At 72.2% G+C, this 57,337-nt stretch carries 43 protein-coding genes and 1 pseudogene; 15 read left to right on the top strand and 29 right to left on the bottom strand.

Going from position 1 to position 57,337, the window contains the following annotated elements; translation table 11 throughout:
- The first annotated feature begins 344 nt into the window (after positions 1-344).
- The 5 genes from ABZ128_RS29035 (at position 345) to ABZ128_RS29015 (ending at position 6,259) form a co-directional block, all read left to right on the top strand.
- On the top strand, positions 345-1,019 hold the full coding sequence (locus ABZ128_RS29035; protein WP_356852048.1) for a ScbR family autoregulator-binding transcription factor: 675 nt from the start codon (positions 345-347) through the stop codon (positions 1,017-1,019).
- Between the two features lie 157 nt (positions 1,020-1,176).
- Positions 1,177-2,436 (top strand): ParA family protein, encoded by a 1,260-nt coding sequence (locus ABZ128_RS29030; protein ID WP_356852046.1) that lies wholly within the window; start codon positions 1,177-1,179, stop codon positions 2,434-2,436.
- Positions 2,433-3,386 (top strand): ParB/RepB/Spo0J family partition protein, encoded by a 954-nt coding sequence (locus ABZ128_RS29025; RefSeq protein ID WP_356852045.1) that lies wholly within the window; start codon positions 2,433-2,435, stop codon positions 3,384-3,386. Before ABZ128_RS29030 ends, ABZ128_RS29025 begins: the two co-directional genes overlap by 4 nt.
- Before the next feature lie 137 nt (positions 3,387-3,523).
- A complete protein-coding gene (locus tag ABZ128_RS29020) occupies positions 3,524-5,695 on the top strand; it encodes a helix-turn-helix domain-containing protein (RefSeq protein ID WP_356852043.1) in 2,172 nt (723 codons plus the stop codon).
- Positions 5,696-5,704: 9 nt separating this feature from the next.
- Positions 5,705-6,259, top strand: coding sequence for an XRE family transcriptional regulator (locus tag ABZ128_RS29015; RefSeq protein WP_356852041.1), 555 nt, complete (start codon positions 5,705-5,707; stop codon positions 6,257-6,259).
- A 29-nt stretch (positions 6,260-6,288) separates the two neighbouring features.
- Here the strand turns inward: ABZ128_RS29015 and ABZ128_RS29010 are convergent, their stop codons facing one another.
- From ABZ128_RS29010 to ABZ128_RS28995, 4 genes are all read right to left on the bottom strand, one after another.
- Positions 6,289-6,666 carry a DUF6009 family protein gene (locus tag ABZ128_RS29010; protein ID WP_356852040.1) on the bottom strand — a complete coding sequence of 126 codons (378 nt, stop codon included), beginning with the start codon at positions 6,664-6,666 and terminating at the stop codon, positions 6,289-6,291.
- A 180-nt stretch (positions 6,667-6,846) separates the two neighbouring features.
- The gene (locus ABZ128_RS29005; RefSeq protein ID WP_356852038.1) at positions 6,847-8,421 is read right to left on the bottom strand and encodes a phage/plasmid primase, P4 family; all 1,575 of its coding nucleotides are present in this window, start codon (positions 8,419-8,421) and stop codon (positions 6,847-6,849) included.
- On the bottom strand, positions 8,418-9,425 hold the full coding sequence (locus ABZ128_RS29000; RefSeq protein ID WP_356852050.1) for a bifunctional DNA primase/polymerase: 1,008 nt from the start codon (positions 9,423-9,425) through the stop codon (positions 8,418-8,420). The genes ABZ128_RS29005 and ABZ128_RS29000 overlap by 4 nt, the downstream gene beginning before the upstream one ends.
- A 928-nt stretch (positions 9,426-10,353) precedes the next feature.
- The gene (locus ABZ128_RS28995) at positions 10,354-10,824 is read right to left on the bottom strand and encodes a MarR family winged helix-turn-helix transcriptional regulator (RefSeq protein ID WP_356852036.1); all 471 of its coding nucleotides are present in this window, start codon (positions 10,822-10,824) and stop codon (positions 10,354-10,356) included.
- 110 nt (positions 10,825-10,934) lie between these two features.
- Here ABZ128_RS28995 and ABZ128_RS28990 point away from each other — a divergent pair, with 110 nt between their 5' ends.
- Both ABZ128_RS28990 and ABZ128_RS28985 read left to right on the top strand, forming a co-directional pair.
- A complete protein-coding gene (locus ABZ128_RS28990) occupies positions 10,935-11,777 on the top strand; it encodes an NAD(P)H-binding protein (protein ID WP_356852035.1) in 843 nt (280 codons plus the stop codon).
- 93 nt (positions 11,778-11,870) lie between these two features.
- Positions 11,871-13,052, top strand: coding sequence for an FAD-dependent monooxygenase (locus ABZ128_RS28985; protein WP_356852033.1), 1,182 nt, complete (start codon positions 11,871-11,873; stop codon positions 13,050-13,052).
- Here ABZ128_RS28985 and ABZ128_RS28980 read toward each other — a convergent pair.
- From ABZ128_RS28980 to ABZ128_RS28970, 3 genes are all read right to left on the bottom strand, one after another.
- Complete coding sequence (locus ABZ128_RS28980; protein ID WP_356852031.1) at positions 13,027-13,509, bottom strand: hypothetical protein; 483 nt, start codon at positions 13,507-13,509, stop codon at positions 13,027-13,029. The genes ABZ128_RS28985 and ABZ128_RS28980 overlap by 26 nt on opposite strands.
- Positions 13,510-13,643: 134 nt before the next feature.
- Positions 13,644-14,018, bottom strand: coding sequence for a hypothetical protein (locus ABZ128_RS28975; RefSeq protein ID WP_356852029.1), 375 nt, complete (start codon positions 14,016-14,018; stop codon positions 13,644-13,646).
- Positions 14,019-14,371: 353 nt separating this feature from the next.
- Positions 14,372-14,710: a helix-turn-helix domain-containing protein gene (locus ABZ128_RS28970; RefSeq protein WP_356852028.1), complete on the bottom strand. Its 339-nt coding sequence runs from the start codon at positions 14,708-14,710 to the stop codon at positions 14,372-14,374.
- 98 nt (positions 14,711-14,808) lie between these two features.
- Here ABZ128_RS28970 and ABZ128_RS28965 point away from each other — a divergent pair, with 98 nt between their 5' ends.
- Positions 14,809-15,711, top strand: coding sequence for an NAD(P)-binding domain-containing protein (locus tag ABZ128_RS28965; protein WP_356852027.1), 903 nt, complete (start codon positions 14,809-14,811; stop codon positions 15,709-15,711).
- A 235-nt stretch (positions 15,712-15,946) separates the two neighbouring features.
- Here ABZ128_RS28965 and ABZ128_RS28960 read toward each other — a convergent pair whose 3' ends face one another.
- From ABZ128_RS28960 to ABZ128_RS28910, 11 genes are all read right to left on the bottom strand, one after another.
- Positions 15,947-16,435: an FBP domain-containing protein gene (locus ABZ128_RS28960; RefSeq protein WP_356852026.1), complete on the bottom strand. Its 489-nt coding sequence runs from the start codon at positions 16,433-16,435 to the stop codon at positions 15,947-15,949.
- A complete protein-coding gene (locus tag ABZ128_RS28955; RefSeq protein ID WP_356852025.1) occupies positions 16,432-22,986 on the bottom strand; it encodes an amino acid adenylation domain-containing protein in 6,555 nt (2,184 codons plus the stop codon). Before ABZ128_RS28955 ends, ABZ128_RS28960 begins: the two co-directional genes overlap by 4 nt.
- A 1-nt stretch (position 22,987) precedes the next feature.
- Positions 22,988-24,034, bottom strand: a complete 1,047-nt coding sequence (locus ABZ128_RS28950) for a GntG family PLP-dependent aldolase (RefSeq protein ID WP_356852049.1) — start codon at positions 24,032-24,034, stop codon at positions 22,988-22,990.
- 19 nt (positions 24,035-24,053) lie between these two features.
- A complete protein-coding gene (locus ABZ128_RS28945) occupies positions 24,054-26,309 on the bottom strand; it encodes a pyridoxal-phosphate dependent enzyme (RefSeq protein WP_356852024.1) in 2,256 nt (751 codons plus the stop codon).
- 17 nt (positions 26,310-26,326) lie between these two features.
- Positions 26,327-27,298 carry a kinase gene (locus ABZ128_RS28940; protein WP_356852023.1) on the bottom strand — a complete coding sequence of 324 codons (972 nt, stop codon included), beginning with the start codon at positions 27,296-27,298 and terminating at the stop codon, positions 26,327-26,329.
- Positions 27,288-28,781, bottom strand: coding sequence for a lyase family protein (locus tag ABZ128_RS28935; protein WP_356852022.1), 1,494 nt, complete (start codon positions 28,779-28,781; stop codon positions 27,288-27,290). The genes ABZ128_RS28940 and ABZ128_RS28935 overlap by 11 nt, the downstream gene beginning before the upstream one ends.
- Positions 28,782-28,792: 11 nt before the next feature.
- Complete coding sequence (locus ABZ128_RS28930) at positions 28,793-30,079, bottom strand: MFS transporter (protein ID WP_356852021.1); 1,287 nt, start codon at positions 30,077-30,079, stop codon at positions 28,793-28,795.
- Positions 30,076-37,386 (bottom strand): amino acid adenylation domain-containing protein, encoded by a 7,311-nt coding sequence (locus ABZ128_RS28925; protein ID WP_356852019.1) that lies wholly within the window; start codon positions 37,384-37,386, stop codon positions 30,076-30,078. Before ABZ128_RS28925 ends, ABZ128_RS28930 begins: the two co-directional genes overlap by 4 nt.
- A gap of 80 nt (positions 37,387-37,466) precedes the next feature.
- A complete protein-coding gene (locus ABZ128_RS28920; RefSeq protein WP_356852018.1) occupies positions 37,467-41,021 on the bottom strand; it encodes an amino acid adenylation domain-containing protein in 3,555 nt (1,184 codons plus the stop codon).
- Between the two features lie 321 nt (positions 41,022-41,342).
- Positions 41,343-41,564 (bottom strand): MbtH family protein, encoded by a 222-nt coding sequence (locus ABZ128_RS28915; RefSeq protein WP_356852016.1) that lies wholly within the window; start codon positions 41,562-41,564, stop codon positions 41,343-41,345.
- Between the two features lie 45 nt (positions 41,565-41,609).
- Entirely contained in the window at positions 41,610-41,885 is a 276-nt protein-coding gene (locus tag ABZ128_RS28910) for a hypothetical protein (RefSeq protein WP_356852015.1), read from the bottom strand.
- Between the two features lie 209 nt (positions 41,886-42,094).
- Between ABZ128_RS28910 and ABZ128_RS28905 the strand changes: the two genes are divergently transcribed.
- The 3 genes from ABZ128_RS28905 to ABZ128_RS28895 are packed head-to-tail and all read left to right on the top strand — an operon-like array spanning position 42,095 to position 43,674.
- Positions 42,095-43,081: a helix-turn-helix transcriptional regulator gene (locus tag ABZ128_RS28905; RefSeq protein WP_356852014.1), complete on the top strand. Its 987-nt coding sequence runs from the start codon at positions 42,095-42,097 to the stop codon at positions 43,079-43,081.
- 21 nt (positions 43,082-43,102) lie between these two features.
- On the top strand, positions 43,103-43,372 hold the full coding sequence (locus ABZ128_RS28900) for a GNAT family N-acetyltransferase (RefSeq protein ID WP_356852012.1): 270 nt from the start codon (positions 43,103-43,105) through the stop codon (positions 43,370-43,372).
- A 32-nt stretch (positions 43,373-43,404) separates the two neighbouring features.
- Positions 43,405-43,674, top strand: coding sequence for a hypothetical protein (locus ABZ128_RS28895; protein ID WP_356852010.1), 270 nt, complete (start codon positions 43,405-43,407; stop codon positions 43,672-43,674).
- On the opposite strand, the pseudogene ABZ128_RS28890 reads toward ABZ128_RS28895, so the two are convergent.
- From ABZ128_RS28890 to ABZ128_RS28860, 7 genes and pseudogenes are all read right to left on the bottom strand, one after another.
- Positions 43,560-43,880 (bottom strand): annotated as a pseudogene (locus tag ABZ128_RS28890) (hypothetical protein); the annotation flags it as partial. The gene ABZ128_RS28895 and the pseudogene ABZ128_RS28890 sit on opposite strands and share 115 nt — an antisense overlap.
- Positions 43,881-43,892: 12 nt before the next feature.
- Complete coding sequence (locus ABZ128_RS28885; RefSeq protein WP_356852008.1) at positions 43,893-45,581, bottom strand: tetratricopeptide repeat protein; 1,689 nt, start codon at positions 45,579-45,581, stop codon at positions 43,893-43,895.
- Positions 45,527-45,952, bottom strand: coding sequence for a hypothetical protein (locus ABZ128_RS28880; protein WP_356852007.1), 426 nt, complete (start codon positions 45,950-45,952; stop codon positions 45,527-45,529). Before ABZ128_RS28880 ends, ABZ128_RS28885 begins: the two co-directional genes overlap by 55 nt.
- A gap of 123 nt (positions 45,953-46,075) precedes the next feature.
- Complete coding sequence (locus ABZ128_RS28875) at positions 46,076-46,366, bottom strand: Tn3 family transposase (protein WP_356852005.1); 291 nt, start codon at positions 46,364-46,366, stop codon at positions 46,076-46,078.
- Complete coding sequence (locus ABZ128_RS28870; protein ID WP_356852003.1) at positions 46,330-46,467, bottom strand: hypothetical protein; 138 nt, start codon at positions 46,465-46,467, stop codon at positions 46,330-46,332. The genes ABZ128_RS28875 and ABZ128_RS28870 overlap by 37 nt, the downstream gene beginning before the upstream one ends.
- Before the next feature lie 193 nt (positions 46,468-46,660).
- The gene (locus ABZ128_RS28865) at positions 46,661-48,178 is read right to left on the bottom strand and encodes a PH domain-containing protein (protein ID WP_356852002.1); all 1,518 of its coding nucleotides are present in this window, start codon (positions 48,176-48,178) and stop codon (positions 46,661-46,663) included.
- Positions 48,175-48,705: a PH domain-containing protein gene (locus ABZ128_RS28860; RefSeq protein ID WP_356852000.1), complete on the bottom strand. Its 531-nt coding sequence runs from the start codon at positions 48,703-48,705 to the stop codon at positions 48,175-48,177. The genes ABZ128_RS28865 and ABZ128_RS28860 overlap by 4 nt, the downstream gene beginning before the upstream one ends.
- Positions 48,706-48,804: 99 nt before the next feature.
- On the opposite strand from ABZ128_RS28860, the gene ABZ128_RS28855 reads away from it, so the two are divergent.
- Positions 48,805-49,416 (top strand): TetR/AcrR family transcriptional regulator, encoded by a 612-nt coding sequence (locus tag ABZ128_RS28855; RefSeq protein WP_356851998.1) that lies wholly within the window; start codon positions 48,805-48,807, stop codon positions 49,414-49,416.
- Between the two features lie 306 nt (positions 49,417-49,722).
- Positions 49,723-50,121, top strand: coding sequence for a hypothetical protein (locus tag ABZ128_RS28850; protein WP_356851996.1), 399 nt, complete (start codon positions 49,723-49,725; stop codon positions 50,119-50,121).
- 129 nt (positions 50,122-50,250) lie between these two features.
- Here the strand turns inward: ABZ128_RS28850 and ABZ128_RS28845 are convergent, their stop codons facing one another.
- A complete protein-coding gene (locus ABZ128_RS28845) occupies positions 50,251-50,685 on the bottom strand; it encodes a hypothetical protein (RefSeq protein ID WP_356851994.1) in 435 nt (144 codons plus the stop codon).
- A gap of 476 nt (positions 50,686-51,161) precedes the next feature.
- Here ABZ128_RS28845 and ABZ128_RS28840 point away from each other — a divergent pair, with 476 nt between their 5' ends.
- Positions 51,162-51,527, top strand: a complete 366-nt coding sequence (locus tag ABZ128_RS28840; protein WP_356851992.1) for a hypothetical protein — start codon at positions 51,162-51,164, stop codon at positions 51,525-51,527.
- A gap of 552 nt (positions 51,528-52,079) precedes the next feature.
- Here the strand turns inward: ABZ128_RS28840 and ABZ128_RS28835 are convergent.
- Positions 52,080-52,388: a hypothetical protein gene (locus tag ABZ128_RS28835; protein WP_356851990.1), complete on the bottom strand. Its 309-nt coding sequence runs from the start codon at positions 52,386-52,388 to the stop codon at positions 52,080-52,082.
- 314 nt (positions 52,389-52,702) lie between these two features.
- Complete coding sequence (locus tag ABZ128_RS28830; protein ID WP_356851988.1) at positions 52,703-53,536, bottom strand: PIG-L family deacetylase; 834 nt, start codon at positions 53,534-53,536, stop codon at positions 52,703-52,705.
- A 991-nt stretch (positions 53,537-54,527) separates the two neighbouring features.
- On the opposite strand from ABZ128_RS28830, the gene ABZ128_RS28825 reads away from it, so the two are divergent.
- The gene (locus ABZ128_RS28825; RefSeq protein WP_356851987.1) at positions 54,528-54,917 is read left to right on the top strand and encodes a hypothetical protein; all 390 of its coding nucleotides are present in this window, start codon (positions 54,528-54,530) and stop codon (positions 54,915-54,917) included.
- Positions 54,918-56,400: 1,483 nt separating this feature from the next.
- On the opposite strand, the gene ABZ128_RS28820 is transcribed toward ABZ128_RS28825, so the two are convergent.
- Positions 56,401-56,964: a hypothetical protein gene (locus ABZ128_RS28820; protein WP_356851985.1), complete on the bottom strand. Its 564-nt coding sequence runs from the start codon at positions 56,962-56,964 to the stop codon at positions 56,401-56,403.
- Positions 56,965-57,337 lie beyond the last annotated feature (373 nt).

Below are 57,337 nucleotides of genomic sequence, written 5' to 3'. Positions count from 1 at the left end.
CGAAGGCCATCGCGAAGCGACGCGAACGAAGAGAGCGCCCTTGACGGCCCGGCACGACACGGAAGGACAGTGGACTGACGGGACGCCCCCGAACCCCCACCGACCCCGCCCGCGGGCATCCCGCCCATGTGACCCCCTTGACCCCCTTGACCCCGTTAACGGCGTTAACGGCGTTAACGCCACCCCGCGCCCCGGTGGCACCGCCTACGCCGGTCGTAACGCCGTTAACGGCGTTAACGCCGTTAACGACCCTTCCTGAAAAAATACTTGTCGACTGGTTTTCTTCGGCGCCATCCCACAAGATGGAGCCCGACACCCCTCAGGCAGCAGCAGGAGACACGCACGTGGCAAGGGCCCGGCAGGAACGTGCCGAGATCACCAGGCAGGCGATCCTCGACGGCGCAGCCATCGCCTTCGACCGGTGCGGCTTCGGCGGCACGAGCCTGAGCGACGTGGTCAGGTACGCCGGAGTCACCAAGGGCGCGCTGTACTTCCACTTCCCCTCCAAGGAAGCCCTCGCCCGCACCCTGATGGAGGAGCAGTTCCAGGTCTCCGAGGGCGTTCCCGCCATCGAGCAGCCCGGCCTGCAGACGGTCATCGACCTCACGCACCAGATGGCGTACGGGCTGCGCACCAACGTCCGCATCCGCGCCGCGATCCGCCTGGTCATCGAGTTCGGCTCGTTCACCAACCCCGACCCGGCCCCGTACAACACCTGGATCGACACCTGCCACGCCTGCCTGACGCCGGCCCAGGAGCGCGGTGACGTCCTCCCGTCGCTCGACGTGTACGACCTCTCCACCTTCCTCGTCGGCTCGTTCACCGGCATCCAGGTCACCTCCCACGTCCGCACCGGTCGTGAGGACCTGCACTCCCGGGTCATCGACCTGTGGAACCTGGTGCTCCCCGGAATCGTGCCCGCGCACCGCATCCCCGGCTTCGACCCGGCCGGCTCGCCCGAGTGCCGGGCCGAGCTCGGTCTGGCACTGCCCGACTCCTCGGCGGTCCCGGTCGGCTGACGGCGTAACCAGGGCGGCCTCGCACACGCCGTGGCGAACCACGGGGGTGCTCGCTACGGCGTGTGCGAGGCCGCCCTGTCGCGTATCCAGGCCATTCGTTAGCAAAACTCAGGCGTGGTGCCCACGCGCGGCCACGAACGTTAGTAAAGTCCCTCTCATGACTTCGCCCTCGTCCCAGAGCGACCGTGAGAAGGTCGTCTCCAAACTCGCCCCGTGGCTCCGCCAAGAGTTGAAGGTCCGCACCGCCCAACTGGGCGTGGACATCCAGGACGCCGTCCACCAGGGCATCGCCGACTGGCGTGCGCTCGCCTCGGGCCCCTCCCCCGTCGACACCTCGGGCGCCGAATCCTTCTCCACCTGGCTGCCCGCCGGCCAGTGGGACTCCTTCCGCACCGACTGCAAGGACCGCGGCGTCTCCCTCATCCAGGGACTCGCCCAAGCCGTCCGCCTCTGGCTGGAGATGAACCCGGCCCCCACCGTCAAGCGGCCCTCCGTCGTACGCCGCATCGTCGTGTGCAACCAGAAGGGCGGCGTCGGCAAGACCGCCATCACCGCCGGCACCGCCGAGGCCCTCGCCGAGGACCCGGAGACCCTCCACCCGGTCCGCGTCGCCCGCCGGCCCGCCCGCCCCTCCGCGGCCGAGGAAGGCGACCAGCACCCCGCGGAGCCCACCCCCCTGGACCTGGAGGACCTGCCGGGCCTCGGCATGCGCGTCCTGCTGGTCGACTTCGACCCGCAGGGCCACCTCACCAAGCAGCTCGGCCAGCAGCCCCTGCCCATCGGCGGCGACAGCCTCACCTGCCACATGGCCGGCGAGGCCAAGGGGCCCCTCGCCGACCTGGTCGTCCCCATCCCGGACGCGCGCTTCGGGGACCGCCTCCACCTCCTCCCCGCCTGCACGGACGCCTTCCTCCTCGACGTGCGCCTGTCCACCGTCCGCGCCCGCGAGGCCGCCCTCGAACGCGCCCTGGCACCCGTCGAGTCCGACTACGACGTCATCCTCATCGACTGCCCGCCGAGCCTCGGCCTCAGCATGGACGCCGCCATCTACTACGGCCGGCGCCGCGACACCGAACAGCCCGGCGCCTCCGGCGCGCTGATCGTCGTCCAGGCGGAGGACTCCTCGGCCGACGCGTACGACCTCCTCACCTCCCAGATCAACGACCTGCGCGACGACCTCGCCCTCGACATCGACTACCTCGGCCTGGTCGTGAACCTCTACGACGGCCGCCGCGGCTACATCGCCACCTCCTCCCTCCAGGCCTGGAGGGACATAAAGGATCCCCGCGTCGTCGCCGTGGTACCCGACCTCAAGGAACAGCGCGAGGCCGTCCGCGTGAAGCAGCCGCTGTTCGTCTACGCACCCAAGGGCGACCAGGCGGTCGCGCTGCGGGCCCTCGCAAGGGAGATCTCATGAGCAAGGCCGACAAGCTCGCCGTCTCGGCATCCTTCGCCCGCGCCCAGCCCGTCGGCGTCAGCTCCCGCCGCGCGGCCATCGCCGAGGCGACCGGCGCTCCCACTTCCGGGGTGGTCCCGCCGTCCGAGGTTCCCATCGAGGCGCTCGCGCACAACCCGTTCAACCTCCGCGAGGACCTCACCGAACTCGACGAGCTGGCCCAGTCCCTGCTCTCCCGGGGCCAGCTCCAGCCGCTCGCGGTCGCCACGCGCATGGCGTTCATGGAGGCCCACCCCGGCCAGACCGACGGCCTCGGGCGCGCCCCGTACGTGGTCATCGACGGCAACCGGCGCCTCGCGGCCGCCCAGCTGGCGGGCCTGAAGACCATGCACATCCACGTGAACGACGCCCTGTCGGCGTCGGCCGCGGACATCCTCGAATCGGCGCTCATCGCCAACATCCACCGGGTGGACGTGGCCCCGATGGACCAGGCCCGGGCCCTCCAGGAGCTCGTCGACGTCCACGGCTCCCAGGCCCAGGTCGCCAAGCGGCTGGGCAAGACGGCCGCCTGGGTCTCGCAGAGGCTGGCCCTCCTGAACCTCACCCCGAGCCTCCAGGAAAAGGTCGACACGGGCGAGCTCAAGGTGGAACCGGCCCGCCGCATCGGGCGCCTGCCGCAGGAGGAGCAGGAAGCGGCTGCAACCGGGACGATCGGCGCCGTGAACCCCCCGCGCCAGCGCACCCACCCCGCCCCGACCGTTAACGGCGTTAATGCCCCCGGCCAGGAGCCCACCGTCAACGCTCCCACGCCCGCACCGACCATTAACGGCGTTAACGCCGCCAGCGCCTCCGCGGCGCCCCGGATCACGATCGCCACGGACTCCCCGGAAACGATCGCGGACGCCCTGACCGCCCACCTCACCCCGGACGACCTCAAGGCCGTCACCGAGCTGCTGCTCGCCCGCATCTGAACGCGCACCCCCGCCGGACCTTCGCCCGGCCGCGGTCGAAGGCGTTAACGGCGTTAACGCCGTTAACGCCCACGTGCGTTTCACGTGCGTTCAACCGTGCGCTTCACATAGGCTGCCCCCGGAGGTACGCACGCACCATGCCCGACGAACAAGAGAGCCTCTTCGCTGCGGTCGACGCCCTGCTCGAAGAAGCGGCCGCCCAGGACCCGCTCCCGCACCCGGACGAGCGCAAGCGCCTGCGCGAAGCCGCCGGCCTGAGCCAGGACCAGATCGCCAAGGCCCTCTCCGTACGCCGCGAAACGGTCACCTCCTGGGAAACGGGCCGCACGGCCCCCCGGCCCCCCAAGCGCGCCGCGTACGCACGCCTCCTGGAGGGCCTGGCCGCCCTCCATCCCGTTAACGGCGTTAACGCCGTTAACACCCCGGAGCCGAAGGCCGCCCCGGAGCCCGCGACCGTGCCGAGCCCCGGGCCGGAGCCCGAGCCCCAGTCCCAGCCCGAGCCCCAGCCCCGTACCCCGCATCAGCCCCAGGAAGAGCCGCCCCGCGCAACACCGCCCCGCCCCCGCACCACCACCCGCCGACCGGCGAACCCCCGTACCCCCGCCTCCACTCCGACCACCCCCCTGGAAGGCAACGGCCCCCTCCTCGTCCTGGACGGCACCGCCCGCGCCCACGCCGCCCGCGGTCTCCTCCTCGACCTGCCCCCCAAGGCCCGCACCGACCTCCCCACCCTCATCGCCTGGGCCCTCGGCCCCGACGCCGACCTGCGCTCCCCCCGCCTCCACCGCAACGGCAAGGACGGCGACCCGCTCCTCGTCCTCACCGCCGCCGCCACCGAGGCCCTCGGCCTGCCCGCCGTCCTTGAGGACCGGCGCGCCCTGCGCCTGCCCGACCACCACCCCGTCCTCAAGCAGCTCGCCCGGAGCAAGTGGCAGCTCACCCGCCGCGGTTTCGGCCCCTGGCCCCGCATCTACCGCCCCGCCACCGCCGCCACCGGCCGCCAGTGCGTCCAGCTGGCGGTCCTGCCCTGGGGCGCCCTGGACCCCCGCGCCTGGGGCGAGCACACCGCCGGGCTCCCCGCCCCGGAGCTCGCCGAGGTGCTCACCACGTACGCCACCCGCGTGCTCACCCCGCGCGGCTCCACGGCGGTGACCGGCCTGGAGCTCATGACGGCGCTGCGCCCGCCCACCCGCGCCGCCCGCAACCCCGAGACCAACACCTGGGAGTCCGCGCCCGTCCCCGGCTCCCTCACCCGCCCCGTCGACCCGGCCCCCCCGGAGGCCCCCGACGAGCACCCGGTCGTCGCCGCCCTGTACCCCCGCGCCCACCAGCGCACCCCGGACCAGGTGCTCGACGAGGAGGCGTACGACTGGTTCCGCGACCCGGAGCTGCTCACCGACGCCGAGTGCGCCCGCACCCACGCCGTCGGCATCGACGTGAACATGGCCTTCGCCGCCGCCGCGAACCGCCTCACCGTCGGCCTCGGCCCGGCCGTCCACACCACCGGCCCCCGCTTCGACCCGAAGGTCCCGGGCTGCTGGCTGGCGGACCTGTCCGCGCTCACCCTCGACCCGCGCCTGCCCAGTCCCTTCACCCCGCACGGCAGGCCCCCCGCCGGCCCCGCCTGGTACGCGACCCCGACCCTCGCCTACGCGCAGGAGCTCGGCTTCACCGTCCACCCCACCGAGGCCTGGCTCCGCCCTGACCACGGCTCCTACCTCGACGCCTGGTACACCCGCCTGCGCGACGCCTACATGGCCACCATGGCCGACCTCGGCATCACCCCGGCCCTGTCGGAGACCGAGTTCCTCACCGCGATGGCCACCGCATCCCGGCACCCGGCCACCCCCACCGTCAAGCCGGTCCTGTCGGCGATCAAGTCCACGGTCAAGGGCGGCATCGGCAAGCTCCGCGAACGCCCCCAGGGCGCCGGATACCGCCCGGGCGAGCCCTGGCCCGCGCTCGAACGCCCCACCTGGCGCCCGGACATCCGTGCGGCCGTCATCTCGACCGCCCGCGTCAACATGCACCGCAAGATGAACAAGCTCGCCACCGCCGCCGGCCAGTACCCGGTCGCCGTCCTCTCCGACTGCGCGGTCTACCTCTCCGACGGCCCGAGCCCCCTCGACTTCCTCCCCCGCACCCCCGAAGGCAAGCCCCTCCCCGGCGGCTTCCGCCTCGGCGTCAGCCCCGGCATGGTCAAGCACGAGGGCACCCAGCCGCTCCTGTGGGCCGTCCAGATGCTGGACGAGGGTCTCAATCCCGCCCGCCACATCAAGGGCCACGACGCCGCCGCCGACGGAGAGTAAGAAGCAGACATGGCCAGCATCGACGACAGCCTCAGCCGCGCCGACGAACTGAACTTCACCCGGCCCGTCCCCAAGTCAGCGGGCGCGCAGATGCGCTTCCTGGTCAAGCAGCTCAAGTCCACCCGGGAGGCGGCCCGCCTCCTCGGCATCTCCCAGCGCACCGTCGAGCGCTACGTCAGGGACCAGCTCAGGCAGCCCAAGCCGGCTCTCGCCGCCCGCCTTGCCGCCGAGGTCCGCCGCCGCTGGCAGCCCCTGGTCCGCAAACGGGCCCGGGAGCAGGCCGCACGGCAGACCGGCCTGGTGATCGAAACCCGGGCCCGCTTCGGTTTCACCGCCGCCCCCGGCACCACCGACGACGGCCGCATGCGCCGTATCACCCAGCACCTGCCGCCGCAGTACGCAAGCCGCCTGTTCGCCGCCCAGGAAGCCGGCGCCCCCGAGGCCGAGCTCCGCGCCATCGCCGCGGAAGGCCTCCAGGAGATCTACTTCAAGGACAACGGCGCCCGCGCCGCCAGCCTCCTGGTCGAGTTCACCGACATCGACTACGTCGACTTCGCCTTCTGACCCTCCTCCGAGGGACCGAAGGGATCGGCTCAGGCCACCGTCGGCGCGGACAGTCCCCGCTGCGAGCGTTCCGTCTTCCGGCCGACCTGCCGCGGCTGGATCGTACGGGGGTCCACGGCCTCACCCGGTGCCCCTTCCCGGTACAGGCCGTCGGGTTCGGCGTCCCGGTCGTGCGGGAGCAGGTAGAAGACGCGCCGTTTCTGCAGTCCGCTGTCGGGGTCGGCCTCCGCCGTGTCGCCGAGCTCGGTGAAGCCGATCATCCGCCCGTCGCGGTGGTAGCGGGGCTTGCCCCGGCGGCGGGGGGTCTTGTCGAGGGCCTGGCGGACGTAGTCGAGGTCTTCGGGGTTCTCCAGCCACACCACTTTGTCCTCGTGGGCGAGATCGCTTGCTGACAGTAGCGAGCTCATGGCGTGGGTCCCTCCTCATGCACGTCGGCCCCGCGGGGCCCCTGATTCCTCCACGCCGCGAACGGCGCCGGTGTCGTTATGCAGCAGCCGCCTGTGCGGCGCGACCGGGTGGTGGATTCGTTCATCTTCCTCGTCCATCGTAGGCGTGCCCGTCCCGGGGCGGTCGCACGCACCGGCCCGTCACCTCGTGGTTGCCCTGTTCGCCTCGCGCGGCGCCTGGTCCTCGTCGGCCAGAAGGGCCAGCCCGGGATAGAACTTCTGCCCGTTCGAGCGGAGCATCTCGTTCGGCGACGCCACCCCCACCTCGGCACGGATCCGGGTGGCGAAGGCACGCGTCGTCGCGGGCCGCAGGCCCTCCCCGTCGTTGCACCAGGCGCTGTAGGCGCGGTACAGGGCGCCCTGCTCGACCTTGAGGTCCCGCGGGTCGGCCAGGTCGGCTCCGGTGGTGCAGCACTCGGCCAGGAACCGCCCGATGTGGTCCTCGGTGGTGGCGTACGCCTGGGTGGCCGTCCGCACGACGCTGGGACCGGTCAGGGACGGCTTGGTCGCGAGGTAGGCCTTGGCGCCCTGGATCATCCAGTGCAGGATGCCCGGGCCCTCGTCGTGGACGAGCTCCTCGGCCAGATTGTCGATCTTGCGGTGGTCGGGGACGACCCGCTCGAAGGGGATGAGCCGGATCCGCCGCCAGAAGGCGTGGCCGCCCGTGCCGACCTCCGGCCGGTGGTTGCCCAGCAGCCACAGTTTGTGCGTCGGCTCGAAGCTGAAGAAGTCCTGCCGCATCCGGCGCGCCTTGAGCCGGTCGCCGCCCGTCAGCAGCTTGACGCGGGCCTCGTCGAACTTGTCGTGCGGCTTGAGCTCGCTGCAGACGAACAGCCGCCGGCCGTGCAGCTCCGTCAGCTCGGTGGAGTGCTCGTTGAACTTGCCGCGCTCCATCAGGAATCCGGGCGGCGCCACATCCGCGTAGTCGCCGAGGATCTTGATCACGACGTCGAGCAGCGCGGACTTCCCGTTCGCGCCGACCCCGTACAGGAACGGCAGGACCTGCCCGCCCACGTCGCCGGTGATGCTGTAGCCGAGCAGGAGATGAAGGAAGTTGATCATCTCCTTGCCCTTGTCGTCCTCGCCGAAGGTCTCGTCGAGGAACCGGTGGAACCGCGGCGTCGGCATGGCCTCGGGCGCCAGGTGCGTGGCGCGCGAGTGCAGGTCCCGGGTCGGGTCGGGCTTGTGCAGGTCGCCCGTCCGCAGGTCCACGACGCCTGCCGGGGTGCACAGGGCGTACTTGTCGCCGTCCAGCGTGTCGGGGTCGAGGGCGAGTTCGGGGGAGGCCTTGGCCTGGGTGAGCATGGCCTTGACGCCCGAGGTGGACATGGCCCGCTTGCGGTGCTGGGCCAGCTCCCGGTCGGTGAACACCCCGCGCGGGTCGTGGACGGGCAGTTCCTCCGCCATGTCGCCGGCCGCCCAGATCGCGGCCTTCTCGCCGCCCGTGCGCTTCCAGCGGTACTCGTCCCACACGTACCAGCCCAGTCCCTCGACGTGCCGGAACCGGTCGTGGTGCAGGTACGCGAACAGTTTGGCGTTCCCGCGGTCCGTCAGGTTGTTCAGCAGCCCGGCCTGGACGAAGTCCGCCGCGGCCGCGACGGGCGCCGCACTCTGCTGGGCGGGCAGCCGACCGGCCGCCGCGGTCTCGGCGGAGAACGCGGCGAGCTGTTCCGCCGCCGCCTGGGCGTTGAACCCCGTGCTTCCGGCGCTGCTCATGGGCGGTCCTTGGGCTGGATCGGTCGATCGCTTCCGGCACGCAGCCCCGCGTCGACGATGAGGGCGTTGCGCCGGGTCTGGTGGGGTCGTGCCAGGTCCGCGGCTTCCAGAAGCAGACGGCGGCACTCCGCCTCGCCGAGGTGCCCGGCCGCAGCCAGGCCGCCCGCGGTGAAGGCGGCCCGGTTGAGCTTCTCGCTGAACGCCGTCCCGGAGGGACTGGCCGCGCAGTCGCGCACCTCGTCGAGCAGCGAGTCGAGCACCCGCCGCCCTGCGCCCCGGCGCGGACGCGGCTGCGCCGGGATGGCCGCGGCCGTACGGGACTCCCCGGCGTGCCCGGTACGCACCAGCTCGGCCGAGAGCCACAGCGGCAGCGCCGCGGGCACCCGCGCCCCGGGCAGCGCCTCGTACACCCCGGCAGCGGTACGCGTGGTGGGCGCCACGATGTAGCCGCCGACCGCCCGGACATCGACCTGCCAGGCCAGCGCCACCCGGGAACTCGACCCGCTGGAGCACCGGAACCTCGGCCCGTCCTTGGGTGCCCGGTACCAGATGTGCATCCCGCCGGAGGGCGTGCGTACGCGCAGCGTGGAGGTGTCCTCGCACGGGTTGGGCCGGGACCTGTGAGCGGCCAGAAGCGCCAAGGTGTCGAATCCGCTCTGCAGACCGGTCAGGTCGACGCGGTCATCGATGGGGATGCCGGGCAGCAGCCGCTGCCGGTCGGGAAGGGACCCGGCGTGGGCGTCCACGTCGATCACGACGAGCCCGGCAGGCCCGGTGGCGACCCCGATCCCGAACCGGGGCTCCGCCTTCCACCAGGTGCGCACCGTACGGAGGTCCGTGGTCGCGGCGTGGAACCCGTGGCACCAACGACGCTCGGCATGACACGGGCAGGCCTCCGGCGCGTGCTCACTGCCCCGGCACTCCGGGCAGTTGGCGGCGGGCGTCTTGGTCCCCGGCGCCAGCGGATGCACGGGATACCCCCGCAAGGCCAACCAGCCGGCCACGTCCATCGCCGTCCCGCCGCTCACACCCTGCGGCGGCTTCTCGGGCTGGACCGGCACTGGCTCTTCCTCGACGCGGTGTAGGTCCCAGGGACCAGAGGGACTGAAGATTCACTATCGCGGAGATTACCGCAGAGATCACCAGAGCCCACCCCGGAATCGCTGCCGTATCGACATTTCAGTCCCTTCAGTCCCTCCGTTCCCGCTGTTCACCCTCCAGTGCCCCCACCGCGAACCGGCACCCACCCGGGCGTGTCGCCCGGCCCCTCCGCCCAGGGCCGAAACCTGCCATACCGTTCCATCCATCCTCAGTCCCTACCAAATCCTCCCTGCCTCAGGTACTGAACGCCCCAGACCCTCGTTCAGTCCCTCTCCTTTCAGTCCCTGAGAGAAAGCGCAGGTCACAGCGTTTTGATCAACGACAGAGGGACTGAAGGGACTCAGAGTGGGTACTTCCAGTCCTCACGTGTGCGTGTGTATGCGCGGGCGTATGTAAGGGGTGCCCTGTTCATATCTGGCTCATAACTGGAAAGTTGAGTCCCTTCGGTCCCTGCGAAACCGGCGGCACCCCCCTGACCTGCAGGTTTATGCAGTGACTGAAGGGACAGGGACCGAAGGGTCCGAACGCGGCTTCAGTACCTGGTCCGGGGGACCGGGTACCGAGGGAGGGGGCCGATGAAGCACCGAGGCCCCCACGGCCCGTCAGACCCTCCATCCCACCGGGGAAGGCCCCCAACCACTCCGGCCACCCAGCGCGCCCCAGAAGGGCTCCCTGAACCACTCCGGCGCCATACCCCACGAGGGACGGACATCGCTGAAGCCGTCCCGACGGTGCCGGAGCCGGCCACCGCCCGACATACCTGAACAAATGCCACACGTCAGGGCGCAGGCCACCCAGGGCGGACCCACCGAGGGGGAGACGGCAAAACCGCTAGCGCTGGCGGAGGGCTTCCTGAGAGGCGACGTACTTCAGCATGAGGCGGGCGAAGTCCAGGCGTTCCTGCTCGGGCCAGTCCGCGGTGATGTACTCGAAGGCCGAGCGCTGGTGCCGCCGGAAGCGGGCCATCAGTTCCCGGCCCTCGTCGCTGAGGTGGAGCACCGTGCGCCGGCCGTCCTCCTGCGAGGCGGCCCGGACGAGATAGCCGGCCTTGATGGAGTCGGACACCATCCGGCTGGCCACGGAGGGGTCCACGCCCAGGTGTTCGGCCACGGCGCCGACCGTGACCTCACCCGCATCGCGCTGCTCGGCCTCCATCACGACGTTGAGGACCAGCGTGCGCCCCAGGTCCTTCGGGGACATGGGGTCGGCGACCTCCAGGAGCGAGGAGCGGCGCAGCTTCCCGAACGCCGGGCCGACGGCGTTCAGCAGCTCGTCGCCCGTGACCGGCTCATGTGTCGTCATGGCCATGAGCGTACCTACATGACCCCACGAATACATGTGTTGACCTGAAAACGCATGCATGCGAGCATGCATATGCCTTCAACACTCAACACGCACGGGGACTGACGTTCATGACCACTCTCATCACCGGCGCCCGCGGCCAGATCGCCCAGGCCCTCATCAGCCGCCTGCACGCTCTCGGCCACCCCCTGCGCGCCGGCACCGCCCGCCCCGCCGAGCTGACCGTCCCGGACGGCGTCGAGACCGCCCAGCTCGTCCTCAGCCGCCCCGAGACCTTCGAGGCCGCGCTCCGCGACGTCCGCCAGGTCTTCCTCTACCCCGAGCCCTCCGGCATCGACGAGCTGATCAAGGCGGCCGAGGCCGCCGGCGTCGAGCACGTCGTCCTGCTCTCCTCGTCCTCCGTCCTCGGCCCGGACGCCGAGAACGACCCGCTCGCGAGCCACAGCCTTCGAGTCGAGCGCGCCCTCGCCTCCTCCGGCCTCACCTGCACCTTCCTGCGCCCGGACGCCTTCGCGAGCAACTCCCTCGGCTGGGCGTACGTCATCGGCCAGGCGCTCCCGGTCCAACTCCCCTATCCCGACGCTTGCGTCGCCCCCATCCACTCCGAGGACATCGCCGACATCGCCGTCGAAGCCCTGACCGGCACCACCCTCACCGGCCGCGCGGTCACCCTGACCGGCCCCGAGCCGCTCACCTTCCGCGAACAGCTCGCCCTGCTCGCCGACACCCTCGGCCGCGGCATCCCGGTCGAGCACATCACCCGAGCCGAGGCCGAACAGCAGATGGCGAACCACATGCCCCCGCCGATGGTGTCCTCACTGCTCAATTTCTGGGAGGCCGCCGACGGCATCCCCGCAGCCCTCCACGACACCACCCACACCCTCCTCGGCCGGCCCGCCCGCACCTACCGCCAATGGGCCGAGGAGAACGCCGCCGCCTTCGGCCGAAACTGACCGACGGCGCCGCTCCAGGCGCACGGTCACGGTCGGCCACGGTTCTTTGAGAAGATCTCGAAAGGGTGCCCGACCGGAGCGAAGAGGTGTTCCATGCCGAAACGACACGCCGTGGTGGCCGGCGCGGGTATCGGCGGCCTCACGGCCGCCCTCGCCCTGCACCGGCGCGGTTGGCACGTCACCGTCTGCGAACGCGCCCCCGAACTGCCCACCACCGGCGCCGGCATCGGCCTCGCCCCCAACGCCCTGCGCGCACTCGACGCCATCGGTACCGATGCCGCCCGCGCCGCCGGCAGCGCGATACCCGCGACGATGGGCGTGCGCCGCTCCGACGGCCGGTGGCTCACCCGGACCGGTACCGCGGACATGGCAGCCCGCTACGGCGCGCCCCCGATCGCCGTCCCGCGCCCGGCCTTCACCGCCGCCCTGGCCGCCGCCCTCCCGCCGGAGAGCATCCGCTACGGCACCGCCGTGACCGCCGTCGACGACGCCACCGGCCGCCCGACCGTCCGTACGGCAACCGGCCCCGACCTCCCCGCCGATCTGGTCGTCGCCGCCGACGGCATCCACAGCCCGCTGCGCCGCGCGCACTTCCCCGCCCACCCCGGCCTGCACTACCTCGGCGAGACCGCCTGGCGAACCCTCGTGGACGCCCCGGACCTCCGGATCCCGGCCATGAGCGAGACCTGGGGCCGAGGTGAGCGGTTCGGCGTCACCCCGCTGTCCGACGGCCGGTTCTACCTCTACGCCACCGCAATCGTCCCGCCCGGCACCCGGTCAGCCGACCCCCGGGCCGAACTCTGCCACCGCTTCGGCTCGTGGCACGACCCGATCCCGGCCCTGCTGGACCGCGTACGCCGCCTCGAACCCGCCGACGTCCTCCAGAACGACCTCTACGACCTGGCCGCCCCGCTCCCCCGCCTCCACCACGGCCGGATCGCCTGGGTCGGCGACGCAGCCCACGCGATGGCCCCCAACCTCGGCCAAGGCGGCTGCCAGGCCATCGAGGACGCGGTGATCCTCGCCCGCCTGCTCCCACCCGGACACACCACGGCCGACCCGGCCTCCGTCCCCGCAGCCCTCGCCGCCTACACCGCCACCCGCCGCGACCGCACCGACGCCATACGCGTCCGCGCCCGCCGGGCAGGCCGCCTGGGCGCCCTGCGCAACCCCCTGGCGACAGCCGCCCGCGACCTCACCCTCCGCGCCACACCCGCCCCCCTGGCCCTGCGCGCCATGGACGACCTCTTCACCGGCTTCCGCCTCCCGACGTAACCGCGTTCCCCACCGAACCGGCGAGGCGCAGCACGCCGATGCACGGCGACCGCAGCACTAGCCGGCAGCGCCCGTCCGGTGCCGGGCCCGGTCGCGGAACCAGGCGCCCGTTGCCACCAGCACCGCCACGGCCACCCCGTACACGGGCAGCCACGCGCTGCAGCAGGGGAGCGAGTGCGATCGCCACGCACAGGCCGACGACCCGCGCGTACGCGACCAGGCTGCGCAGGTATGCCGAGCGGATGCCCGGCCTCCACCCGGCCCGGCGCTGGAAGGCGAGCATCACCGCGAGGAGGGTCACGCCGATGAACGTGGCGAACCACTGCCACGAGCCCTGGGCGAGCACGAACGTCGGCACCGCGGCAAGTCCGATGCCGATGACACCAGGAGCGGGAACGTCACCGCTCTCCGTGGCGGATGCCGGCCGTGCGGTCTCTCGGGTGCTGGGTTCGCTCACGGGCTCCTCCTGCCGGGGGAAGCACCAACATCCACCTGCAGGACACCGCAGCACCGGCCGCCATGCCGCCCGGTCCGGCCTTCCCGCCCGGATGGACCGCCGACAGCGGCGCCCCATCCGGGCGAGGACCGGGACTAGGCCGTGAACGGGCCGTACAGGAAGCTGACGAAGGTGTAGCTGCCGCTGACGTACAGCTTGTACTGGTCGGAGACGAGGTACGCGGGCCCGCCTCCGTGGTCGAGGGTGCACGTGTCCCTGTACCAGCCGTTGGCCGGCGACTGGATGGCGCAGTTCCAGGAGTACCACCCTGCGGCCAGGTAGATGTGCCGGCCCGCGAACGTCTGGCCCCTGCCCTCAAGCGTCGAGGACCAGTCGTAGTAACCCGCGGCCAGGTAGATGCTCCGGCTCATGGGCGCGGACGCGCCGGCCGTCGGCGAAGCGGTCAGGTACAGCGTTCGCGACAGTTGCGCCGTACCGATGTCCGTGGCGCTCGACGGCGCGACGCTCATGGTGGATGCGGCGACCGCAGCGAGAAGGACCGCCGACGAGCGCGAGAGGAAGCGTCGCCGGAGCGAGGGCTTTCGAACGAGCCTGAACATGAGTTCCCCGAATTCTCTTGCGGGTATGGATCGTCGGTCGCGCACGAGGCCGGGCGTCACGCCCGAGTCCTGCCATCGGCAAGGCGACGCCGGACTGGTGTACGAGCCGCTCCCCGGACCGTACCCACAGACCCCCGGCGAGAGCGGTTATGCCCTGCACAGCCTGCACCGGTCCGAGGTTTCGAACCGCACGATCCGGCTCGCTCCCGCCCCGCGTCACCGCGAGCCGCGGCGAGAGCCGGGAGGCCCGGGAGGGGCCGGCCCTACACCGAGTCGGGAAGGAGGTGCTTCGCACCCCACTCCCCCAGGGACTCCAGGGCCCCGTTCAGCTCCTGGCCGAGCGGGGTCAGGGAGTACTCCACGCGAGGCGGGACCTCGTCGTAGACCTCGCGGTGGACTATGCCGTCCGACTCCAGCTCGCGCAGCTGCGCCGCGAGGACCTTCTCCGAGACGCCGGGGACCAGGCGGCGCAGTTCGCCGAAACGGCGGCCCGGGCGCTGCTCCAGCTCCCACAGGATCGACACCTTCCACTTGCCGTCGATCACCGACATCGCCGCGGCGATCCCGCAGTGGTCCGCGCCCGGCCTCCGTGTCAGCGCCATCCCGCCCACCCCTCCCACCTGCTCGCTCACCTCGAAGTAACCACCCACACCGAAGTACGTACTTGAGCACCCGTCAGCCTGCGACCAGGCTAAACGCCATGACCGACAACGACACCAAGCACCGCCCGCTCACCCTGCTCGGCCTCGGCGACATGGGCACCGCCCTCGCCCGTACCTGGCTCGCCGCCGGGCACCCCCTGACCGTCTGGAACCGCACCCCCGCCAAGGCTGAGGCCCTCGCCGCCGAAGGCGCGGCCGTCGCCGCGAGCCCCGCCGAAGCCGTCTCCGCGAACACCCTGATCGTGCTCTGCCTGCTGGACGACGCCAGCATCAGCGCGGTGCTGGACGGCGTCGACCTGACCGGCAAGGACCTGGTCAACCTCACCACCGGCACGCCCGCCGAGGGCCGGGCCCGGGCCGCCTGGGCCGAGGAGCGCGGCGCCCGCTTCGTGGACGCCGGGATCATGGCCACCCCGTCGATGATCGGCGTCCCGGAGGCCGGCGGCTACGTCTTCTACAGCGGCTCCCGCGCCCTCCTCGACACCCACCGGGCGACTCTGGAGATCCCGGCCGGCGCCCGCTTCGTCGGCGAGGACCCCGGTCACGCGGCCCTGCACGACGTGGCGCTGCTGAGCGCGATGTACGGGCTGTTCGCCGGGATCTCGCACGCCTACGCGCTGATCGAGGGCGAGGACATCGCGCCGAAGGACCTGGCCCCGCTGCTGTCGGAGTGGTTGGGCGCAATGGGGTTCTTCGTCGGGAACGCCGCCGAGCGGCTGACCTCCCGCGACTTCACCACGGGAGTGGTGTCCAACCTCGCCATGCAGGTCAAGGCGAGCGGCACGCTGCTGCGCACCGCCGCCGGCCAGGGGGTCAGCGCCGAGCTGATCGAGCCCTACCTGGACCTGATGAAGGAGCGCCTGGACGCCGACCCGGCCGCCCACGCGGGCGAGGACACGGTCGGAGCGATCACCCTGCTGCACCGCCGGCCCGGACGCTGAGGCACCCGCATGACGCCGGCCCGGTAGAGCGTGGTTTCTCGTTCCGTGACGGCTGTCATCGGGGTTCCCGGGGACCGGGCAGAGCTGGGCGGAGGTCACCCACGTCTCGTACCCGGCCGGCTCGACGCCGCCGCCGAGGGGGGGCGGTGCTGCTTGTCGGCCTGTTCGGGCGCGACGCCGACCGCCGGTCAGGGCCTGGAAGATCCTGGACGACCCCCCGGTGGGGGGACCGCCGTCAGTGCAGGATCCGGGTCAGGAACCCCTCCAGCCCCTGGACGATCCGGGCGATCCGCGCCTCCAGGTCGAGCGTCTCGTCCATCTGGCCCATCGGGGCCGCGATCTTCTTGCGGGCGTAGGCGGAACACGCCAGGTTCCGGCAGGCGTACAGGCCCACCGAGTTCCCCAGCCTGCCCTCCTTGCCGCCCTTGAGGGCGGAGAAGAGGGCCGTCCCGCCGGCCGGGTGCGAGGTGAAGCACAGCCCGCAGATGGACTTCCGGCGGAAGTCCGCGGTCCGGCGGGTGGCACGCAGCTCCACGCCGACCGGCCCGTCCGGCCGCTGCGCCACGAGGTAGGCGCGGCTGAGGTCGCGGCCGTCCGTCCACGCGTAGAAGTCGCGGTCCTCCCAGTCCACCTCGTCCAGGACCGGGACGGCCAGGGCCCGCGACCGGCTCTTCGACATGTTGACGAACGCCCGGCGTATCTCGTTCTGCGTGACGGGCTTCATCGGTTCCCCCCAGCCGTACGGGCCGTGCGGGCGCGGCGGACGATCCGGGGACCGTCGGCGGCGGAGTCCGCCACCGGGGCGGCGGCGACCGCTTCGACCGCGCGTGCCAGCCCGGCGACGGTCGGCTCCCGGAAGAACTGCTGGATCGTCAGGGCCACGCCGAACCGCGAACGGATGGCGTTCACGGCCCGGACCACCAGCAGCGAGTGGCCCCCCAGGGCGAAGAAGCTCTCTTCCCGGCCGACCTGCCCGACGCCGAGCAGCTCCTCCCAGATCGCGGCCACGGCCCGCTCCGTCGCCGACTCCGGAGCGGTGCCGGCACGTTTCGCCGCCCGGATGTCCGGGCTCGGCAGCGCCTTCCGGTCCAGCTTGCCGTTCGGTGTCATCGGCAGCACGTCCAGCATGCAGAACGCCGCGGGCACCATGTGCCCGGGCAGGACGGCCGCCGCGTGCCCGCGGAGCAGCTCCTCCGCCCCGGCCGCCCGCGAACCCGCCGCGGGGACGGCGTACGCGACCAGCGCGAGCCCCGCGGACGGCAGGTCGACCGCCAGGACGCGGACCTGCTCGACCGCCGGGTGGGCCGAGAGCACGGCCTCGATCTCGCCGAGCTCGATGCGGAACCCGCGGATCTTCACCTGGTCGTCGGTGCGGCCGATGAAGTCCAGCGTGCCGTCCCGCTGCCACCGCACCAGGTCCCCGGTGCGGTACATGCGCGCCCCCGGCTCCCCGTACGGGCAGGCCACGAAGCGTTCCGCGGTCAGCGCCGCGCGCCGCAGGTAGCCGCGGGCCAGGCCGGCGCCCGCCAGGTAGAGCTCGCCGGCGACCCCGGCGGGGACCGGGTTCAGGTCGCAGTCCAGGACATACGCGCGGACGTTGTCCATCGGGCAGCCGATCGGCGGGTTCCGGTCGTAGCTGCCCGTGCAGTCCATGACGGTGACGGCCACGGTGCTCTCGGTCGGGCCGTAGCTGTTGATGAACCGGCGGTCCTCGGTGGCCCAGGCGGCGACCAGGCCGGCCGGGCAGGCCTCGCCGCCCACCGACACGATCCGCAGGCAGGACAGCCGGTCCGGGTCCAGCAGCGGCACCAGGGCGGGGGGCAGGTCGGCGACCGTGACCCCCGCTTCCCGGATGAAGTCCGTCAGCAGCTCCGGGTCCCGGCGCTGGTCGGCGTCGGCGACCGCCAGGGTGGCTCCGGCCAGCAGCGGGCAGAAGATCTCCAGCACGGAGACGTCGAAGGTCGGCGTCGCGAAGTGCAGGACGGTGTCGGTGGCTGTCAGCTCGTAGTACTCGTTGGTCGTCTGCAGGAAGTTGACCACCGAACGGTGCTCCACCACCACCCCCTTGGGGCGGCCGGTGGAACCCGAGGTGTAGATGACGTACGCCGGGTGGCCGGGGGTCAGCGGCCGCACCCGGTCCGCGTCCACCGGGTTCGCGGGCCGTGCCGCGTCACCGGCCGGCTCCGCCCCCTCCAGCATCGCGGCGACGTCCGCGGCAGTGAGGACGACCGCCGGAGCGGCGTCCTCCAGCACGGTGGCGGTCCGCGCCTGCGGATGCGTGGGGTCCACCGGCAGATAGGCCGCGCCGGCCTTCAGCACCCCCAGCATCGCCGCGACCATCTCGGCCGACCGCGGCAGCACCAGTGCCACCAGGTCCTCCGGTCCGGCACCCCGGGCGATCAGCCGCCGGGCGATCCGGTTGGCCCGCGCGTTCAGCTCCGCGTAGCTCAGCACCAGCGATCCGGTGCGCAGCGCCACGGCCTGCGGGGAGGCTGCCGCCCGCTCCTCGAACCGCCGGACCACGGTGTCCGGTTCCACCGGGCGCCCGGCGCCGTTCCAGCCGGTGAGCAGGAGCTCCCGCTCCTGCGGCCCGAGCAGGCCGACGGCGGCCGTCCGCTGGTCCAGGTCCTCGCCGAAGGCGTCCAGCATGCGCACCAGCCGGGCCGCGAAGGACTGCGCGGTCTCCCGGTCGAAGAGGTCCTCGCTGTACTCGACGTAGCAGTCCATGCCGGCGGGCGCGCCGTCCTCGGCACGGCTCTCGGTCAGGTCGAAGTGCAGGTCGAACTGGGCGGCGTCGATCTCGACCGGCAGCGCCGAGGCGGCCACCCCCGGCAGGTCCGGCAGGTCCTCCGTGGTGTTGTGGAGGGCCAGCATCACCTGGAACAGCGGGTGCCGGGCCATGGAGCGGGCCGGGTTGAGCACCTCCACCAGCCGCTCGAAGGGTACGTCCTGGTTTTCGTACGCCGCGAGGTCGGCGGTGCGGACGCGGTGCAGCAGCTCGCGCGCCGTGGGATCGCCCGAGGTGTCCGTGCGCAGCGCCAGCGTGTTGACGAAGAAGCCGACGAGTTCGTCCAGGGCCTGGTCGGTGCGGCCTGCGATCGGGGTGCCGATCACGATGTCGGTGCTGCCGCCCAGCCGGGTGAGCAGCGCCGCCAGCGCGGCCTGTACGACCATGAACAGGCTGGAGTCGGTCTGCTCGGCGACCTCCAGCAGCCGCCGGTGCAGCGGCGCCGGCACCCGGAACGGTGCCATTCCGCCCCGGTGGGAGGAGACGGGCGGGCGCGGCCGGTCGACCGGCAGCACGGTCTCCTCCGCCACCCCGTCCAGGACCCGCCGCCAGTGGGCCAGCTGCCGGGAGACGGTGCTGTCCGGGGCGTCCTCGTCGCCGAGCAGCTCCCGGTGCCACAGGGCGTAGTCCGCGTACTGCACCGGGAGTTCCGGCCCGGTGTACGCGGAGCCGCCCAGCCGGGCGGCGTACGCCGCCGACAGGTCCCGCCACAGCGGTCCCATCGACCAGCCGTCGCCGGCGATGTGGTGGACGACCAGCAGGAACACGTACGCGTCGCGGCCGGTGGCGAACAGGTGGGCCCGGACCGGCAGGTCGGCGGTGACGTCGAAGCCCTCGGCTGCCGCGCGGGCCACGGCCGCAGCCACGTCCGCCTCGGCGACCTCCTCCGTGTGCAGGACCGGCCGGGCGTCCGCCGCGTCCAGCACCCGCTGGCGGGGTCCCTGCGGGGAGTCGGGGTAGACCGTGCGCAGGATCTCGTGCCGGGCGGTGAGGTCGCCGAGGGCGGCCTCCAGCGCCTGGACGTCCAGGGCACCGGACAGGCGTATCGCGGAGGGCATGTTGTACGCGGCCCGCTGGCCCTCGATCCGGTTGAGGAACCACAGCCGGCGCTGCCCGGGGGACAGCGGGACGGCCTCGGGGCGCGCGGCCCGGACCAGCGGCTTGCGCACCGCCTCCCCGCCCGCGCCCGCCAGCGCCTCGGCGACGGCCGCCACGGTCGGCGCCTCGAAGACGGTGCGGATGGGAAGTTCGGCGCCGAGTTCGGAGCGGATCCGGCTGATCAGCCGGGTGGCCAGCAGGGAGTGGCCGCCGAACGCGAAGAAGTTGTCGTCGATGCTGTTCCAGGGCCGGTCCAACACCTCCCCGAACAGGCCGCACAGCGCGTGCTCCAGAGCGGTGCGCGGGGCCCGGCCGGTCAGTTCGGCGTCGAGCGCCGGAGCGGGCAGGGCCCTGCGGTCCAGCTTGCCGTTCGGGGACAGCGGGAAGGCGTCCACGGCAACGAACGCCGTCGGCACCATGGCTTTGAGCAGGAACTCCTCCGCGTGCCGACGCAGTTCCTCCGGGTCCCAGCCGTGCTCGGCGGCCGGCACGGCGTAGGCGACCAGGTACTTCCCGCCGGGCCGGTCGTCCCGGGCCACGACCGCGACCTGGGCGACCGAGGGGTGCCGGGAGAGCACCGACTCGATCTCGCCCGGCTCGATCCGGATGCCCCGGATCTTCACCTGGTGGTCGGCGCGCCCCAGGAACTCCAGCTCGCCGCCGGGCAGGCGGCGGGCGAGGTCGCCGGAGCGGTAGACGCGGGTGCCGGGCGGGCCGTACGGGTCGGCGACGAACCGCTCGGCGGTGAGGCCGGGGCGGTCGGCGTAGCCGCGCGCGACGCCCTCGCCGCCGATGTAGATCTCGCCGGCGACGCCTGCGGGGACCGGGCGCAGCCGCTCGTCCAGGAGGTAGACGCGGGTGTTGGCGATGGGGCCGCCGATGGGGGCGGCGTCCGGCCAGCCGGCGCTGTCGCCGATCAGCGAGTACACCGTCGCCCCGTGGGCCTCGGCCGGGCCGTACAGGTTGTGCAGGCGGTGCGCGGGGTCCGCGTGGCGTGCCCGGGTCCGGCCGGTCAGGGTGAGCGCCTCACCGGCCTGCTGGACGTCGGTCAGGCAAGGCAGGGCCAGGCCCAGCTCGTCCGCCGCCTCGTACACCGCGTCGATGACCGGCGCGGGCGCGTACAGCTCGTTCACCTGGTGGTGGTCGAGCCAGCGGGCGAGCTGTTCGGCGCTGCGCCGGGTGTCCTCCGTGGGCACGACCAGGGTCTTGCCCGCGATGAGGCTGGCGAGGATCTCCTGCACCGACACGTCGAAGCCGACCGACGTGAACTGGGCCGTCCGCGCGCCCTTCATGCCCTGCATGGTGTCCCGCTGCCACAGCACCAGGTTCCGCGGCCCCGCGGCGGGCATCAGCACGCCCTTGGGGCGGCCGGTCGAGCCCGAGGTGTAGATGACGTACGCCGTGTGCAGGTCGTGCAGGGGAGCACTGCGGTCGGCGTCGGTGGGGTTCTCCGCGGACCGAGCCGCGACCTCGGAGGCCGTCGCGGCGTCGTCGAGCAGGAGGGTGGTGAGGCCGTCCGGCACCAGCTCCGCGGTCCGCGAGTGCGCCAGGACCAGGGCGGGAGCGGCGTCTTCCAGCAGGTAGGTGATGCGGTCCCGCGGGTAGTCGGGGTCGACGGGGACGTAGGCGGCGCCGCTCTTGAACACCGCGAGCAGCCCGACGACCATGTCCGGCGACCGGGGGACCAGCAGGGCGACCGAGCGCTCCGGTCCGGCGCCGCGTGCGATCAGGGAGCGGGCCAGCCGGTTGGCGCGGGCGTTGAGCTCCGCGTACGTCAGCGTCTCGTCCTCGAAGAGGACGGCCGGGGCGTCGGGCGTCCGCCCGACCTGCGCCTCGACCAGCTCCGGGAGCGTGTACGGGGACACCGGCGCCCCGGTGGCGTTCCAGCCGGCCAGTTCCTGCTCGCGTTCCGCCGGCGAGAGCACGTCGACGTCGTCCACCCGGGTGTCCGGCTGGGTCAGCACGGCCCGCAGTACGGCCAGGTAGTGGCCGGTCATCCGCTCGATGCGGTCCGCGTCGTAGAGGTCCCTGCTGTAGACGAAACGGCACACGGTGCCCTCCGCCTTCGCCTCGAAGTGCACTTCGAGGTCGAACCGGGTGACGTCCTCCTCCACCTCCAGGAGGCGGGTGGCCAGACCAGGGGCGGCGGGCTCCTCGGCGAGGTCGAGGTAGTTGCACAGCACCTGGAAGAGCGGGTTCAGCCCGAGGTCCCGGTCGGGGGCGAGCTCCTCCACCACGCGGGCGAACGGGGCCTCCTGGTTCGCGTGCGCGGCGAGTACCGTCTCCTGCGTGGCGCGCAGCACGTCGCCGAGGGTCGCGTCGCCGGACACCCGGCAGCGCAGGGCCACGGTGTTCACGAAGAACCCCATGACGCCCTCGAACTCGGGGCGGGTCCGGTTGGCGACCGGGGCACCGACGATGACGTCCTCCTCCCGCGTGTAGCGGTGGAGCAGTGCGTTGAACGCGGTGAGGAGTACGGCGAACGGGGACAGCCCGTCGCGGCGGCACAGGTCCCGCAGACGCTCCTCGAGATCCGCGGGCAGGGCGGCCAGGACGGTGCCGCCGGCGAAGGTGGGCCGCGCCGGGCGGGGGCGATCGGCGGGCAGGCGGGGGGTCGGCAGTTCGCCCGCGAGCCGTTCGAGCCAGTGGTCGAGCTGGCGGCGCAGGTCGCCGTCGGCCAGGGAGCCCCGCTCCCAGGCCGCGTAGTCGGCATAGTGGAGCGGCAGGGCGGGCAGGGCGGCGGGGGTGCCGGAGGCGTGGCCCTCGTAGAGCTGCCAGAGTTCCCGGGCGAAGACGCCCTCGGACCAGCCGTCGGTGACCGTGTGGTGGAAGTTGATGAAGAGGTAGTGCCGGGTGGCGGCCGTGCGGTAGACGGCGGCCCGGACCAGCGGGCCCTGCGTGAGCGAGAACGGAATGCGGGCCGCCGCGCCGATCTCGCGCAGGACCTCCTCCTCCGCCGCCTGTTCCGTCGGGGCGCTCACCTCGGTGCACGGGACGTCGAGCGGGAGCCGGTCGGCGATGCGCAGGACCAGCTCGCCGTCCTCTTCGGCGAAGGAGGAGCGCAGTACCTCGTGCCGGTCGACGAGGTCCTGGAGCGCGGCGCGCAGCGCGGGGACCCGGAGGTCGCCGTCGATGCGGACGGCGAACGGGACGCTGTACGCGGCGCTGCTGCCGTGCAGCCGGTCGAGGAACCAGAGCCGCTGCTGGGCGCTGGAGGCCGGGAGCAGCCCCTCGCGGGGGACCGGGCGGACGGTGTCGGGGGCGAACAGCTCCTTCTTGTTGTCCAGCAGCATGCCGAGCAGCTCGGCCTGCAGGTCCCGGGCGGTGGTGTCGGTGGTGGCGTCCGTGGGGGTGTCCGTGATGTCCCGGACGAGGTCGTGGGGAGTCATGTCAGCGGGTCCGGTCCTGGGTGAGTACGTCGCGGACGATGGAGACGGCCTTGTCGATGTCCGCCGCGGAGACGCCGTTGTGGGTCACGGCCCGCAGCCTGCCGTGCCCCAGCTCGGCCAGGGAGAGCCCGCGGTAGCCCGCGGCCTCGACGAACGTCTGCCAGGTGAAGCGGGGGTCGGTGACCCGGAACATCACGATGTTGGTCTGCACAGCGGCGGGGTCGGTCTCGATCCCGTCGATCCCGGCCAGGCCTTCGGCCAGCCGGCGGGCGTGGGCGTGGTCTTCCTCCAGCCGGTCCAGACCGTCCAGGGCGACGAGGCCGGCGGCCGCGATGATGCCGGCCTGCCGCATGCCGCCGCCGAGCATCTTGCGGGCGCGGCGGACCTCGGTGATGAAGTCCTCGCTGCCGGCCACCATCGAGCCGATGGGTGCGCCGAGGCCCTTGGAGAGGCAGAACTGCACGGAGTCGGCGTACTGGGCGATCTGCGCGGCCGGGATCCCGAGGGCGGTGGCGGCGTTGAACAGCCGGGCGCCGTCCAGGTGCAGGGCGACGTCGTGCTCGTGGGCGAACTCCCAGACCTCCTTCATGTAGCTCTGCGGGAGCACCACGCCGCCGCAGCGGTTCTGCGTGTTCTCCAGGCAGATCAGGGAGGGGAGGGCGAACTGCTCGTCCTCGGGGTCGTCGGGGAATCCGGCGCGCAGGTCGGACAGCAGGAGCCGGCCGTCGGGCTGGTTGGGGATGCGCTCGTACATCACGCCCCCGCAGACGGTCGCGCCGGCGGCCTCGTAGATGTAAATGTCGCTCTCGGCGCCGACGAGCATCTTCGAGCCGCGGGGCGCGTGCACCAGGATGGAGGCCAGGTTGGCCATGGTGCCGCTCGGCATCAGACAGGCGGACTGCTTGCCCAGCAGGTCGGCGGAGCGCTCCTCCAGCAGGCGGACGGTCGGGTCCTCGCCGTAGACGTCGTCGCCCAGCGGGGCGTCGTTCATCGCGCGCATCATCGCCGGGGTGGGCAAGGTGAAGGTGTCGCTGCGCAGTTCGATCATGGTCACTGTTGTTCTTCCCCTACTTCGCGGACGCGTCGGCGTCCAGCCGGACGGTGATGTGCTGCCGTGCCGCATCGAGGGCGGCCGCGACCTGCGCGGCGTCGTCGCCGCGGACGATGACGTGACCGAGCCGGTCGTACGCGTTCTGCGGCGGGCGTACGGGCCGGCCCGCGGCCGCAGTCACGGTCACCCGCTCGACCCCCTCGGCCGCCAGCGCCTCGTCGGTGCCGTCGACGGACACGAGCGCGCCGGGCCGGTCGGCGAGCAGGAACCGGATCCCGGCGTGGCCGGACCGGCGGGCGGCGAGGTCCACCGGGAGTCCCGCGGCGGCCCGGATCTGCTGCTCCAGCAGGTCCGATCCGGTGGCGAGCCTGATCAGTTCGGGGATCATGCCGCCGGCCAGCCGCGGGTTGATCTCGATGACGGCCGGGCCCTGCGCGGTGAGCTTGACCTCGGTGTGCGTCGGCCCGAAGCGCATGCCGGTCGCCTTCAGAGCCCGGGTGACCGCGTCCGCCAGCGCTGCCCGCTCCGCCTCCGGGAGCGGCGCCGGGAAGTCGTGCCCCGACTCCACGAAGTACGGGATCCCGGTGAGGTGCTTGGCGGTGACGCCGACGCACGCGGCCTCGTCGCCGTCGCTGAACATCTCGACGCTGTACTCGGGCGCGTCGAGGTACTCCTCGACGAGCACGGTGCGGGCCGTAGGCAGCCCGCGGACGTTGGTCTCGACGGCCAGGATGCGGGCGGCGTGCACGGCGGCCTCGGCAGCCGTGGAGCACAGCAGCACGTCGTTGGAGCCCGAGTCGTCGGCGGGCTTGACGACACAGGGCAGGCCCACCGAGGCGACGGCCTCCTCGGTGCGGGCGGCGTCCGTCACCACCGCGAAGCGGGGCTGGGGGACCCCTGCCGCCTCCAGCGTGCGCCGCAGCTCGGCCTTGTTGCGGCAGCGGTTCGCCGCCGCCTCGTCGTTGCCCGGCAGGCCCAGCCAGTCGGCCAGCCCGGCCACCGCGGGCACGTAGAAGTCGCTGGTGGTGGTGATGCCGGCGATCTCCTCGCGCCGGAACCGCTCCTGGATGGTGCGGCGCAGGGAGGAGACGTCGTTGGTGTCGCACACCACGATCCGGCAGCCGGTCTCCGCGGCGCCGGCGTACCGGTCCGGGTTGCTCGTCAGCAGGACCGCGGTCAGGCCGAGCACGGCCGCGGTGCGCAGCGCCTGGACGCCGGTGCCGCTGGTGTTCGCCTCGACGAACAGCAGGTGGCGGGGGTTGGCGGGCCGACCGCCGAGGTCGGCGGAGGACCAGGAGCGGACGGGGGTGCCGTAGTCCACCCGGACCGGGGCGTCGGAGCAGGCGAGCTCCTCCAGCCGGTGCGCCGCCCAGTGCTCGTCGCTGTAGACGGTCTCGGTGTAGCGGTCGCCGCGGTCGGGGAAGATGCCGACGATCCGGCTGCCCGGCTCGGCCGTCCGAGCCAGGTGGCGCAGCACCCGGTAGACGGAGCCGGAGGTGTTCCCCGCGAAGACCTGCTGCTCCCGGGCCAGTTCGCGGGTGGCGGTGAACGCCTCCCGGTCGTTCAGCCAGTGGATCTCGTCGATCGCGGTGCGGTCCAGGTTGTTCGGGTGGAGGCTGTTGCCGAGGCCGCTCTGCAGCCGGCCGGGCACGTCCGGCTGGTCGAACAGCGTGCTGCCCACCGAGTCCACTCCGACGACCCGCAGCCCGGGCAGGCTGCGCCGCAGGGCGCGGGCGGTGCCGCACAGCGAACCGCCGCTGCCGACCGCGCCGACCAGGACGTCGAGCGGGCCGAGGTCGTGCAGCAGCTCCGCGGCGAGCACCCGGTAGGCGCCGGGGTTGTCGGGGTTGCTGTACTGCTGCGGCCAGAAGGCGCCCGGCAGCTCGCGCATCAGCTCGGCCAGCCGGTCGAGCCGCGCCCCCTGCCAGCCGCCGTCCGTCATCGCGGCGACCACGTGGACCTCGCAGCCCAGGGCGCGCAGCTTCGCCAGCGTGGTCGGATCCGTCCGCGGGTCGGTGACGATGTGCACCGGGTGCCCGAGCGAGCGCCCGACCAGGGCGACGCCGAGCGCCATCGTGCCCGAGGAGCTCTCCACGATCGGCGCGCCGGGCCGCAGCACGCCCAGTCGGCGGGCCTCGGAGACGATGTTCCGGGCCACCCGGTCCTTCATGCCGAAGGCATTGGCGAGTTCCAGCTTCGCGTACACCAGGGTGCCCTCCGAGGCGGGCACGTCCAGCCGGACCAGCGGTGTGTTGCCGACAGCGTCGTTCATCGATTCGAAGATCATTTTTATGCCCCCCAGGCAGATTCGGTGCTCGCCCCGCGAGCCGGCGCGGTGGTCTCCCGCACCGTCACTTCCATGGAGCTGGCGCTCCAGACGTCTCCGCGGCCCAGCGACCGGTGCACCGTCGTCGTCCCCGGCAGCGCGGCGCACGCCGCCAGCGCCGACCCGACCTTGACGGCCAGCTCCGGGTCGTCGGCGGCGTAGAGGATGCCGATCACCGTGCCGCTGTGGGCACAGGCCACCCCCAGCCCGCCGGTCTCCGCGCAGATCCGCTGGAGTTCGGGCAGGCTCCGGCGCGACCGGGCGGCCGCGTTCAGCTCCGCGCTGCGGGTCGCGACCCGGCCCACCGCCGCCAGGTCGCCGGCCCGGACGGCCGCGCACAGCTCGCCCAGCAGGACGGCGTACTCCGCCTTCTCCGCCTCGCCGACCCGGCGGGACTGCCGGTTGTGCGCGATGGTGTCGACCTGGCCGCCCTCGTCGTGCCCGACGATCACCAGCGGCGGCAGCATGCCCAGCTCCTCGCGGAGTTCGGCCTCGCGGTGGTGGTAGGCGACGATCTGGTCGTACATCACCCCGTCCGTCGGCTCGATCTCCCGCATGAAGGACTCGATCTCCGCCGCCCCGAACGTCGTGCCCACCGCCGCGCCCACCGCGCGCACCGTGGCCACCAGGTCCGCCGACGAGCTCGCCATGCCCTTGCCCTCGGGCAGTTCGCTGCTCAGCTCCAGCGAGCCGCCCCCGGTCCGCCCGGCCGCGGCCAGCGCCAGCTCGGCGATCCGCACCGCCTTGCGCTTGTGCGGCGGCCAGACGGTGAAGCCCTCCCGGCCGGGGGAGTGGCGGAAGACCGCCCGGCTCCACCCCGCGACCGGGAACGTCACCATGAAGTGCCGGTCTCCCTCCGGCAGGACACCCTGGAGCAGCTCGCCGAACGTGCCGAACGCCCTGCCGGTGCCGCAGATGTCGATCTCAGCCGCCATGGGGCTCGCGTGCGCTTCCATTCCCGTCCTCCCCCGTCGTGCGGGCGGTCGCCGCCCGCTCCGCCCACTCCCGTACGAGCCGCTCGTGCTCCTCCTGCTGTGCCCCGAGCGCCGTCCGCACCGCGTCCGGGTGCGCCGACCCGCTGGACCGCATCCGGCGCAGCGCCTGGCCGACGTCGAAGGCGTCGCCCAGCGTGGCCGCCGGGTCGGCCAGTTCGTGGCCCTCCTCCAGCGCGGCCCGGCGCAGCAGCTCCGGGTCGCCCTCGGCGGGCTTCCGGCCCGCCGCGACCGCCGCCACGATGTACCGGCCTGCGATCACCTGCGCCCGCCGCCACGGAACCTCCTCGCGCAGCGTCAGCGAGTTGGCGAGGGCGAAGCCGCCCAGGAACTCCCGCTCGCACACCTCGGCCATCCGGTCGGTCCGGAAGGACAGGTGCCGCAGCACCTCGGTGAACAGCCGCGTGGTGCTGCGGAGCGCCTCGAACGCCTGGTAGACGTGCGCCCCCGCCTCCTTGGAAACCTCCACGGTGTTGGAGTACGGCGTGTTGCGCTGGCCCAGCGTCACGTCGATGTGGAAGGACGACAGGTGCGAGCTGCGGCCCCGGATGCGTTCCAGGATCGGGAAGTTCTTCTTCTGCGGCATCGCCGAGGAGATGCCGGACAGCTCGTCGGGAAGGTCGATGAACCCGTACTCGCTGCTGCCCCAGGCGAGCAGGTCCGTCGCGAACCGGCTCAGCGCCACGCCGAGGACCCCGAACTCGGCGGTGATCTCCAGGGCCCAGCCGCGCGAGGCCACCGACATGAGCGCGTTCGGCTGGGCCCGCCGGAAGCCGAGCAGCGCGGCCATCCGGTCCCGGTCCCAGGGGAGCTCCTGGCCGGACATGGCGCCCGCGCCCAGCGGGCAGGCGTCGATGCCGTCGTACGTGGCAAGCAGGCGGCGCAGCGTGTGCTGCACGTGCTCGGAGACCGCCGCCAGGTAGAAGCCCGGCGTGATGATCTGGGCGGCCTGGTGGTGGGTGTAGCCGGGCATCGGCAGGTCCGCCGTGGCCGCGGCCAGCTCCCGCGCGGCGGCCTGGAAGTCCAACAGTGAGCGCGCCGCTCCGATCAGCCGGTTGCGGGCGAACATCAGCTGGGCGCACGCCTGGAGGTCGTTGCGACTGCGGTCCAGGTGCCAGGCGGGCACCGGCGCGGACAGGCCGCTCTCCACGTGGCGTTCCAGCGCAAAGGCGATGTCCGACATGTTGGCCTGCTGCTGCCCCGTGATGACCTCGCGGGTGGCGCCGGAGAGCAGACCGTCCAGCTCCGCGGCCTGCTCGGGGGAGATCAGCCGCATCCGCGCGTACTCGGCGACGAGCGTCCGCTCGATCTGCACGTAGTACGGGAGCAGGTGCTCGGCCTCGTAGGCGAACTGCGGGTCGAGCAGCTCGTCCCGGAGGAGGGCGCTGGGGCCGCTGGATATGCGGCCCGTGAGTGTGTTCTTCATGTTGTACCGCCTCACACCGCTACGGGTTCGGCGGCGGGGATCTCCCGCACCGACCGGACACCGGACAGAAGGATCACGACACCGGAGAGCAGGACGCCGATCGCGCCGAGCACCAGGGTCTGCTGGGTACCGAGGGCACCGCCGAGGAAGCCGCCGGCCAGAGCACCGACCGGGGTCACGCCCATCACGGCCATCCGGATGGTCGCGTTCATCCGGCCCTGGAGATGGTCCGGCGTGACCGCGGACCGCAGACTGCGCTGGTTGACGTTGTAGATGATGATCATGGCCGAGTCGACGAAGTGCATGACCACGATGAGCAGCGACGCCTCCATCTTCGGCAGCTGCGTGGCCAGCGGGATCAGCAGGGCCGCGAGACCGGCGATGCCCAGGGAGACCACCATCGCCCGCCCGATCCCCAGCAGCCGGCTCGCCCGCTCGGCGACCAGGGCGCCGACCAGGGCGCCGGCCCCGGCCGAGGCGAAGATCAGGCCGATGTAGAAGGGCTCCACGCCCAGCGTGCGAGTGACGAAGATCAGGAACACCGGCTCGATCACCAGCGTGAAGAGGTTGAAGACGAGAGTGGCGCTCACGAGCGTCCGCACCACCGGGTTCCGTAGCACCGGCTGCGCGCCCTCGGCGATCTCCCGCCACAGGTTCGGCTCCACCGCCACCCCGCCGGCCCCCTCCTGGGCGGCCGGTGCGGGCTTGGCCTCACGGTGCCGGATCAGCGCGGTGAAGACGGCGGAGACCAGGTACGTGACCGAGTTGACGATCACCGCGAAGGGCGCGGAGATCATCTGGAGCAGGCCGCCTCCCATCGCGTTGCCCGCGATGTCGGACGCCGAGCTGCTCAGCTCCAGCTTGCTGTTGCCCTCGACCAGGTCCTTGCGGTCGATCAGCAGCGGCAGGTACGAGGCGCTGCCGATGTCCGAGACCACCGTGCAGGCGCCGACGGCCAGCGACACCGCGAGCAGTATCGGGAAGGAGAGGAAGCCGCCCGCCCAGCCCACGGGCAGGAGCAGCAGCAGCGCCGCCCGCACCAGGTCGGTGAGGATGAGGATGGGCCGCTTGGCGCTGCGGTCCAGCCACACCCCGGCGAACAGACTGATGAACAGGTACGGCAGGCCCTCCGCCGCCACCAGGACGCCCATCTCGAACGGCGTGGCCTCCAGGGAGACGGCGGCGATCAGCGGAAGTGCCACGGCGGTGACCTTGGAGCCGAACAGGGACGCGGTCAGCCCGAGCCACAGGTTGCGGAAGTCGGCGTGCCGCCACAGGGTCGTTCTCCTGTCGGTCACGGTCGGGGCCCTTCCTGGAAGTTGTCTTGCATGTCTCTCGCTATCTCCTGGGCGTGCGCGCCGCGCACGATCCCGTAGTGGTCGGTGTCGAGGTCGCGTACCGTCAGGCCGGATCCGGCCGTCCGCCCCCACGCCTCGGTGAAGCCCGCCCGGATGCCGTCGGCGCTGCGGTAGAGGCGCACCGCTCCGGGGAAAACGGGCGGCCGGTACGCCGCCGCGGCCAGCAGGTTCGCCCGGAACACTGCGTAGTGGCGGGCGAGCTCGTCCGGTTGCGGGGCGCCTCCGGCGCCCCCCCGGTGCAGTTCTTCGCGGATCAGCCGCAGACCCTCCCGGGTCCCGCCGCTCGCCGCCGCCGAGGCCAGCGCGGCGGCCGTCACGGGGGATACCCCCTCGCCCCCGGAGGAGGCCAGCAGGTCCTCCAGGAAGTGCAGGAGCACCTCCGCCTCCGTGCCGCGGACGCGGCTGCCGTCGGGGTGGCCGCTGTCCACCAGCGCGAGCAGCTCCACCCGCTCGCCCGCGGCTGTCAGCCGGGCCGCCATCTCGTGCGCCACGAGCCCGCCGAACGACCAGCCGGCCAGGCGGTACGGTCCCGCGGGCCGGACCTCCCGGACGGCGCGCAGGTACGCCTCGGCCATCTCCTCGACCGTCTCCGCGGGCGCGACCCCGGCTTCGAGCCCGGCCGCGGCGAGCCCGTACACGGGCTGGTCCGCGCCTAGGGCAGCCGCGAGCTCGCGGTAGCACAGCACGCTGCCGCCCGCAGGATGCACCAGGAAGACCGGGTTGCGGGTGCCGGCGGCCCGAAGGGGCACCGCCGTTCCGGGCCGGGCGGCTTCGGTGCCGCCGCGGACCAGCTCGGCCTGCCGGGCGACCGTCGGGTGCGCCAGCACCGCCGAGACGCCCAGCCCCAGCCCGAACGCCGCGTTGATGCGGGACACGAGCCGCAGCGCCAGCAGCGAGTGCCCGCCCGCGGCGAAGAAGTCGTCCTCCACGCCCAGCCCGTCCGCGCCGAGCAGCTCGGTCCAGATCCGCAGCAGCTGCACCTCGTGGGCGTCACGCGGGCCCACGGCCGCGGCGGAGCGGGCGAGCGCCCCCTCCGCCGGCGCCGGCAGCGCCTTGCGGTCCAGCTTGCCGCTGCCGGTCAGCGGCATCACGGCCAGCTCCGTCCAGGACGACGGCACCATGTACGCGGGCAGCGCGTCGGCCGCGTACGCGGAGAGCACGGCCGGATCAGCTGCCCCCGCGGCGCCCGGACGCATGACCACGTAGGCGGCCAGCCGGTCCCCGCGCAGCAGCACGGCGCACTCGGCCACGTCCGGGTGGCCCGACAGGACCGCCTCTATCTCGCCGAGCTCGATCCGGAACCCGCGCAGCTTGATCTGCGCGTCGGTGCGGCCCCGGTACTCCAGCGCTCCGTCCGGCAGGTGCCGCACGAGGTCCCCGGTCCGGTAGAGCCGGCGCGTCAACCCGGCGTGGTCGGTGTGCCGGACGAAGGCCCGGTCGGTCAGGTCCGGCCTCCGGTGGTAGCCCTCGGCCAGCTGGACGCCGCCCAGGTACAGCTCGCCCGTCACCCCGCGCGGCACGGGCAGGCCGTGCCGGTCCAGCACGTACAGCCCGGTGTTGGCGACCGGCCGCCCGATGGGGACCACGCCGCTGCCGTCGTCCGTGCACCGCCAGTACGTGACGTCCACCGCCGCCTCGGTGGGCCCGTAGAGGTTGTGCAGCTCCGCGCGGAAGCGGGCCAGGAAGCGCTGCTGGAGGTCGTACGGGAGGGCCTCGCCGCTGCACACCACCCGCGTCAGGCTCGTGCACGCCGCGGCGGTGGGCTCCTCGACGAACGCCTGCAGCATCGACGGCACGAAATGGACCGTGGTGATCCGCTCGGCCTCGATCAGCTCCGCCAGGTACGCCGGGTCGCGGTGGCCGCCCGGAGCCGCGAGCACCAGGACGGCCCCGGTCAGCAGCGGCCAGAAGAACTCCCACACGGAGACGTCGAAGGTGGCCGGAGTCTTCTGCAGCACCGGCTCGCCGGGCCGCAGCCCGTACTCCTCCTGCATCCACAGCAGCCGGTTCACGATGGCCCGGTGGGAGACGACGACGCCCTTCGGCGCCCCCGTCGAACCCGAGGTGAAGATCATGTACGCGGCGTCTCCGGGACCGGCCACCGCGCCGGCCTCCGTGCCCGCACCGACGGCCTCGGTCTCCGCCGCGCCCGGGTGCACCGGCACCGTGCCCGGACCGCAGACCTTCGCCTCCCACTCCGGCAGGGTGATCACCAGGGGGATCCCGGCCTCCGCGAGGATCCCGCGCAGCCGCTGCTCCGGGTGGTCCGGGTCGAGCGGGACGTATGCGGCACCCGCCTTCAGCACCGCGAGCAGGCAGACCGGCAGCTCCAGCGAGCGCTCCAGCAGCACCGCCACGAAGCCGCCGGGCCGGGCCCCGCGCGCCCGCAGCAGGCCGGCCAGCCGCTCCGCCCGCTCGTCAAGTTCGCGGTACGTCAGCGAGCGGCCGCCGAACCGGACGGCCGGGGCGTCGGGCGTGCGCCGGGCCTGCTCCTCGACCAGCACGTGCAGCACGTGCGTGCGGTCGTAGCGCCGGGCCGTGCCGTTCCACTCCCGGAACAGCCGGTGCTCCTCCGCAGACAGCAGGTCGGCGGTCTCGTAGCGGCCCTCCGGGTCGGTGGCCATGGCGGTGAGCGCGGCCGCGTAGTAGCCGTGGAACAGCTCGATCTGCCCGGCGTCGAACCGGGCCGTGTCGTAGCGCAGCCCCAGTCCGAGTCCGCCGTGCACCGCATCCCGGTAGAACTCCGCCCCGAAGGGGAAGTTGGTGTGCGCGACACCCCGGGAGTCCAGGACCTCCACCTCCGACTGCCCGTCCAGCTGCCGCTCGACGTGGAAGTGGGTGTAGTTGAAGAAGGACTCGAACGGTTCGGAGACACCCGTGCAGCGGATGATCTCCGCCAGCGGGTAGCGGCGGTGCCGCAGGATTTCCAGGTCCAGCGCCGCCGTCTCGCGCACCAGGTCGGACCAGCTGCCGCCCCCCAGACGGCCGCGCACCGGCAGCGTGTTCAGGAAGACGCCCAGCGCCAGGTCGCCGTCCGCCTCCTCGCCCCGCCCGTTGTACACGGCCCCGGTCACCGGGTCGTCCGTGCCGGTCAGCAGGCCCATTACCCGCAGGTGCGCCGCGAGGAGCACGGTACGCAGCGGAACGCCCAGGTCGCGGGCGAGCGCCGAAAGCCCCTCCAGCACCGCATCGGGCAGCGCCCGCTCGGTGAACTCCATGACCGCGGTACCGGCGTCCTCCGGCTGCCCGGCGGCCGCGCGGCCCCGGGGCAGCCGGGTGAGGGTGGCACCCTCCAGCTGCCCTGTCCAGAACCGGCGGCTGTCCTCGTCCTCGACCGCCGCCCGCTCCAGCGCCACGTACGAGGAGAACCGCGACCGCAGCGGAGCCGCGGACGGCGCTTCCCCGCCGCAGAGCGCGCGGCCGTAGCGCAGCAGCAGCTCGGCGTACAGGGAGCGCTCGCTCCAGCCGTCCAGGATCGCGTGGTGCTCGGTGATGTAGAGCTGGACGGTGTCGTCGGGCCGCCGCTGCACGTGGAAGCGGATCAGCGGGGCCGTACGCCAGTCGAAGCGCTCGGCGTTCTCCTGCTCCCAGCGGCGCTCCGCGGCGGCGTCCGCCCCGGCGGGCGTGAGCCCGCTCAGGTCCTCGAAGGTGACCGGCGTCGGGACGTCCGCGTGGACCAGCTGCAGCGGCTCCCGGAAGCCGCTCACGTCGAAGGACGTGCGCAGGATCTCATGCCGGGCCAGCAGCCCGGCCACGGCGTCCCGCCAGGCGTCCTCGCTGTGCCGGGCCCTGATCCGGTACGTCGACACGTTGTGGTACTCGCTGCCCGCCCCCGACAGGTCGCTGTGGAACAGCATGCCCTGCTGGAGCCGGGTCATCGGGTAGGCGTCCTCCAGGCCGCCCGGCAGCTGCGCACGGTCGGCCGGGTCGAGCAGCGAGAACGGCGGGTGCGCGGTCGCCCCGGCGAGGCCCCCCGCAGCGTCCGTGCCGTCGGCGGCGGCGGCCACCGCGGCCAGCGCGCGGATCGTCTGGTGGGCCATCAGGTCCTGGAAGCCGATCCTCAGACCGGCCTCGCCGGCCAGGGCCAGCAGCCGGATGCTGCGGATCGAGTCCCCGCCCAGCGCGAAGTAGTTGTCGTCGATCCCCACCCGCTCCACGTCCAGCACGCGGGACCACACCTGCGCCAGCGCCTGCTCCGCGGGCGTGGTCGGTGCCGCGTACGGGCGGCCCGAGCCGGTCCGGGCGACCTGCGGGTCGGGCAGCCGCTTGCGATCCACCTTGCCGTTCGCGGTCAGCGGGAACTCCGGCAGCACGGTGAACGTCGCCGGGATCATGTGGGCGGGCAGCCGGCGTGCGGCGTGCGCCCGCAGCACCTCGCCGTCCAGGGCCTCGGCGTCCGCTCCGGTCCGCGGCGTGACGTAGGCGGCGAGCCGGGCGTGCCCCTCGTCGTCGGTGTGCACCAGCACCACCGCCTCGTGGACCAGTCCGTGGTCGACCAGAGCCGCCTCGATCTCGCCCAGCTCGATCCGGAAGCCGCGCAGCTGGATCTGTGCATCGGTGCGGCCGCAGTACTCCAGGTCCCCGTCGGGCAGTCGGCGGGCCAGGTCGCCGGTGCGGTAGAGCCGCTCGGCCGGGTCGTCCGAGAACGGGTGCCGGACGAACCGCTCGGCGGTCAGCTCGGGCCGGTTCAGGTAGCCGTCCGCCAGGCCGGCACCGCCCACGTACAGCTCGCCCAGCACCCCGGCGGGGACGGGCCGACCCTGCGGGTCCAGCACGTACAGGTGCAGGTCGGGGATCGGCTCGCCGATGACGCTGCCGCTGCCGGCCTCCAGGTCCTTGAGCGTGATCGGGCGGTGGGTGACGTGCACGGTCGTCTCGGTGATGCCGTACATGTTCACCAGCTGCGGGGCGGCGTCCCCGTGCCGGTCGAACCAGCCGCGCAGCGAGGCCGGTTCGAGCGCCTCGCCGCCGAAGACCACGTAGCGCAGGGCGAGCTCCGACGGTTCGCCGCCGGCGGCCTCTTCGGCCCGCATCAGCTGGTGGAACGCCGACGGCGTCTGGTTGAGCACGGTGACCCGCTGCTCGCGCAGCAGCCGCAGGAAGGCCGCGGGCTCCCGGCTCGTCTCGTACGGGACGACGACCAGTCGGCCCCCGTACGCGAGGGCACCCCACAGCTCCCAGACAGAGAAGTCGAACGCGTAGGAGTGGAACAGGGTCCACACGTCCCCGGGGCCGAAGCCGAACCAGTGGTCCGTGGAGGTGAACAGCCGGCTGATGTTGCGGTGCGGGATCAGCACGCCCTTGGGGCGGCCGGTCGAACCGGAGGTGTAGATGACGTACGCGAGGTCGTCCGGGCCCGCGCCGGCGGCGACCGGCGTGTCCGGGTACGCCTCCAGCACCTCCCGGTCGGCGGTCACGTCGACCACCGCCCCGTCGAAGTCGACACCCTCCCCTGCCGGACCGGCCCACCAGCGCTGAACCTCCCCGCCGGTCACGATCGTCCGCAGCCCGGAGTCCTCGACCATGAGGCGCAGCCGGTCCACCGGATACGCCGGGTCCAGCGGCACGTACGCCCCGCCTGCCTTCAGCACCGCGAGCAGCGCCACCACCAGGTCCGCGCACCGCTCCATGCTCAACCCGACCATCACACCGGGGCCCACGCCGAGCCCGCGCAGGTGGTGCGCGAGCCGGTTGGCCCGGCGGTCCAGGTCGCCGTAGCCGATGCGGAGCGCGCCGTCGACCACCGCCACGGCGTCCGGGGTGCGGGAGGCCCACTCGGCGAACAGCTCGTGCACCGGCCGCAGGCGGGAGACCGGCACCGGGGACGCCTCGGGGGCGGGCGCCAGGAGGGCGCACTCCTCGTCTGACAGCATGCGAAGGGCCGACACCGGGACGTCCGGCTCGGCGACGACGGCCTCGACCAGCTGCACGTAGTGGCGGGCCAAGGCGTCGACGACGGACGCCTCGAACAGGTCGCTGCGGTACTCGAAGATCCCCGTCGCGCCGTCCGCGGTGTCCGCCACGTCCAGGGACAGGTCGAACTTGGCCGTGCCGGAGTCCGTCGGCAGCGGCTCGCCCTCGATCCCGGCGAAACGCAGCGCCTGGTCGCCCACCTCGTTCATGCCGAACATCACCTGGAAGACGGGTGACGACTCGGCGTCCCGGTCCGGATTCTTCATCCGGACCAGCTCCTCGAACGGCATGTCCTGGTGCTCCTGTGCCTGGAGGACACCGTCCCGCACCCGGAGCAGCAGCTCCCGGAAGGTCGGGTCCCCCGACAGGTCGGTGCGCAGCACCGTCGTGTTGACGAACAGGCCCACCGAGGACGCGAACTCGGCGCGGTGCCGGTTCGCGATCGGCGTGCCCACCAGGATGTCGTCGAGCCCGGTGTAGCGGTTCAGCAGCAGGTCGAAGACCGCCAGCAGACCGTGGAAGAGCGTGGCGTCCGCGCCGCCGCACAGCTCCCGCAGCCGCTCCGCCGCCGGCAGCGGGAAGGCGAGCGAGGCCCCCCGCCGCTCGTGCACCGCCGTCCCGCGCGGCCGGGTCACCGGCAGCCGCATGACCGGCAGGTCACCGGCCAGCCGCTGCTCCCAGTACGCCCGCTGCCGCGCGGCGGCCGGGCTGTCGAGCCACTCCTCCTGCCAGCAGGAGTAGTCCGCGTACTGGAACTCCACCTCCGGTAGCGCAACCCCGGCCCCGGACACCAGGGCCTCGTACACCTCGGACAGCTCGCGGAAGAGGATCTCGCATGACCAGCCGTCGGAGACGATGTGGTGCATGCCCACCAGCAGCACCGACTCCTCCTCCGCCACACGCAGCAGACCGACCCGGAAGAGCGGACCCTGCGCGAGGTCGAACGGCCTCGACTCCTCCGCCCGGACCCACGCCCGGACGACACCGTCGGTGTCCTGCGGCGCCCGGCCGAACCGGGCGGCCACCGCCGCCACGTCCGTCTCCGCCCACTCGAAGGCGGCCTCCCGGGCGACGAGCTGGAGCAGCTCGCCGTCCTGGACCACGAACCGGGTCCGCAGCGCCTCGTGCCGCTCGACCAGCACGCGCGCCGCCTCGCGCAGCGCCCCGCCGTCCACGGCGCCGCGCAGCCGGTGGAAGAGCGGCACGTGGTAGGTGGGCGCGTCGCCCGCGAGCTGCTGCAGGAAGTACATGCGGTGCTGCGCCCGAGAGGCGCGGAACTCGAAGATCTCCTCTGCGAATCCCTCTTGGGCTGCGCCGGGCAGTCCGGTGTTCACGAAGTCCCCATCCCTTGGTACGGGGCGGACCGGGGGCCGCTCGCCCCCGTCCGCTCGCGTCGTTGTCGTCGCCGTGTGGCTCAGCGCAGCAGCGCGAGCAGCGCCCGCATCTCGTCCACGCTCATCCCGCTGATCCGCGACCTGAGGTGCTGGTCCACCTCTTCGGCGAAGCCCCGCAGGCCGGGCGCGGCGAACACCGTCCGCAGCGGCAGCTCCAGCCCGAAGCGGGACCGGAGCCGGCCGGTCACCTTGGCAGCGATCAGCGAGTGGCCGCCCAGCTCGAAGAAGTTGTCGTCCGGGCCCACCGCATCGAGTTCCAGCACCTCGCACCAGATCTCGGCGACGGCCCGCTGCACGGGACCGTCCAGCGGTGCCCGCCCGCCTGCGGCGCCTCCGGCCGCCTGCACCGGGTCGGGCAGCCGGTGCCGGTCGATCTTGCCGTTGGCGTTGAGCGGCAGCCGGTCCATCACCAGCAGGAACGGCGGCCGCATGTGCTCGGGCAGCCAGGCCGCCAGGTGCCGGCGCAGCGCATCCTGCTCGGGCGCCGCGGCCGGGTCGAGCGGCGTGACGTAGCCCGCCAGCCGGTACCCGGCCGCCGTCCGCGAGGCCACGACCACGGCGTCCCGGACCAGCTCGTGGTCGCGCAGCACCGACTCGATCTCGCCCAGCTCCACCCGCATGCCGCGGATCTTGATCTGGTGGTCGTTCCGGCCGACGAACTTGATCGAGCCGTCCGCCCGCAAGTACCCCTGGTCACCCGTGCGGTAGAGCCGCTCCCCCGAGCCGAACGGGCTCGCGACGAACGCCTGCGCGGTCTTCACCGGGTCGCTCATGTAGCCGCGGGCCAGGCCGCGGCCGCCGATGTAGAGGTCTCCGGTCACGCCCACGGGCAGCGGGTTGAACGCGGCGTCCAGCACGTGCACCGTGTTGTTGTCGAACGGCGCGCCGACGCTCACTGCCCCGGTGTCCTCGGCGTCCGCCGCCCCGCAGGTGCGGATGGTGGAGTCGATGGACACCTCCGTCGCCCCCCACGTGTTGTGCAGCGCGCCGGGCATCGTCTCGGCGAACCGGCGCACCGCCGCAGGGGTGAGGGCCTCACCACTGGACACGGTGTTGCGCAGCGCACCCAGCTCGATCCGGTCCTGCGGGGTGACAGCCTCCATCAGCAGGTTCAGCATGCTCGGCACGGTCTGCAGCAGCACCGTCCGGTAGCGCTTCGCCGCCTCCAGCACCGCCTGCGGGTCCCGGTGCAGACCCGGCTCGATCAGGGCGATCCGGCCCCCGTACATCAGCGGCCAGAACAGCTCCAGCGCCGAGTCGTCGAAGGTCAGCGTCGTCTTGTGCAGCACCGTCTCGCCGGGCCGCAGGGCGTGCTGCTTCTGCATCCACACCATCCGGTTGACCCAGCCCTCGTGGGTGCTGGCGACGCCCTTCGGGGCACCTGTCGAGCCGGAGGTGTAGTAGACGGATACCAGGTTCCGCGGGTGCACGGCCACCTCGGGCCGGCCCCCGGGAAGCCCCGCGATCTCCGCCCAGTCGGCATCGACCCGGACGAGGTGCGCCACCTCGGGTGCCGCGTCGGCCTGGTGGCCGAGCGTGAGGCAGACCTCGGCGCGCGCGTCGGCCGAGATCTGCGTCAGCCGGTTGCGGGGGGCCTCCGGGTCGAGCGGCAGGTATCCGGCGCCCGCCTTGAGGATCGCCAGGAGGCCCACCACCAGCTCGGGGGAGCGGTCCATGCACAGGCCCACGACGTCGTCCGGGCGGACGCCCAGCCCGACGAGGTGGCGGGCCAGCCGGTTGGCCCGCCCGTCGAGTTCGGCGTACGTCAGCCGCTCCTCCCCGAGGACCACGGCGTCGGCGTCGGGAGTGGCGTCGACCTGGTCCTCGACCAGCGCGTGCAGGCAGCGGTCGGCCGGGAACTCCGCGGCCGTGGCGTTCCAGGCGTCCAGCTGCGCCAGCTCGGCCGGCGTGCACAGCCGGAACGAGGCGAGGCCGCCGTCCGGGGCGTCCAGGACCTGGCCGAGCAGGCCGAGGAAGTGCTCCGCGAGCCGCTCGGCGGTGGCCCGGTCGTACAGGTCGGTGCTGAACTCCAGGTTGCAGTCGAAGGATCCGCCGGGCCGCCGCGTCACGAACAGCGTGGTGTCGAACCGCGAGGTGGCGCCGTCCACCGGGACCGCCTCGGTCCGCAGCCCGTCCAGGGGCAGGTCCTGCGCCTCGTCGTCCTGGTAGGCGAAGACGGTCTGCACGAGGGGGGAGTGGCTGCTGACGCCCTGGAGTCCCAGCCGTTGCACGATCTGCTCGAACGGCACGTCCTGGTGGTCCAGCACCTCCAGGCAAGTCCGGCCGACGGCGCCGACGTACTCCCGGAAGGTGTCCCCGGCCCGGTGGCGGGCCCGGAACGGAACCGTGTTGACGAAGAAGCCGACGAGCCCGTCGAGGCCCGGGTGGTGGCGCCCGGCGACCGGGGTGCCGATCACCAGGTCCTGCTGGCCGGTGTACTTGTGCAGGGTCAGCAGGAACGCGGAGAGCATCGTCACGTAGACGCTCACCCCGTGCTCCCGGCTCGCGTCCAGCACACGGCCGCCCAGCTCGGGGGGGACCGCGAACCGCACGTGGCCGCCGTCGTAGGACTGCACTGTCGGCCGCGGCCGGTCGGTCGGGAACGCCGTCAGCTCCGGGGCGCCGGCGAGTTCCCGCTCCCAGAACGCCAGCTGGCGCTCGCCGGTCCCGCCGTCGAGCCAGTCGCGCTGCCAGGTGGCGAAATCCGCGTACTGCACGGCCAGGGGCTCGCCCGCCGCCGGCCGGCCCGCGCGGGCCGCCGCGTACCCGGCGCCCAGGTCCGCCAGGATCACCCCGGTGGACCAGCCGTCGGTGACGATGTGGTGGAAGGTGAGCAGCAGGTACGCGTCCTGGTCCCCGGTGCGGAGCAGCGCGGCGCGGAAGAGCGGGCCGGCGGCGAGGTCGAAGGGGGTGGCCACGTCGGCGAGGATCCGCTCGCGGGCCGCGTCCTGCGCGCCGTCCCCGGCGGCCCGCAGGTCGGCGACGGCCAGTTCCACGGCCGCCGGCTCCGCAACCCGCTGCACCGGCCGGTCGTCCTCCAGCACCATCGAGCTGCGCAGCACGTCGTGACGGGACGCCAGGTGGTGCAGCGCCGCCCTCAGCGCCTCCACGTCGAGCTCCCCCTGGATCCGGTACAGCATCGGCTCGTTGTAGGCGGGGGACTGCGGGTCGAGCTGGTGCAGCAGCCACAGGCGCTCCTGGGCGTGCGACAGCGGCCGCGCGGCACCCCGTACCGCCTCGGAGGCCTCGGCGTTCGCGGCGACGGCGCCGGCGGACTCCGCCTCGCCGAGCAACCGGACGCTGCCGTGCAGGACGGCCGCGAGCCGGGCGGGGCTGCGCTGCTCGAACAGCCAGGACAGCGGAACTTCGCCGGCCACTCCCGCACGGATCCGCATCATGGCCCGGGCCGCGAGGATGGAGTCCCCGCCGTGGTCGAAGAAGTCGGCCTCGGGCGCGAACTCGGCCAGACCCAGGGTGTCCGCGAACACCTGCGACAGCCAGGCCGCGGTGTTCTCCGGGGCTTCCTGTGATTCCTGTGGATCCTGCGAAAGCTGGAGGGCAGCGTGAGAAGACAAGGGTGTTCCCCCGACGAAATAGGCACACAGCGCAAAGGCGCGAAAAAGGACGGTCGAGGGGCAGGCGGAAAGGGCCTCCCCCCGCTTCCGGGTTCCCCGCAGGGCTCCCGGGCAAGGGTGGTCGCCGCTCGGCGGCCTGTGGAGCGGCTGAGCGGTTGGCGGTGCGGGCGCTGCCCGCTGCACGGCTGACCGTGCGGAGGGGCCGGACCGGCGCGGGGCTTGGGCGACCCGCCCGGCCGGACCCCGACGGGCCGGGCCGGACGGGTCACCGAAGCAGGATCACGCGAGGCCGGATCACGCGTCGGGTTCGGCGGGGCCGGGTCAGCGGCCCGCCGAACCCTCCATCGCCTCGACGAGGCTGGTGGGCCGCATGTCGGTCCAGTTCTGCTCGATGTAGGCCAGGCACTCCTCGCGCCGGCCCTCCCCGAAGACTGCGGTCCAGCCTTCGGGCGCGGTGATGAACGAGGGCCACAGCGAGTGCTGGTTCTCGGAGTTGACCAGCACGAGGTAGGTGCCGTCGGGGTCCTCGAAGGGGTTGCTCATGGTTGCTCCTGATCTCTTCCTGGGGCCCGGCGCCCGGGCGCCGCCTCAGGCGTCGCGCCGGGGCGCTCCCCAGCCGGTGTCGATGCGTGCTGCCGGGTTCTCGGCGTGCGGGGCACCCCAGCCGGTGTCGATGCGTGCTGCCGGGTTCTTGGCGCGCGGAACACCCCACCCGGTGTCGGAGACGCCGTCGGTCGCCTGCACGGCGGTCGCCTGCACGGCGGTCGGCTGCGCGAGGCCGGCGGCCGTCGCACCGGCCGCGCCCACGAGGGCGGCGGCGGCGAGCGCGCAGGTGTTCCGGACAACAGCGGTGAAGTGCCTCATTGCGTTCCTTAACAGCAGTTCGTGGGGGAATCCTCACTCGGAATCCCCCTGCGCCCCCCTGGCACGCCCTTCACTCTTCCAAACGATCGCGGCCGAATCTTTACCAGTGGTGGATCATCAAGGTGCATGTCCGCATGATGAGCACTGGATGAACCTACGTGAACCAGCACCAACCGGACACAATTGACGCCGGTCACCCCTCCGACGTCATGCGTGCCGCCTACCGCCACGCACTGCGCCGCCCCTCCGTCACCTCGGACGACGTCGCGGCCGGCCTGGGCATTCCCCCCGCCGAAGCCGAGCGAGCCTGCACGGAACTGACCGCCATGGGCCTGCTGCGCGAGGACCCCGGCAAGCCTTCCGCTTTCGTCGCCGTGGAACCCGAATCCGCCGCCGAGCGCGTGATCGCGCCGATGGAACGCGCCATCCGCGCCCAGCGCGCAGCCGTCGAGACCCTGCGCGGGCAGCTGCTGGAGTACAGCCGCATCTACGAGGAACGGCCCGCCCCGAGCGGCGGCCGCGAAGGCGTGGAGTTCATCGCCGCGCTGAGCAGCGCGAGGGCGGCCATCGCCGAGCTCGCCGCCCGGTGCGAGACGGAGGTGGTCACCTCCCAGCCGGGCGGCGGGCGCAGGGCGGAGGTCCTCCAGGAGGCCATCGCCCGGGACGAGGCGATGCTGGAGCGGGGGGTCGCCATGCGCACCCTCTACCAGCACACGGCTCGATTCAGCCAGGGCACGCGCGAATACGTGGAGCGGGTCTCCCAACGCGGGGCCGAGGTGCGGACACTGGACGACCGCTTCGTCCGGTTGCTGGTGTTCGACCGCAAAGTGGCCGTCATCGGGGTCGAGGGCGACCCGGGCGCCGCGATCATCGTGCGCGAGCCGAACCTGGTCCACTTCATGCTGAGCACCTTCGAACTGTGGTGGGTCAGCGCGACGCCGTTCCCCCTGGAGTGGAACAACCGGGATGTCGCGGACATCTCCGAGCAGCTGAAGCAGCGGATCACCCTGCTGCTGAGCGAGGGCCTGACCGACCAGTCCATCGCCACCCGCATGGGTATGTCCGTTCGCACCTGCCGCCGCCACATCGCCGAGATCATGGACCGCCTCGGCGTGAAGAGCCGCTTCCAGGCGGGCTACCTCCTCGGCACCCAACGCGCCGCCACCCGCCCGGACACCCCGCCCACCGGGGAATAGCACCGGGCGAAAGGACGACGAGTGCCCCAGCCGATCACCGACCGCCGAAACCGCACCGCCACCCTGGAGGACGTCACCCCGGCCGACGACCAGCGCCATGCCGAGGGTGAGGTCGTCGGCCACGTCATGGGGGCGTACGACGACGAGGGCGGCACCCACTGGATCGGCGGCCTTGTCGTCAACGAGTCCGAGCAGGGCAAGGGCGCCTGGCCGCCTCCCCGGACTGCCGCGAGATCCGCCTCTCGTACCACCCGGTCGATTTCGAAAACGAGGAGATCGTGGCCGCCCTGAGGCCGATCCACTGGCCCGCCTAGTATTCGGCCATGACTCACTCGGGGGACAAAACGCATACCATCACCACACGCGGCCAACTGACCGCACTGGCCATCCTGCTGGCCGCCATAGCCGGACTCGCGAAGTGGCACGACGGCCCGGTCTACTGGTGCGGCGCCCTCCTCGGCCTCGTCGGCATCGGCGGCTACTTCACCCGCTTCGACAGTCCCCGCGGCGCAGCCCAATGGCTCCTCGCCGCCGTCGGCTTCTGCATGGTCGCCATGTTCACCATCCAACTCCTGATCGGCGTCTTCTCCTGACCCCAAACGGCCATGGGCGCGGACAGGGGCACGCGTCCCAGACCGTGAAATGCAGTCCGCGCCCGCGTGTCGTCCACAGCTCCCTGCGTGACCAGCCTGAGAAGGCTCCGGTCTCGCCGGCGCCCGCCGACCCGGCCGCGGGCCCGCGTGGAGGCGAGCCCGTCGTTCGTGTTCGCCACGATCAGCTCGCGCTGGAACTCGGCGAGCACAGGGCCTCCTCAACCGCCACTGGCTGCGGCGTTCCTGCGCCGCAGCCTGTGCCACCATCGGCTCTGTGGCCGTTGGGTGGACATGGCTGACGCTGTCTCCAGCGCGTTGCGGGTGCTCAGGGTATGCGTGTGCTCGTCGCCCAGGATGCGGACGCGGTCGTCGAAGGTCCGTCGCAGCAGCTGTATCGCCTCGGCCTGCTCACCTGCACTGGTCAAAGCGAGCGCGAGGTTGTGGCGACTGGCAAGGGTGTCCGGGTGCTCGGGGCCCAGGATGCGGGTGCGGTCCTCCAGGGTCTGCCGGTGCAGGCGCACTGCTTGTGCGTGCTCGCCCATCCCGTCCAGGGCGAGGCCGAGGCTGTCCCGGCTGGCCAGCGTATGCGGATGCTCGGGGCCTAGGACACGGGTACGGTCGTTGAGGGTCTGCCGCAGCAGACCTACCGCCTCGGCATGCTCACCCGTCCCGTCCAAAGCGCATGCGAGGTCATTGCGGCTGGTCAGGGTATCGGGGTGCTCGGGGCCCAGCATGCGGGTCTCGACGTCGAGGACCCGCTCATGCAGCAGGCGCGCCGCACCGAAAGCGCCGGCCTTCTGCAGCACCTGCGCCAGGGCGTTGAGGGTGGTGCGGTGGTGTGTGGCGGTGCGCGGGTCCGCGTAGTCGAGCAGCAGAGGCAGGTGGGGGGCGAGAAGCACGGCTGCAGGCCAACCAGCGCGCCCGCGCTGGTTGGCCTCGTGCACGGCCGTGGTCAGCCGCTCGGCAAGGGCCCCGTGCCACACGGCGAGCTCGGAGGTCTCGGCCGTGAGGGCGACAGCATTGATCTCTCGGATCAGGGGATGCAGCACCACCTGCGCCCCCTCACTGCTGCCCGACGCCGGGCCGGTGCTGCCGGGAGAGTGGGGCAGGCCGAGGAGACCGTAGCGGTGCAGGCCGGCGAACGCGGCCTCCAGGGCCGCCGCGGTGACCTCGTGTCCGGAGACGACGGACAGCAGGTCCGAGGTGATCAGGGACAGTGGGACAGGGGCCTGAGCCAGCAGGGCCAGCAGTCGCAACAGGGGTCGGGCCAAAGCGTTGCCCTCCCCGGCGAGCTGGTCCAAGGACACCTCCCAGGTGTGCCGCACCACGGCGCGGGCGATCTGCGGATGGGAGGCATCCGGGTGCGCCGCTCCCAACAAGAACCGCAGTTCCTGTTCCAGGGCCTGGCGGTAGGCGGCAAAGGTGCGGTAGCGGCTGGTGGGTCCGGCCAGATAGGTGCCGGCCGCGTGCAACGCCAGTGGCAGCCCGCCCAGTCGCGCCGCCAGCTCCCGGGCCTGCTCGGCGGTGCCGGCTGCGGGAGCAGCGTCCAGCAGGACCTGCCCCGCAGGCCGCACCGGCAGCGGCTCCAGTGGCAGCAGCTGTGCGCACGGACCCCAGGTCTGCTCGCTGCCATCCCGGCTGGTCACCACCAGCAGACCCCGGCCGTGAGGACGGATCCAGCCGCGATAGTCGGCCACCGGCTCCCCTGCCGGGCCGATCTCGTGCGGCTCGTCGGCGTTGTCCACGACCAGCAGCCACCGCCGCACCCGGCCCAACTGTCGCCAGACCACATCCGGCAGGCTCGCCTGCCCCGCTCGCGCGGCCTCCAGCTCTGCCTCTGGAAGGCCGCAGGTCAGCGCCACCTGCACCATCTGCTGCGCCAGCTCGGCACCGTCGCGCCAGCGCACCCAAACACTCGCCAGCCCGCCGCCTCGGCCTGGGTGGCCAGTTGCGCGGCCACCGTTGTCTTGCCCATCCCGCCGACCGCGCACAGCACCGCGAACCGGCCTTGTGGCCGCCGAAGCATGCCTGCCAGCACGGCGAGTTCTCCCTCACGCCCCCGCACCCGCTGAACATGCGGGGGGCGCAACGAAGCCTGCTGGCCTCGGACCAGTCGGCTCACCGGTGCCAGCCGCGCCGGGGGCCTTGCCGCGGCATCCAGATGCCCGCCCCACAGCAACAGCCCGATGCTGCCCACCACCAGCACGGCGAACACCGGCCAGATCACCCACGCCTGCGCCGCCCAGCCAGGCACCGCCGCACTCGCGTAATTGGTCACCGGCCCCAGCACAGCCGCCACCAATGCGGCCCCTCCCGCTACCGCCGACCCGGCCCACGCACCCCGTCCACGCCCCATGGTCTGCCACCCCCGTCCACCGTCACCAGCATGCTCCCGCCTTGATCACGTCCATGGAAGCCAGCCGGGTGACGGCCGCGCGGAGGTTGTCGACGGTGATGAAGTGCCGGCGCACGTGCGCAGCGCGGCCTCGGTCTCGCCGTGCTCGCCCGTCGCCACGATCGCCCGGATGCCCATATTCGTGCCCAGCGCGAACAGGGCGAGCAGCAGGCGCCGCTGGAGGGTGGCGCGGTCGATGGGCTCGTACGCGGCCACCGAGGAGAACTCGTCGGTGAAACCGGTGAGGAAGTCGGCGGTCTTCAGCACGTCCAGCAGGTCGAGCACGCCCCACCGCATACGACCTCGTCCTTGAGTGCCTGGAGGCCGGTGGGCTCGTCCACCGGTTCCAGCTTCGGCACGGTGATCCACGGCTCGCCCTTGCGGGTGGTGACCTTCACCCGCCCGCCGTGCCGTCCGCGAGCGCCGCCGACAGCCGGTCCAGGCCGTCCGTCGCGCTTCAGGCCCGCGGTGAACTCAGCGGGGTTCTCGGGCTGGCGGATCGCGGCTTGGCGGGTTGAGCGTGTGGCATCGATGGCGGCGTGTGACTTTTCGAGATAGATGACACTGGATCGCGGTGGTTGCCACCGAGAGCTAGCGCCGCGCAGCGCCGAGCGGCTGCTCCAGGAACTCTCCGAGCGTGCCGGGCGCGGCCGCCTCCGCGAAGTCGACCGCCTCACCCGCCGCCATGTCGCGGATGCGGTAGTTCTCCTCGCCTGCCGCCACAGCCGCCGTCAGCGTGACCAGCCCGGCGCGGCGCGAGAAGGGCGTGTCGGTGAAGGTCCAGGCGGCGATGGCCTCGCGGCGCAGGGCGACGGTGTCGCGGTGGAAGGTGCCGGAGCGGATGAGCAGGTGACGGCCACGGATGCCGTGGCCGAGCGCGCGGTGCGCATCGCGCGCGAGGGCATACGTGACCGGGGTGGCCGCCAGCAGCACACCGCCAGCGCACCACAGCAGCACGGGGGTGAGGAGCGCGCCGAGGACGGTGAGCGCCAGGACGGAGGGGAGGACGCACCACAGGATGGCGCGCACGAACCTGCGGCGCAGGGCGGCCCGCGGGTGCGCCACGAGCGCATCGGCCGCCAGCGGCTCGCCGAGCATCGCGTCGCACACCCGCAGCGCCTCGGCGCGGGGCGCGGGCGGCAGGACGGCGCTGCGCTTGCGGTTCTCCTCGCGGTTGCCGAGGCCGCCGGCGACCGCGCGGACGGTCGCACCGCCGCCTGCCCGCAGGAGCATGGGCTCGCGCAGGACGACGCCGCGCAGCCGAGCCCGTTCGATGGATACCGAGCGGGTGGTGAGCAGGCCGCGCCGGACACCGAGGGTGGCGGAGTCAGTCCATTCCAGGCGGAACTGCCACCAGTTCTCGGCGTAGAGGGCGACCGCGCCGATGCCGCCGAGGGCAGTGACGGCGAGAAGTGCGAGGGGGATGGTGAGCCAGAGGGCGCTGTGGCCGAGGTCCTCGAAGCTGTGGCGGATGAACCCGATGCGCCAGGGTTCGACGCCGATTCCGTCCAGGATGCGATAGGCGCCGCCGGCCACGGCGAACACGCCGCCGAAGATCCAGAAGGTGAGGGGGGCGTAGCGCAGCCAGCGGGGGTCGGCGGTGGACAGGACGGGGTCGTCGGTGGCGGAGGTGTCGGCGCGGGCGAGGAGTTGGGCGCGCAGGCGTTCCGCGGCGGGGCGGGCGAGGCACTCCAGGGAGAGTTCGCGGTGGCCGCCGCCCGTGCCGGCGGTGCCGGCGCGCAGGACAGTGACGCCGAGGAGGCGGTGCAGGGGGTTGGCGGTGAGGTCGACGTTGCGAATGCGGTGCAGGGGGATAGAGCGGACGCTGCGGGTGACGAGGCCGGTATGGAGTTCAAGGGCATCGGCGGTGACGCGGTAGCGCGTGCGCCGCCAGGTGAGGAGACCGGCGGCGGTGATCACGGCGAAGGTGGCGGCGATGACGAGGAGCGTGATCCAGGCGCGAGCGTCGAGCCGGCCGCCGGTGGCGAGCGCGGCGAGGGCCAGCGAGCCGAGCGGTGCGCCGAGCCAGCCGCAGTGGACGGCGAGGGTGCGCGGGTCCAGTCGGTGCCACTGCACCTGCGGGGCCGTGGTGTTCAGGTGCTCGCTCATGCCGCGTCCCCGGGGACCAGTTGGGCGGCGTCGCCGATGCGGTGGGCGAGTTGTTCGGCATCGGCGGCGGACAGGCCCGCGATCTTTATGTCGCCGGCCGTGGAGGCGGTGGTGACAGTGACCGTGGCGAGGCCGAGGGCCTGCTGCAGCGGGCCGTGCACAGTGTCGACGGTCTGCACGCGGGAGAGGGGGGCGATGCGGCGCTTCTGCCAGAACCAGCCGCTGGCTGCGTAGACCGCGAGGTCGCCGACCTCCCAGGCGTGCACCCGGTAGCGCCAGCGCGGCATGATCAGGACATACGCGAGGGCGGGCAGCACCAAGGCGACGAGCAGGAGCGGCCCCAGCCAGGGCAATGCGCCGGGGAAGAAGAGGAGAGACAGGACGAGCAGTGTCACCGCGGCGAGCAGGAGCGGCCCACTGACGGTCAGCAGCGCCTGTACGGCCCACCAGCGGCGGGCGCGGGGGTCGACGCGGTGGCGTGGCGGCCGCAGGGCGAGCCCCTGGACGTGTTGTTGCCGTTGACCCATCGCTGCTGCCCCCACGCTTTTCCAAGTCGCTCGTATTGGACGTCCGCTAAGCTATAGCAATACATTCGACTTGCAAAACCTCGGGAAGGTGACCAGCCCGTGCCCAAGCGCGTGGATCACGAGGAACGGCGGCAGCAGATCGCCGAGGCGCTCTGGCGCATCGCCGCAGCGCGCGGGCTGGAACATGCGAGCCTGCGCGACGTGGCCGCCGAAGCAGGCATCTCGCTCGGCCGTCTCCAGCACTACTTCGCGAGCAAGGGCGAGATGCTCGTCTTCGCCCTCGACCACATCAGCGGCCTCGGGGAGCAGCGCATCCTGGCCCGTATCAACACGCTGCCCGCCACGCCCTCGCCGCGCACGATCCTGCGCGAGTGCCTCGCCGAGATGCTGCCGCTCGACGCCGAGAGCCGCGCCGCCAATCTGGTACAGATCGCCTACTTCGTGCGGGCCGTGCACGACGAGCGGCTGCGCCGACACGCCAAGGAGGGCATTCCCGCACTCCAGGCGCTCTTCGCCGACCAGGTGCGGGCAGGGATCGAGCGTGGCGAGGTGGCGCCGGAACGAGACCCACAGGCCGAGGCGACACTACTCATCGCGCTGACCGACGGCCTGACCAGCTTCGCGCTGCTCGACGTGTACGCGCCGGAGCGAGCACTGGAGCTGATTGACCATCACCTCGATGCGCTCTTCTCCGGAAACAGACAACCCTGACCAAGCGCTCCGCTGGAGGTGCGGTCACTCGGCTGCGGACTCCTTGGTGCCCCCTCAATGCCGCAGCCCCGCGCCCCTACGCCCCGACAGGCCCCAGCTCCGGCAGCTATCGCCCACCCCCTGGCCGGCCGGGATAGCCGGGGTCGACGACATCGACCCGGTCGCCGCTGAGTACCCGGTCCGCTCAACTCGCCCCTTCGAAGAAGGCAAGCAAGAAGGCCAGCACCGAGAACAGTGCCGATCTGGATGGGGTCGATGGATGCCGCGGAGCCGCGCTCAAGGTTCGGCGGCACAGGATAGCGGGCTGTGACTGAGCACTTCAGTTCGGCTCCCGCCCGCTCGCCCCGCTTCACTCCGGAGCGCCGCCAGGCGTTCCTGGCGCACCTGGCCGCGGGCCTGACTGTCTCCGCGGCGGCTGCCGAGATCGGCATCACCACCGCGGTGGTCTACCAGCGACGCACACGCGACCTGGCTTTCGCTTCGGCCATGGATGCTGCCCTTCGCGCAACCAGCGGGCAGCGAACCAAGCAGATGCCGGTCACCCAAAACCAGTGGGAGGTCTTCTTCACGCACCTTGCCACCGGGGTCGCAATGCGACAGGCAGCTCTGGCCGCTGGAATCCGCCCCGAGGCCGTCTACGACCGCAGGCGCACCGACAAAGCCTTCGCGTGCCGGACCGACCGACTACGCGGCACTTCGAGATAGCCAGGGCACCGGTCCGGGTCAGTGTCATCGCGCGCACGACAATCACCGAGGGGGTTTGACGCCGCTGGCTTCAGGTTGCAGGGGCAGAGCCTGGACTGGTCCACAAGCTCGGGGATGCATGTCCCCGGGTCAGCGCCGCGGGACCTTGTCAGCTGCGATCTCCCCTCCACGCGCCCAGGCCAGCGCCGCGTGCATGAGCTGTGTGGTCGTGGCGTCGACCGATCCCAACATCACAGACCAAGGGCTCGCCGCCAGAGTAGCCGCGACCCCGAGGACAGCCCACTCCGAGTTCGAGGCGTACACCGGAGGTTCGTCCATCGCCGGCAGCTCCGTGACTCGGGCCCAGTCCACGGACGTCCGCACACCCTCCTCAGGCCCGTTCCCCAGGTACTCAGTACCCAGGGGGCGGCCGTCCACGTCCTCCAACCGCAGCACGTCGGCGTCGAGGAACTTGGCCGGCCACACGTTGTGCTCGGTCAGGAGGAAAATCGCAGCCTCTTCACACTGGTCGCGGGCTGACCCACAGCCCCAGTGACGGGCCGAGTCCCAGAGCAGGAGGGCCATCCTGACCGGCCGGTGCCTTCGGCCTGGAGGGCAGCGAAGTCCGCGTGCGCCGCTTCGACGGCTTCGGGGTACGCCTGGCGTTTCTCGTGCTCGGCGAGCGCCCAGTAGATGCTGGCCAGGCCGGAGTTCTCGGCGGCACAGCCGTTGGCGCTAACGGAGATTCCGGCGGCGTGCTGGCCGCCGCGGTCCCCGGCCGGTCTGCCGAGGTCTGCGAGCTGGCGGAATGGTCGGCCCTCCACGCCGAGGACGCCGGCCTGCTCGCCGAGGACCCGCTCGGCCCCCTGCGTCCGACCTGCGCTCCGCCCTGCGCCCCGGGGAACGCACTGCCGCCCGGGCGAACGGCCGTAAAGCGCCGCAGAGTTATGCCCAAAAGGTGACTTACTGCTACCTGACCTGGTCGGATAGCAATGTTCCCGGCGCCCGGTACGGCCCGCCGACGGTCGGCGGGGAGCCCGGCGCGCCGAAGGGAACCCCTCATGATCCGCACCCGTTTCGCCGCCGCTCTGGCCACCGTGGCCGTCACGGCCCTCGGGTTCGCCGCGAGCCCCGCCTCGGCCGCGCCCGGCGACCTCCTCACCATGTGCTCCAGCACGCTGACCCCGGACGGCTGGGTGGACGTCCAGTGGTGGAACAGCGGTGGCTGCGGCTCGGGCTTCAACCCCAACACCAAGCAGATCAAGGACCTCAGGGGCTACCCAGTCGGCACCCAGGTCAACGCCTGCGCGTCCACCTGGCCGCCGGCCGGCTGGACCATCCAGAGCAGCTACTACTCCAGCGGCTGCCGCTACTCCTCCGTCCCCAGCTTCAACCCCAACACCTGGACGCTGAGGCGCACGTCCTGACCCCCGCCGGGTGGATATTCGGTCGCCCCGCCGGGGGCCGCTACCTACGGCCTTGGGGCTGGTAGGCCCGCATGTTCAGGAGTCGCGTATTCGCCGTAGCTGTCGGCCGATCGTCACCCTGTGTCGGTGCTCTGCGGCATGATGATCGGCGCGGACACCGAGATACTGATAGACGTCTGGCAGCGGCTTCTCGCCGACCCTCACAAGTCGTGGGTGCTGTTCGAGCATGGCACTTGTGTCGTGCTGACCGCTCCGGAAGGGGAGCTTGCTGAACAGGCAACCGACCTCCTGAAGAAGTTCGGCCCGGCGCATGCCGGATCTTCGGCAGGAGACTTTGGGTTTGATCGACCTCAAGGACGTGGAGGGATGGGTCGTCACTGGGCATCACAACGACGTCCTTACCTGTGTCGGCCCCGATGAGCCTCAGGATCAGTCGCAGATCGCTGTCGGGCTGTTCGGACGTTGCAAGCGTCACAGGGACGGCACCGAGCTTCACGTCGTCCACGTTGAGGACAAGCGAGGTTCGGTGGCCCCAGCGTAAGTAGCCGCGCTTCACCGCTGGTGGACGCCTGGGGCGTATCGGCTCCAGGTCCCGCCGGCTTCGGTGACCAGGCGGGTGGCGGTCTTGTCGTGATAGCCGAGTGCCTTCGCGATGACGGGGGCTGGGGCCTGGAGGACGAGCTGGCGGATCGCCGAGGTCCTGCCGCGCTGCGGAGGGACGCCGATCTCACGCAGGTGCACTTGGAGGCTGACCGGCCACTCACTGAGCCGCCGCATCGTCCGGGTCCGCCGCTCCACCGCGTCCGCGATGACCTCGTCCACCCGCCGGGCGGGCGGAGCCTCATGGTGCGCGGTGATCACATGGCGGCAGGATCCACAGGGCGCCGCGCGACCGTACGGCCCCTGCAGCAATGCCGGCCCCGCCGCCACGCGGGCGTGTTACAGGCGTGCCCTCGTCACCTGAGCCGACGAGTCGGACACACGGTCAACGGTCAGCCGGGCTCCGGGGCGAAGCCGACGGCTGCGCTGCCGTGTGCCCGACGAGGTCGAAGCGATAGCGGCCCACCGCTCCCGCAGGGAGCCTGATCGCGCCTCCAGCGGAAGGGCGCTCCCGGCCCCTCTCGATCGAGCCGTGCGGCCGATTGACCTCTAGCAGACCCCGGCCGGACGGGCGGTCAGCGGAGTCCGGCGAAGAGATCGTTCTCGGGTACGGCCGCACCGGTGGCGTCCTTGACACGTACGAAGGTCTCCGTGCCCATCAACTCACCGAACGTCTCCTTGCCCATCTTGAGGAAGAAGATGTTCTCGCCCTGACTGGCGTGCGCGGCCAGCGCATCGAATTTCTGGCCGCTGTATGCGGTGGTGTCCACCCACGTGGTGATCTCGTCGTCGGGGAGGCCGATCTCGGCCATCGCGGCGGTCTCGGCGGGATCCGGCTCCGGCATGTCCTCATGGAACTCGCGCATGATCTCCCCGAACCGCTGCATCGCCGAGCGGGGCACCGTCGTCCAGTACACCTTCGGAGTCAGCGCGGTCATCTCCAGCGCCGCCATGGTGATGCGGTGGGCCTGGATGTGGTCGGGGTGGCCGTAGAAGCCGTTCTCGTCGTAGGTGACGACCACATCGGGTCGGTAATGCCGCATGAGTTCCGCAAGTCGGGCGGCGCCTTCCTCCACTGGAGTCTGCCAGAAGGACCCGGGGGCGTCGTTGCTCGGCCAGCCCATCATCCCGGAGTCGGCATAGTCCAGCATCTCCAGATCGCTGATTTTCAGGACGTCACAGCTCGCCTCGAGTTCTTGACGGCGCATCAAGGCCACGGCCGCCGGATCGTGCCCGGGATCACCCGGCTTGACACCCCCCGGTCCGTCACCGCAACCGCCGTCGGTACACGTCACAAGAACCGTGCGGATGCCTTCCGCCGCGTACCGCGCGAGGACCCCTCCGGTTCCGGTGGCCTCGTCGTCGGGGTGGGCGTGCACAGCCATGAGCGTCAAAGGCCGGTCAGTCATGAAACAGTCCTCCTGCAGAAATACTTCTTCGTCCAAAGTAGGCGGCTGGCGTGCCGCGATCCCGGGGCCCGGCCCGGACCCTGCCGGGCCGGCGACCTTGTGGTCTCCTGCTCCCAGCCCGCGGCACCGGTCCCTCGGTCGATGCAACCGTGTCCGCCGGCCCGAGTGTTCCCAGCAGGACTGTGCCGCGGGATCGCGCGGGAGGAAGAGACGCGGCGCGGGTCGGCCGGCTCGACGAAGACGCCTGTCGCCGCTCCGGCGGCGTGCTGGCGGGCCCGGCAGACGGTGGAGGCGACGTTCGTGTCCCAGGTGGGTGAGCTGGTGCAAGGCGGGCGACGCCGTAGCCGGTATGCGCCAAGCGGGGGAGCTCACGTCGTGACCCGGTACGTCCCAGAACCGGTCAACGGGGTCCAGGGACCGGCCGGGCGTGGCGCGACCGATCTGCCAGGAGGCGGCGCCGGTACGCGTGGAGCCTGTGGTGGACCAGGCCGGGGGAGTGGCGGACGATGCAGAGCCCCCCGGGAACCGGCCCGACTTCGGAAGCGCCGATTCCGAAACCGCTGCGAGTCGACTACCGCACCGGTGGTCGAGGCGCGACGACGAGTACGGCGTGCAGCCAGGCGCGGTACGGACCGCCGCGGCCGAGCACATTCCGCTGCCGCTGCCCCAGTTCGACGACCCGGACCCGTCGGTACGGCAGGCTGGGACCGGGAGACCGAGCCCCTGGTGCGGGCGGAGGTGCTCGCAGGCATCAGCCGGCTGGACCGGTCGCTGGGCGCGGCCTTCGCAGACACCGCCATGAACCCGGCCGAGCCGGCCCAGGAGCGGCTGGCCGCGGTCCTCGCCTGCCTGGACGCTGTCACTCCTCCCCGCGGACTCGCCATCGGCCCGGCTCCAGCGCCGACTGCGGCGGCGCCTCGGACCGGGGCCTCGGGAAATCTGAGTACGAACGCGGGTACGACCGACGGGCTGGGCACGGTTGGCTTGGGGCATGAGTATTTCTGTCCCGCCCTCTGGTGAATACGGCCGGTACCCCGAAGTGGATTCCGCGCCCTCCGGCCACGAGGACGAAGACCTGCCCGGCCCCCGGGCCCGGACGGGCACGTTCTCACTGTTCGCGGGAGCCCTGGCCGTGGCGATGGGTGGATTCCCGTGGCTGCCGGCCGCCGTCTTCCCCGTGTGGCTACGGTACTTCCCCCTCTACCTGACCGTGCCGATGGGAATCTGCGCGCTGGTCTCCGGGATAGGTGCCCTGCGCGACATCCGCGGCCAGCTGGATCCGGCTCGCGGGCGGGCGCGGGCCGGAATCGCCCTAGGCGCGGTCGCCGCAACCGTGCCGGTCGGTGTCGTCGTGTGGGGCTTCTGGGTGCTCAGCATCTGACCCCGCATCGGTCCCGACCACCCCGGGCCGGCCCCGTTCCCGTACAGCCGCGGCGGCTCGGAGAGTGGATGCCTGGTCTCCCAGTGGCTGTCCGTGATAATCGCCCGGCAGGGCCGCCAGGCCTCCACGATGTCCAGCTCATCGGGCGGCGGCGACAGCTCTTGCACCCGGACCATCCCGGACGACCACGGCCGCCACCCGTACAGAGCGGACGCGAACAGCTTGACCGGGCTTGGGCCGGGCTTCTCGTAGGTGACTGTCACGGTGCAGCCCGTGCCCGTCGTCGGGTCGCCGCCCGCGCCTCAGATGCTCTCGCTCCCCACTGAGAAGGGCCACCATGAGGGCCACGACATCGGCACGGCCGGTCTCAGCCGAGGCCGGCAGCTCGGCCAGCCCGGAGGACAGGCGCTGGTCACGCTCCGCGTCTGGGAGGGAGCATGCGGCCCTATCGGCGGGACGTACCCGTTCTCCAGAGTCTATCCCGAGATTAAAATGACGCACCGAGGTTGACGAGTTTGCCCTTACGGGGCGTGAAACTGTTAGGGCTGATCTTATTGTGAAGTCAGCAGGAGCCCTGACGGCCCCTCAATCTGCCTTTTCGATGGAAGGCCAGCTCCCCGTGATCCCACCCCTTCCCGACGGCCCGCCACCCCTCTCCTTCCGCTGGCTGTTTGAGCCTGGCCCCTGTCCGGCCGGATGGCTCTTCTACGGCCTGCTTGGTCTTGGCCCGTGCGGAGCGCGGGCGGTGGCTGGAGCGGAGCGGCCCCCGCGGGTCGGCCGGAGGTCGGCCCGTGGGGGCCGGCCCCTCGTCGATGCGGCCCCTGAGAGTCTCTCAGCCGGGCGTGTGCGGCCACGGGGTGCCGACGGTGCTCCGGGACGGGTGCGGTGGGTGCGCCGCGCCGGCGTGCCTGTTGGTGGGAGGCTGGGGCTGTGATGGGGCGGTGGGCGGGGATGCGGGTGTACAGGGCGTACTAGGACGAGCCGGCGGGGCCGGTGGCCGGCCACGCCTATGTCGAGCTCGTCGGCGGCCCGTCGGACGGCCAGCTTCTGGACATGACCAGGATGACCGCGGAGGACTTGGTCGACGGGATGCTGCTGATCCGACACGGGCTTGTTCGGCCCGAGGGGCCGCTTCACTAACACCCCCCGACCCTGCGGGCGGCGGTGGGCGGTTCGTGTGGAACGTCGACACGCCTTGACGGCGCGTTCGGGCCGGTTGCGCCGAGGTGCTGGCGGGTGGCTAGGGTCGGGTGCAGCCCGCGCCGATATGGCGTGCGCGGGTGAGGCTCGGCGCTCCGGTCCCCGGGGGCAGTGCCACCGGCCGCCCCAAGCAGACATTCGGTGGGCGGCGAGAGGTCACTCTGCGGCCGCCTCGGCGAGACGGGCCCAGCGGCCGTGGGCTGCAGGGGGGTTGCGGGGCGCGGGCCGGCGCCTAGGGGGAACGTCGCTCGGTAATGCGTCTATCGTTCCGGGCCTGATTGCCTTATCCAATTTTCATCTTGCAGGCTTCCGGGTTGTCCGCACAGATCTTCTGATACTGCTCAACCAACTTTGAATTTATGTTTTGGTGCACGATTATATGCGCTTCGGCATTATCCCGCGAGTCGTACTCGCCGTTTACCTGCATCAGGTAAATCTGCTTCGTTTGCCCAGGCGTGACCCTTATGGAATCCCAATTCTTGCCTTCGAGGTCGTGGTTCTCGCAAGTCGTTTCTTCGTACAGCTTTACCTCTGCGAGCACGTCCACTGCCTGGGAAGGCTGAAGTACCATTTGGACGCGCAGCTCCCCTCGGGTTTCGTCTGCTGCACACAGTCGGCGTGTCAGGCTATCGCTGGGCCGGGAATGTGTAAGGGTGAATGTGCGCGGTGGAATATTAAACCGCACACGGGTTACGTTGTAGCTGGGAAATGTGCCCCCGTCTTTTACGGCAAAAAATCCGCTAACAACGACCGTGTGAACTGAAGATGCGGTAGCGGGATTCGTCATACCCGCAAACGGGATGGGGGCCAACAAAGTGGCAGCCGCTATGATGTGTCCGAGTTTCATGATGGCCTGGCAGATATTGAGTCGGGTTGAGGGGCGCCGCGCCGCAAGGAGAATATTCGGTGTGCGGTTCCTTACACCAGAGTCCCACTGTGGCCGAACTGACGCATTTCAAGAGAAGGCACCCGCTACCCGCGGAGCCTGGAGGCGAAGCCGGAAGGGCCCCGGGTGGGGGAGCGGAGCGGACCCACCCAACGGGCCGCAGGCCCGGACCCCGTGAAACGGGGTCACTCAGGCCCGCGGAGCGGGCCGTTCGGGTGGAGCGCAGCGGAACCCGAACCCGTCCGGAGCGAAGCGCAGGACCCCGGCCCGATGGGCCGGCCCTGGGGGGGGGGGGGGGCGCGGGGGGGGGGGGGGGGGGGGGGGGCGGGAGGGG

This window comes from Streptomyces sp. NPDC006326 (genome assembly GCF_040612915.1).
GTDB lineage: Bacteria > Actinomycetota > Actinomycetes > Streptomycetales > Streptomycetaceae > Streptomyces.
The sequence above is the reverse complement of the archived record's forward strand: the minus strand, read 5'-3'. Positions and strand labels throughout refer to the sequence as shown.

Bases quoted from the DNA above. Each gene is read 5' to 3' on its own strand.
- ABZ128_RS29030 (WP_356852046.1), top strand. From the start codon at position 1,177: ATGACTTCGCCCTCGTCCCAGAGCGACCGTGAGAAGGTCGTCTCCAAA.
- ABZ128_RS29025 (WP_356852045.1), top strand. From the start codon at position 2,433: ATGAGCAAGGCCGACAAGCTCGCCGTCTCGGCATCCTTCGCCCGCGCC.
- ABZ128_RS29020 (WP_356852043.1), top strand. From the start codon at position 3,524: ATGCCCGACGAACAAGAGAGCCTCTTCGCTGCGGTCGACGCCCTGCTC.
- ABZ128_RS29015 (WP_356852041.1), top strand. From the start codon at position 5,705: ATGGCCAGCATCGACGACAGCCTCAGCCGCGCCGACGAACTGAACTTC.
- ABZ128_RS29010 (WP_356852040.1), bottom strand. From the start codon at position 6,666: ATGAGCTCGCTACTGTCAGCAAGCGATCTCGCCCACGAGGACAAAGTG.
- ABZ128_RS29005 (WP_356852038.1), bottom strand. From the start codon at position 8,421: ATGAGCAGCGCCGGAAGCACGGGGTTCAACGCCCAGGCGGCGGCGGAA.
- ABZ128_RS28995 (WP_356852036.1), bottom strand. From the start codon at position 10,824: ATGACGACACATGAGCCGGTCACGGGCGACGAGCTGCTGAACGCCGTC.
- ABZ128_RS28990 (WP_356852035.1), top strand. From the start codon at position 10,935: ATGACCACTCTCATCACCGGCGCCCGCGGCCAGATCGCCCAGGCCCTC.
- ABZ128_RS28985 (WP_356852033.1), top strand. From the start codon at position 11,871: ATGCCGAAACGACACGCCGTGGTGGCCGGCGCGGGTATCGGCGGCCTC.
- ABZ128_RS28975 (WP_356852029.1), bottom strand. From the start codon at position 14,018: ATGAGCGTCGCGCCGTCGAGCGCCACGGACATCGGTACGGCGCAACTG.
- ABZ128_RS28970 (WP_356852028.1), bottom strand. From the start codon at position 14,710: ATGGCGCTGACACGGAGGCCGGGCGCGGACCACTGCGGGATCGCCGCG.
- ABZ128_RS28965 (WP_356852027.1), top strand. From the start codon at position 14,809: ATGACCGACAACGACACCAAGCACCGCCCGCTCACCCTGCTCGGCCTC.
- ABZ128_RS28960 (WP_356852026.1), bottom strand. From the start codon at position 16,435: ATGAAGCCCGTCACGCAGAACGAGATACGCCGGGCGTTCGTCAACATG.
- ABZ128_RS28955 (WP_356852025.1), bottom strand. From the start codon at position 22,986: ATGACTCCCCACGACCTCGTCCGGGACATCACGGACACCCCCACGGAC.
- ABZ128_RS28950 (WP_356852049.1), bottom strand. From the start codon at position 24,034: ATGATCGAACTGCGCAGCGACACCTTCACCTTGCCCACCCCGGCGATG.
- ABZ128_RS28945 (WP_356852024.1), bottom strand. From the start codon at position 26,309: ATGAACGACGCTGTCGGCAACACACCGCTGGTCCGGCTGGACGTGCCC.
- ABZ128_RS28940 (WP_356852023.1), bottom strand. From the start codon at position 27,298: ATGGCGGCTGAGATCGACATCTGCGGCACCGGCAGGGCGTTCGGCACG.
- ABZ128_RS28935 (WP_356852022.1), bottom strand. From the start codon at position 28,781: ATGAAGAACACACTCACGGGCCGCATATCCAGCGGCCCCAGCGCCCTC.
- ABZ128_RS28915 (WP_356852016.1), bottom strand. From the start codon at position 41,564: ATGAGCAACCCCTTCGAGGACCCCGACGGCACCTACCTCGTGCTGGTC.
- ABZ128_RS28910 (WP_356852015.1), bottom strand. From the start codon at position 41,885: ATGAGGCACTTCACCGCTGTTGTCCGGAACACCTGCGCGCTCGCCGCC.
- ABZ128_RS28905 (WP_356852014.1), top strand. From the start codon at position 42,095: ATGCGTGCCGCCTACCGCCACGCACTGCGCCGCCCCTCCGTCACCTCG.
- ABZ128_RS28895 (WP_356852010.1), top strand. From the start codon at position 43,405: ATGACTCACTCGGGGGACAAAACGCATACCATCACCACACGCGGCCAA.
- ABZ128_RS28875 (WP_356852005.1), bottom strand. From the start codon at position 46,366: ATGCGGTGGGGCGTGCTCGACCTGCTGGACGTGCTGAAGACCGCCGAC.
- ABZ128_RS28865 (WP_356852002.1), bottom strand. From the start codon at position 48,178: ATGAGCGAGCACCTGAACACCACGGCCCCGCAGGTGCAGTGGCACCGA.
- ABZ128_RS28860 (WP_356852000.1), bottom strand. From the start codon at position 48,705: ATGGGTCAACGGCAACAACACGTCCAGGGGCTCGCCCTGCGGCCGCCA.
- ABZ128_RS28845 (WP_356851994.1), bottom strand. From the start codon at position 50,685: ATGGCCCTCCTGCTCTGGGACTCGGCCCGTCACTGGGGCTGTGGGTCA.
- ABZ128_RS28840 (WP_356851992.1), top strand. From the start codon at position 51,162: ATGATCCGCACCCGTTTCGCCGCCGCTCTGGCCACCGTGGCCGTCACG.
- ABZ128_RS28830 (WP_356851988.1), bottom strand. From the start codon at position 53,536: ATGACTGACCGGCCTTTGACGCTCATGGCTGTGCACGCCCACCCCGAC.
- ABZ128_RS28825 (WP_356851987.1), top strand. From the start codon at position 54,528: ATGAGTATTTCTGTCCCGCCCTCTGGTGAATACGGCCGGTACCCCGAA.
- ABZ128_RS28820 (WP_356851985.1), bottom strand. From the start codon at position 56,964: ATGAAACTCGGACACATCATAGCGGCTGCCACTTTGTTGGCCCCCATC.